The following is a 57,671-nucleotide window of genomic DNA, read 5'->3' on the forward strand; positions in this document are numbered from 1 at the left end:
GCGGTAGGTCTTTTTCCAGATCAGTTCGATGGCCGAGTCAAGGAGCCGTTCCCTTGCGTCGCTTGGTCGCCCCATTAATTTGATTCTCCTTATAAATCTGGGTCATCCTTGAAATGAGTACCTGGATGAGGACCATACCCCACCATTTGTCATCGTGCCTGTCCCGCCATAGCTCGAAGAGCGACGGCGGAAGCCGTGATTTTCTTTGCAGCTCCGCCCGGGATTGCCGCGTCACTCTCGTCTCCTTCGATGCTCCTCGCAATGACAGCAAAATAATAGAGGTACGCATTATCCGGATGAACCATAAATATAAACATACTTGACCGCTCGGTCAATATCAATCTTTCACCGGTCTAGTTAATATTGATGACTTCGCTGGTCGTCGCGAACCGATAACCGGGTGAAGCGATCCCGTGGGCGACCGGAGGGCGCCGCGATGACCTTTTCGGCTCCGCATGAGATTGCCACGCCTACGGTTTCACTCGGGCTCGCAATGACAGCAAAATAATAAAGGTGCGCATTAACCGGATGAACCAGATTTTAGAGCAAAAACATACTAATCTTTGATTTTTACCCTGTGTAACCCTGTGGTAAATGGGCTTTGGAAGTGTCTGCTATTTCACCATGGTGTTTTGTGGCAACAGATGTATCATGGAAAAAGGTGCCCGACCGAAAAGGAGGAAGAGGATGAAAAAGATCGTTCTGTTCGAGGTGCCGCAGGGGTTCAAAAAGTTTTCCATGCCTGCCGACATGTCCGAGGGAATGCCGGGTGAGATGAAGATACCGGTGAGATGATAATACATGGAAACGCCGTGGCAGCCTTGAACCTTGAACGTTAAACATTGAACGTTGAATCTTGAACGTTGAACCTTGAACGTGTTTATTTGGGCCTTGGCCGTCAGGCCGGCACTAGCGAAGCGAACTCTCCATGGCCGTTTCTTTTCGGAACTTCTGGATCCGATATGATGATCCATCCGGGACCAAAGAACGGATTTTCTCTATATCACGCATTGACAGCAGAGACTCCACGTTTGTTGTTCGAAACTCATGGGGAACTCCGCTTCCGGCTATAAGGTGGATGCTTTGGAGGATCTTTCCCTCATCAACCTTTATGCCTGCCAGACGGGCATACAATTCAAGCGGTGCTTTGATGTCCATGGCAATATAGTCAACAAGGCCTTCACCGATCAATTTACCAAGCACATCCGGTCTACTCCCATTTGTGTCGATTTTTACATCGAGCCCCAAACACTTAAGTTCCTTCAGGAACTCCTCCATGTCAGGCTGAAGTAACGGCTCACCTCCACTGATTACCACACCATCCAGCTTGTCCGCACGTAGAGCAAGAAATTCTGTCACCAACTTCCGGGAGATCAGATCCCCCGAGGGAGGATTCGGCGGGATTAGTGGCCCATTGTGGCAGAATGGACACTGGAAATTACATCCCTGCACAAAAATCACAGCCGCGACTCTCCCGGGGAAATCGCTCAGAGCAAACGGCTGAAAGCCGCCTAGTTTCACGTACGATTACCCAGTGTAAAAAGGCTGCGCATAATGAACTCCGACTGTTTGCCCTCATTCCACTGATTGACCGGTCTCAGATATCCTACGACTCGGGAATATATCTCTGTTTCACCATTACAATCCGGACAGAGTTTCTGTTCGCCGGGGAGGTAGCCGTGCGTCGGGCAGACTGAAAATGTGGGGGTGACGGTGAGATAAGGAAGCCGGAATTCCTCGCATACCCTGCGGACAAATGTCTTGACTGCGTCTGGGTCCGGCGATGATTCTCCAAGATAAACGTGCATGACCGTCCCTCCGGTGTAGCGGGTTTGAAGGCTGTCCTGGAGGTTGAGGGCGTGGAAAGCGTCATCGGTGTAGTTCACGGGAAGGTGTGTCGAATTCGTGTAAAATGGCGCCGCTCCCTCAATGTTCGCATGGCCGTTCGGGCATAAGATTTCGGGGAACTTATCCTGGTCCAGTTTCGCGAGGCGGTATGCCGTCCCCTCGGCGGGTGTCGCTTCAAGGTTATAGATGTGATCGGTTTCGTTCTGGAACCGGACAAGGCTGTCGCGCATATGATCAAGGACCTTTTCTGCGAACTTTTTCCCTTCGACGGAACCTATATCACAGCCCAAGAGGTTGACGCCGGCTTCGTTCATGCCCACAAGCCCGATCGTGGCGAAGTGATTGTGCCAATACTGCCCGTGAGATTTTTTTATGTTGCGAAGGTAGTATTTTGTATAGGGGTAAAGGTTCTGATCGGTGAAGCGTTCCAGGACCTTTCTTTTAATTTCCAGACTCGTCCGGGCGATCTCCAAAAGCTGGTCCAATCGGTTGAAAAAGTCCCCTTCGTCGTCGGCGAGGTAACCGAGGCGCGGCATGTTGATAGTGACTACGCCAATGGAACCCGTCAGGGGATTGGCACCGAACAAGCCGCCGCCCCTTCTGTCAAGGCTCCGCAGATCAAGTCTGAGTCTGCAGCACATGGACCTTGCGTCATCGGGTGACATGTCGGAGTTGATAAAGTTGGCGAAATAGGGAATGCCGTATTTCGCGGTGGCTTCCCATAATCCATGCAGGTCGGGCTCATCCCAGGGGAAATCGTGTGTGATGTTGTAGGTGGGGATCGGGAAAGTGAAGACCCGCCCTTTGGCGTCCCCTTCACACAGGACCTCCAGGAAAGCCCTGTTGAGCATGTTCATCTCATGCTGAAATTCCGCATACGTCTCCTCCTGCGTTTTGCCGCCGATTATTACCTGCTCCCCAGCCAGGACCGTCGGAGGATGCAGGTCGAGCGTCAGGTTAGTGAAAGGCGTCTGAAAACCGACTCTCGTCGGCACATTGATGTTGAAGATGAATTCCTGAAGAGCCTGCTTGACTTCTCTGTATTCCAGCCCGTCGTATCGGATGAAGGGTGCTAAAAGGGTATCAAAATTGGAAAATGCCTGTGCGCCTGCGGCTTCGCCCTGAAGGGTGTAGAAAAAATTGACGATCTGTCCCAAGGCGGTCCGGAAATGGCGTGCGGGGCTGCTCTCCGATTTTCCCGGCGCCCCCCTGAAACCCATACGCAGAATATCCTGCAGGTCCCAGCCCACACAGTAGGCCGCGAGTTGTCCCAGATCGTGAACGTGCAGATCCCCTGATGTATGGGCCCTCCTGATTTCAGATGAATAGACCTTGTTAAGCCAATATTCCTTGCACACTTCACTGGAAACGAAATTGTTTAACCCCTGCAGGGAATATCCCATGTTGCTGTTTTCCCTCACCTTCCAATCCAGGCGTTCCAGGTAGCTGTCGATCAGATCGATATCGGCCTTCTGAACGAGTTCCCGGATGCGGGCATGCTGATCACGGTAAATGATATATGCCTTCGCCGTTTTTTTGTATGGGGATTCCAGAAGGATTTCTTCAACGATATCCTGAATTCTCTCGACGGTTGGAAGGTCGTCTATCATTATCATTCCAGCCAGGGCAATGGCTTTAATAGTAAGTCTGCGGGCCATGACCTCATCGAACTCCCCGGTTGCTTTACCCGCCTTATGGATGGCTTCCGTTATCTTGGATGCCCGGAAGGGGACGACCCTCCCGTCCCGCTTCAGGATTTGAGTGAAATTTTCCGCTTCGTCCATCTGTGCTGTTTCACGAACGGATTCCGTTAAGGTGTTCATACCCGGCTCCTTTTCTGTGGATGCAGCTGTTCATAGGCGCATCCACTAACGTGTCCCACGTCCCCTCGGACGTGACAGTGACCTTTGGAAGAATTTCAGACAGCCGTGAGCTGTGAGGCGGGAATTTCGCAACAGGTCTTCTGCCGGGCTGAACGCATCTTCCCTCGAAGGCGACAATCAATATACCGCGCTATCGGCGGGTCGCCGGCAGGTCTTCGGACTTGTAGGCGGGTGATCCTCTCGATAGGATCCATTCCTACTGGCCGCCGCTTCCCAGCCCCTTGGGCCAGTGCTTAATGGCGACGTTCGTTCCTACTTACCGCTGCGGGGCAGTCCCGGATTCTCACCGGGTTCCCTTGTATAACACTCCGAATAAGGAGCGTACCGGCAACAAAACACTATATATAGTAGTCAGAAGAGAATGTCAATACAAGATAATGTATAAGGATTGGTGTCAGACCCTTGCAGGAACGACATCCATGAGCAGCCATTTACCGTTCACAACATGTGAGAGGACCGGTGTGACCGAGGTCTCACCCGAGATGATGGAGCAGGTCAAGGCCGCCATCAGGTGGCCTGATTTTTGAGTGTTGCGCGTGCGTTCCGGATCAGGCTTTCTGAAAACCCCTCCAGGATCCTTGAACGGATATTCCAGCGGTGCCAATATAAATCCACCGGAAAATGTTTGCCGGGAGCAAGATTGACAAGCTTACCGGCAGTGATGAGTGGGGTGCTCTGCCGATCCGGAACCATGCCGTACCCCAGGCCCGAGACTATGAATTCAACGAACGTCTCATAGGATGGAACGTAGTGAGCGGGAATATCCGTTGGAGATTTTCCCAACAGCAGCTTCAGAATCTTGTTGTGGAGATCGTCCCTGCGGGTGAATAACAGGGCCGGGGCCTGAAGAACAGCCTTTTCATCTAAAATATCCGGGAACCATTTATCTGCGAATTCGGGTGTCGCCAGCAGGCGATATTCCATGCGCCCCAGATAATCGACACGACAGCCACGCATGGCCCTTTCCTGAGTGCTTACGCATCCGGTGACATCCCCATCTTTCAGAAGGCGATGGGTCTGTTCCTGATCCTCCACCGACAGGTCCAGGACAACGGACTCATCCTTTACAAAGCGATGCACCGCATCAAGAAACCAGGTGGCAAGGCTGTCGGCGTTGATGCCGATGGCAAGGGAAGTAAACCTCATCCCCTCGGATGGTCCCAGGTCGTGTCCGAGACTATCCTCCAGTTGTTCTACCTGCCGATAGTGCTTGATCAGATGCTGCCCTGCCGGAGTAGCCTTGGGTGGTTGTGAGCGCACAAGTAATACCAGTCCCACCTGATCTTCCAGAAGTTTTATTCTCTGCGAGATGGCGGACTGGGTCAGGTTCAGCAAACGACCTGCCCTGTCGAATCCACCCTCCTGTATCACTGCCGCGAACGCCTCCAGAAGTTTGTAGTCGAGCATGAGTTGAAATTAGCAAAATTTATCATAATAAAAAACAATTAATTTTACTTCAGGCTAAAGTCAATCTATTATTGGCGCCAATCGAGGAAAAAGCCATGGATGGACTTTTTACGACCCTGCCAACAATGATTCTGACGTTTGCCCAGGGTTTCATAATGGGGGGCGGGCTGATCGTAGCCATTGGCGCCCAGAACTCTTTTATCCTGTCTCACGGCATCAGGCGCAGCCACCTCCTGCTTATTCCACTGATTTGCAGTATTTGCGAAATCGCCCTCATTGTCCTGGGGATGGCCGGGATGGGGTCTGTCATCGCCGCCCATCCCGATTTAGCCCGATGGGCCGCCTGGGGTGGCGCTCTGTTTCTGTTCTGGTATGGTCTGCGTGCTTTTCGTTCGGCAATTCGCGGCGCGAGCGTGGAGCGGGGAATGGTGTCGGCAGGTTCGCTGAAAACCGTCATTGGGACGACGCTTGCCGTCAGCCTCCTGAACCCTCAGGCTTTGCTGGATTCGGTTGTACTCCTTGGCAGTGCCGGCGGCCGGTTTGCCGGAACAGGTCGGCTCCTGTTCGGTATGGGCGCAATTCTGGCATCCGTGATCTGGTTCTTTTCCTTGAGCCTCGGAGGAAGGATGTTGGCCCCGGTGTTTCGTCGTCCTGCGTCATGGCGTGTTCTCGACTCAACTGTAGGGGTCAGCATGTGGACTATCGCTCTTTTCCTTATAGTATAGGACAAAGGATAGGAAAAACCTCCCCATCTCGATACTTCCCCCATGCTCCCAAGTGCCCCCTCGCCCCCGTTTATCCTGAGTCCCGCCGTCGGCGGGATCGAAGGGGCGTCTGCTTTTCTTCTCTTTGGACTCTGGACACTGGACTCTGGACTCCGAACTCTGGACTTTCTTTCCTACTCCGGACTATTCTCCTGACCCTTAACCACCCACTCCCTGACCCACATCCGGCCCATGAGATTCCGGAGGACGAAGGGATCCCGGCCTGTTATTTGTTCGGCCTCTTCGAGGCCTTCGGCGGAGAACAGGATCATGCCGCCCGAGCCGTCCCCGAAGGGGCCGCCCACATAATCCGGCGGGTCTACTTTTGCCCAGTAATCTATATGTTCAGGAACGACCTCCATGAGCCGATCGGGAGTGACCTTGAAGAAGTAGAAGAAAGCGAACCTTTTTGTCATGGAAAATCCCCAATATTATTAATCTATTTCCGGCACAAACGGCTTGATCTTGCCCTTCTCCACCGTCAGGAGATAAGGGCGCTGGGCGATGTCCCCGTCCTGCCCGGTTGTAAGCGGGCCTTCCGAAGAGGGGGCGTTGGTGAGATTCATGAGGTAGTTCCTCAGGGATGACCGGTCGCTGACTATCCCTGACTCCAATCCCGAACGGATCAGGTAGGCCGTGTCGAATGCCTGCGCTGCCAGTGGTTGGGGGTCCTCACCGAAACTGAGCCAGTACCTTGCCGAAAGTTCCCTGCTGACGGGATTATTCATGTCGGCCAGGTATCCCCCCGTAAAAATAGCGCCTTCCACGTAATGTTCCCCTAACTCCACTATCCAGGGGCTGTTCCAGCCATCAGTACCGAGCAGGAGGGCATTGGTTATATCGTAGAAGGCAAGCTGCGGAGCCAGGAGGCCGACGGTCTGGAAATCGGCCGGGATGAAGACCGCGTCGAAATCCACAATGGAATCGACTTTCACATCCACCCCGTTTTCCTTTAGGATCTTCTCTTCCGGTGACAACGCGCGGTTAAGACCGACCATGGAGCGGATCTGGGGTCCGAAATCGGTTACCCCGGGCGGAAAACTCTCAACGGCCGTCACCTCTGCCCCTCTTTTATCCAGCTCGTCCCAGAACCGGTTCATCATCTCCCTGCCGTAAACCGTGTCCGGATAAAGGATGGCGAACCTGGTCATCATGAGGCGGTCATGCGCCATGGTTACCAGGGACCTTATCTGCTGGGAGTCGGATAAGGCTCGGCGAAAAACATTCTCACCTATTTTCGGAATGGATGGGTCGGCGGAGAGGGTGATCATGGGGACGCCCGACCTCTCCGCCGCCTGGGCGGCAGCTTTCGAGGTCCTTGAGAAGATCGGGCCGATGATAGCCAGAACGTGTTCCTTTCCGGCCAGATCAGTGACGGCCTGGGCAGCCTTCATGGGATCTGTCCCGGAATCGACAGTTACCAGGGTAAAACGGGGGGAGGATCCCTCCTGCGGCAATGGGGACATGAGGCCGAGGGCGGCCTGTATCCCCTGCAGCGCCTTCTCACCGTAGAGCTGATAGCGTCCGGAAAGGGGAAGGACAGCGCCGATGGTGTTGCTTTGAACGAGGAGATGGTCGCTTAATATATTGTATGCCTCGTCAATTTTTCCCTGTGGGACCAGCCCGGGATAATGCGTCAGAATGTCCATCAGGTCATTCATCCCCTCCTGATAGAGGCCCTTTTCAAGCATCCTTCGAAGCTGCTCCATGGCCGGATATACGAAAGGCTCAGTTCCGTCCGATTCCGCAAGTATGCTTGCCAGGGCTTTGTCTCCAAGACCCAACGCGGCCTGGGCCAGGGTCTTTCGGGCCTCGTCCCCGATCTTTTCGGAGACACCCCCGGCTGAGGCGGCGAGGAGGGCATCCCGGGCTCCCATGAACGCCTGCCGGTAGCGCTTTCTCTTGAGAAGGCACACACTCTTTTTGCCCAGGGCCTCGGCACGCTCCGGGGCGAGGAGGTCGAGAGTCAAGGCGTTGTCTATGAAACGAACGCAGTCTTTCCACTTTTCCCTGTGGAGGGAAATGTCCCCTTCGAGGAGGAAGATTTTTTTCCTCAAGGGGCTGTTGGCGAAGTCCCGCAGGAACCGTCTTGCGAGGCGAAGGGCCTCCCGCGGCCTGTCAAGGGAGGCCATGATCCGGACCTGTTCCAGTAGAGCATCGTCAGCGTACCTGCTGTCCGGGTGCATTCGGATGAATGCATCCAGCATGTCGTAGGCTGTCTCCGCGCGCCCGTCCTCACGGAATGTCCTAACTGCCTCCTGGTAGGCCATGAGTTCCTCACGATCGGAAACCCGTTCCCCTAGGCGAACCGGCTTCTCCCGGACCGCTTCCATCTGAGAGGGTTTCGGCAGAGCCGGTTTCGACTGAACAATATTCTGCGGAACCTTTTCCCGCTGGATTACGGAAGGACTGACACAGGCGAGGCCCAAGGGGGACAGTATTGCCAGCAGGGTGATAGTGGGGTATAAACGCCCAGAAGGTTTGAACTTTATTTGCATGGTCACTTTTGATAGGATCGTAAAAAATCCTTTCGTGGCTTTTTACTCAACGGAAAGCGAAAAGTGTTATTTTCACTTTCCGCCCAAATCAACAACTTGCGCTGCAAGTCATTGCTTTGGGCGCCCTTCAATGGACGCGTTGATGACTTCCTGAGAAATCATCACTTTATAGCCGCAGGCCCGGGAAAATGTCAAATGGACTTTGGTAGATAAACATGGGATTTCACCGGCGGAGCACTCCTCCCTTCGGGCAACACTTTCTCCATGACCTGAATCTCCTTTCCCTGATTGTTCACTCGGCGGACCTGTCTCCCGGAGACATGGTCGTCGAGGTTGGTGTGGGGACCGGAAAGCTCACCCGTGTCATCCTTGACACCGGGGCTTCGGTAACAGGTGTGGAGATCGATCCGTCGGTGGTGAAGGCCATTGAGGAGCAGTTCGGGGGGGACCCCTCATTCAGGCTGGTTCAGGGGGATATTCTCAGGATCCCATGGGATGAACTTCTGCCCCAAGAAGGCCAGGCGGTCCTTATGGGCAACCTGCCTTATGCAGCCTCCACCCAGGTCATCTTCAGGGTGCTCCAATATCCGGAGAGGGTGTCCAGGGCGGTTTTCCTCGTTCAGTGGGAGGTGGGACGCCGTCTCGCCGCCGAGCCGGGCAACAAGGATTTTGGAATCATGTCGGTCGCTTGCCAGCTGTATGGAAGGCCCAGGATCCTTCGAAAAGTAGCACCCGGTGTTTTCCTTCCACCGCCCAGGGTGGATTCCGCGCTTGTGCGTTGGGATGTGGCATCAGAGCCTGTCTACCCCTTGAAAAACCGGGAGTTCACCAGCCAGGTGGTCAAGGCGGCATTCGCACAGAGAAGAAAGAAACTTGTTAACAGCCTCGCATCAAAGATGAAGACAATTGATAAGATAACTCTGCCCGGGGTGCTTGAGGGGCTTGGCCTCTGGGAAGGTGTGAGGGCTGAGCAGTTGACGGTTGAACAGTTCGCCCGGCTTTCCAACAGGCTTTATGACATGGGAATTAGACAGAACAGTGGAATTGGACAGAACAGTGAATGACAGTGCCCCGACTCCCGAGGCCATCTCCCTGCCCTTGCGCGTTATCCCCCTTGGGGGCGTCGGTATCTTCGGTATGAACTGCACGGTCCTGGAATATGGCGGCCATATGATCATGGTGGACGCCGGCTTCAAGATCCCACAGGGGAACTACCCGGGTGTGGACCTCATCCTGCCCGATTTTACCTATGTCCTTGAAAATCTTGATCGCCTCAAGGCCATCTTTCTCACACACGGACATGACGATCACATCGGTTCCCTGCCCTATCTTCTGCGCCAGGTGGATGTTCCCGTCTACGGTACGGCCCTCACTCTCGCCCTTGTCCGGGAACGGCTGACCGATAGCAGCGGAAACGGGCCTCCTGTGGACGGTGACCTGCGACAGATCATGTTCCGCGACCCGGTAACATGCGGCCCTTTTAACATCGAGGCCGTGAGGGTTGCCCACAGTATCCCGGATGGGGCTGCTCTTATCATCAGGACGCCTGTGGGCATCGTCGTGCACTCCGGCGATTACAAGATGGACCAGGCTCCCATTGACGGCAACCCCACCGACCTGGCGGGCCTCGCCAAAGCCGGGGAGATGGGCGTGCTCCTTCTCATGTCCGACAGCACCAACGCCGACAGGCCTGGTTTTACCCGGCCGGAGGCCGAGGTGGGCCGAGTTATCGAGGACCTCATGAGACAGGCCCCGGGCCGGGTCTTCATCGCGACCTTCGCATCACACATTCACAGGATTCAGCAGATACTTAACGCCGCCGAAGCCTGCGGCAGAAAAGCCGTTGTCGAAGGGCGGCGGATGATCGGGAACAGCCGCCTGGCATCTGACCTGGGCTACCTCCATGTTCCTTCCGACGTTCTGATTTCCATGGATAACGCCGGGGAACAGGAGGCCGGCAAACTGGTTTATCTTGTCACCGGATCCCAAGGCGAACCCATGTCCGCTTTGAGCAGGATCGCCAGGGGTGAACATTCCGGCGTGAAGGTCGGTAATGGCGATACCGTAATCTTCTCATCCAGGATTATTCCCGGGAATGAACTGGCCGCCGGTTCGATGATAGACGGGCTTTTTCGTGCGGGCGCCCGGGTCTATTACCAGGGATCCCCCATGGTTCACGTCTCGGGGCACGGGAGCGCCGAGGAGATAAAATTGATGATCAACGCGGTCAAACCGCGCTTTTTCATTCCCCTCCACGGGGATTACCGCCAACTTGTTGCCTGTTCCAGACTTGCTCAGCAGGTGGGAATCGAAAAGGAGCGGATCTTCATACTCGATCCCGGCCAGGTCCTTGAATTCTCAGAGGACACGGCATTCATGGGAGCTTCTGTACCGGCCGGGCGCATGTTGGTGGACGGGGACCTCGTCACCGACCTTGGCAGCCCTTTAATGAAGGAGCGGAGGAGACTCGCCAGGGAGGGTCTTGTCGTGGTCGTCGCCTCCCTGTCTGCCCGGGGCGAACCCGGGTCCATCGCTCCGTCCGTTCACAGCGTGGGGGTAGGACTGGAGGAATCGAGCCGATCATTGGACAGGGAGGCGGAGGCGGTCGCAAAAAATTTCATCAGGGATTGGCGCTCACCGCCTTCCTCCATCGAGGAACTCAGGGAGGAGATCAGGATAGGTGTGCGAGCCGTGTATCGTCGTGCCCTGCAGAAAAAGCCGATGGTCATCCCCGTCCTGGTGGAGGAGTGATCAGGTATCGAAGTATCGGAGTACCTAGTGCCTGGTGCCTGGCGCCTAGTTTAGTTCAGGTTCAAACCGCGCAGTGTCTTAAGATACTAGGAACAAGGTACCAGGAACCAGGAACTTAATCCTGGAACCTGGTGAAAGGGCTATAGGCCATGACCGATCTGTTTAACTCAATACTCCTGGGCATCCTCCAGGGTGTTACCGAATTTCTTCCGGTCTCCAGCTCGGGACACCTTGTGCTGGCCCAGTCCATCCTGCCGGGTTTCAGCGCACCATCGGCAGCCTTCGACATCCTCCTGCACGGTGGGACCCTCATAGCCGTTATCGCCTACTTTTATCGTGATATCATCGAGATGATTGTTGGAATGGTCAGGCCCCGGGAGGGAGGGTGGAAGCTTCCCTTGCTCCTTGTCGTGGGCAGTGTTCCAGTGGGCCTTGTGGGATTCCTGTTAATGGATGCCATTAAACCGCTCTTTTCGTCTCCCAGGGTCGCGTCGGGCGGACTCCTGTTTACGGGTGTTCTTCTGCTGATAGCGAGCAGGCTGCGCGGCGGCAGGACCAGGATGTCTGAAATAACCGTCGGATCAGCTGTACTCATCGGCTGTTTTCAGGCCGTTGCCGTTACCCCCGGAGTCTCCCGGTCAGGGGCGACCATTGCCGCGGCGATGCTTGTGGGGCTTTCCGCTACCGAGGCCGCCCGGTTTTCCTTCCTCCTCTCCATCCCCGCCGTCGGCGGGGCGGTTTTACTAGAGGGAAAGTCGATCCTGGGTGCAGGCCACATGGCGGTCTATCTTGCCGGCGCGCTGGCCGCCGCAGTGGCGGGCTGGCTTTCCATTGCCCTGCTCATGAAGGTTCTGGCAAAGGGAAAACTCCTCCCCTTTGCCGTCTACTGTCTGTCTATCGGTTTCCTTTCGCTGGTCTTTTTGGTAGGGTCGTAAAAGGTCCGAAGAGACTTTTTGCGAAGGTGTCAAAAATGGCGTCCAGGGAAAAAGAAATCAGAATAACCCCTAAATACCAGGCCAGATGGCGTGAGATCGTCGGTGTCCTGTTCACTGCCTTGAGCCTTTTTTTCCTCCTGTCGCTTGTTTCCTACAGTCCCCTGGATGTTTCTTTAAACAGTACCGGTACGGTAAAGGGAGTGAGTAATCTGGGAGGGGTTGTCGGAGCTCACCTCGCCGACGTTATCATCCAGGCCCTCGGCTGGGCCGGGTTCCTTATCCCGGCCTTGCTTTTGTTCCTCGGAGTAACCAGGTTCATCAGCAAACATTGGGGGGGATGGTTCCTTAGGGCCGCCGGCGGAAGCGGGTTCCTGTTGGCGGTGTGCATTCTCCTGCAGATCAGAATGGGGACCGCTCCCGTTATGGGCGGTGTCCACAGGGATGCCGGCGGGATTGTCGGTCTCCTCCTCAGCGATGTACTTATTCGATTTTTTAATGTCCCCGGTACTCTTATCCTCTCCATCGCCCTTCTGGTCGCATCGATCCTGGTCATGACCAATATGTCGCTCGGGACAACGGGCCGGATCTTTCTGGGGTGTTTCAGATGGATCGGCCGTTTTTTTGTTAAATGGAAGGAACGGGTCAGAAGGCGGAAGGCCGTCACCAGAGCCCAGGACGTGGAGGCAAAAAAGGCTTCGCCCCAGGTGGTAGTCAGGAAGATGGAAAAAACCAACAGGGCATTATCCGAACCTGTCCAGGAGGAATTTGAGACAATGCCGAGACCAAGGGGGAAATTTTCTCTGCCCCCTCTTCGGTTGCTCAACCCTCCCGACCCCAGGTATGAGGGGATTAGTGAGGAAGACCAGAAGGGGCGTGCGAAGATTCTTGAGAAGAAGCTCAGGGATTTCGGGGTTGAAGGGCGGGTTGCGACCATCAATCCGGGTCCGGTAATTACCGTTTTCGAATATGAGCCCGCACCCGGGGTAAAACTGAACCAGATCCTCAACCTTACGGGTGACCTCTCCCTGGCCATGGGAGGTGTTTCCATTCGGGTGGTCCCTTTGATCCCCGGAAAAACGGTTATTGGAATCGAGATACCCAACCAGAGCCCGGAGTTGGTTACCCTCCGTGAGATCCTGAGTTCCAGCGAATTTACGCGTGCCAAGGGGGCGCTGAGGCTCGCCCTGGGGAAGGATACGGCAGGCAATCCATACGTAACCGACCTGGATTCAATGCCGCACCTCCTTGTGGCAGGCGCCACCGGGACGGGAAAGAGCGTGGCCATCAACTCCATGATCCTCAGCCTGGTGGGAAACCTTGCACCCCACGAGGTAAGGCTCCTTCTCATCGATCCAAAGATGCTCGAACTGTCGCCATATGAGGGGATCCCACACCTGCTGGCTCCTGTGGTAATGGAGCCCAGGAAAGCAGCTTCGGCCTTGAGATGGGCTGTTGTGGAAATGGAGAGGCGCTACCAGCTTCTCGCCGCCCACGGCGTGAGGGACATTGTCGGCTATAACCGGAAAATGGCCAAGCTCAAGGAACCACCGGAGGGTGACGATCCGCATCTCCCCCACATTGTGGTGATAATCGACGAACTGGCCGACCTCATGATGACCACCTCCCGGGAGGTCGAAGAGTGCATCGCCCGGCTGGGCCAGATGGCCAGGGCGGCGGGGATCCACCTGATCATAGCCACCCAACGGCCATCCGTGGATATCGTTTCCGGGAACATCAAGAACAACATCACAGGCAGGATCTCATTCAAGGTGTTCGACAAGGCGAACTCACGGGTTATCCTGGACAGCAACGGCGCTGAACAGCTCCTCGGCAGAGGGGACATGCTCTTTGTCAAGACCGGGATTACCGGGATGTTCCGCATCCACGGATGTCTGGTTACGGATGAGGAGGTAAACAGGATCGTCCGGTATTTACGGGAACAGTCAAAACCCGATTACCGCGATGACCTCTTTGATTATGAGCCGACTTCCTCACGGGGCGTCGATGACGATGAGGAGGATGAGAAATTCGGGGACGTTCTCGATTTCGTCTACCGGAAGGGATACGCCTCGGCGTCCATGATCCAGCGTAACTTCAAGGTGGGATACAACAGGGCGGCCAGGATGATCGAACGCATGGAGGCGGAGGGCATTATCGGACCGCCGGACGGCGCCAAGCCCCGGCCCATCCTCCGAAGGGTCGATATGGAATGAGATCGATCATCGTGGCCCTTCTGGCCCTTTTCATCACTGCCGCCCCGGGTTGGGCGGCAAGCACCGGTGACGGGGCCGCCAAAACCCTGGCCCTTGTCCGCAAGGCCTACAGTACCCTCACGAGCATCCGGGCGGAATTTGTCCAGACCGAGGAGCGCCCCGGGGTGGGAATCTCCCATCGGGAAGAGGGTGTCCTGTCCTTTTTACTGCCCGACAGGATGCGCTGGGACTACCGGGGAAAAAAGCCTCACAGGGTAATCATCAACGGGGATATTGTCTGGATCTACATGCCCGGCAGGCACCAGGTTGTCAGGAGAAAAATGACCCCTGAGGAGATGCGTCAGGGAGCCGGTACCTTTCTCGGCGGGATTGACCGCCTTGAGAAGGATTTTACGGTGCGGTCCGGCGGGACGGGGCCCGAAGGAAGATACGCGCTGGTACTTTTCCCGAAATCGAAGAAAACCTCCTACGACAGGATCGAGATTTTCGTGGAACCGGACACCGGGGTCATTGAGAGGATCACGATCCACCATCGTATCGGTAACGTGACCACCATTTCTTTTGCCGGGATCGAAAGGAACGTGAAGCTGTCGCCCGACCTGTTCAAGTGGGACATCCCGAAGGGAACGGAGGTCATCGAGCCGTGATGATGCGGGGATCCTTCAGATGGTGTATATGGGCGTAGAGGTGCAAGGCGTTTAAAAAATGTCGAAGTATCTGAAACCCGGGGTCCAACGTCCAATGGGATGAAAGAACGTTCAACGTTCAATGTTCAACGTGGAAAAGCAGCCTGCGAGGGGCTGTACTGTGGTAAATCAGCTTTTGATCTTTTCAGCTCCGCCCGGGATTGCCGCGTCACTCTCGTCTCCCTCGATGTTCCTCGCAATGACAGCAAAATAATAAAGGTACGCATTAACCGGATGGATGAACCTAAAGTAAAAAACTTGGAACCTGGAACACAGGAGACTATGGTACCGTTGCCCCACAAAAAGATGAAAATCGCTGTAGTTTCCCTCGGATGTTCAAAAAACCTTGTCGATACAGAGGTAATGCTGGGACACCTGGCCGATTCCGGATGTGAAGTTATCGACGATCCCGAGTCCGCGGACTGCATCCTCATCAATACATGCTCATTCCTTACCGAGGCGGTTTCCGAATCCCTGGACCGCATAGTGGAACTTGCCGCTATCAAGGGAAAAGGATCAGTCAAAAGGCTCGTTGTGGCCGGGTGCATGGTGAGCCGCTACGGTCAGGAACTGAAAGGCGAGGTCCCGGAGATTGATGCCCTGGTTTCACCATCTTCCCTGGAACAGGTGATGTCCGCGGTCATGGGAAGGGACATTGTCCCCTCCACGGACGAGACGTTTCCAACGCGCTTGATCTCCTTTCCTCCCCACAGGGCGTACCTCAAGATCGGGGATGGCTGTTCCAACCACTGTACCTATTGCATGATTCCCCGGATCAGGGGCGAATTCGTCAGCCGCCCCCTGCCTTCAATCGTGGATGAAGCCCGCTGGCTGGTCCAGCGGGGCGTGAAGGAGATCACCCTCGTCGCCCAGGATACCGGACGTTATGGCATGGACCGGGGTGGCGAAGATCTGCCGGAACTTATCCGGTCCATCCTGGAGGTGCGCGGCGACTTCTGGCTGCGGGGCATGTACATTCACCCCTCCCGGGTAAGCGGGCGTCTTCTGGAGGCACTTTCTTCCGATGAGAGGGTTTGCCGGTACATGGACGTCCCCTTCCAGCATGTATCACCCTCCTTGCTGGGACGTATGGGCAGGGGGGCCGCGCCGGAGCCGCGAAGGGTCCTGGAGATGGTAAGGAAGCAGCTTCCCGGAGTCTTTTTCAGGACCACTCTGATGACCGGTTTTCCGGGTGAGACCGAGGATGATTTCCAGGCTTTACTGAGTTTCGTCCGGGAAGCCGAAATCAATCACCTGGGCGTCTTCGCCTACAGCAGGGAAAAAGGCACACCGGCGGCCGGCCTCATGGCTCAGGTGGATCCGGGGACGGCCCGGGAGAGGTTGGAACTCCTGATGGAGGAGCAAAGCCGGATATCCCGGGTGCTTCTAAAGGATATGATCGGGTTGGAACTGGAGGTCCTTGTGGAGGGTGAGGACGATGAGGGCGCCTTCGGACGCCATAGGGGACAGGCTCCCGAAGTGGACGGCGTCGTCAGGCTGAACCGGCGTTGTTCTCCCGGGGATCGGGTTATGGTCCGGATCATGGAAAGCGGGGATTATGACCTTGAAGGGGAGATAATCAGTGGTGAAAATCCTCGCTCTGAACGCTGAAACCTGAATGACTACTTCCATTGACGAAATAGGTGGAAAAGGGCTGGTCGTTGTCCAGAGCGTGAGGGGAGCAAAGGCGTCCGTGGACGGACTTCTCCTCGCCCGTTTTCCTGATGTTGAGACCGGATGGCGTGTCGCTGATCTCGGATGCGGTAACGGATTGGTGGGGCTCATACTGGCACACGACCATCCCGGGTGTTCGGTGTTCGGCGTGGAGGTCCAGCGTGGTTTGATCCGTCAAGCTTCGGAAGGCGCCGGGTTGAGCGGCCTGGAAAACATCCGTTTTATTCAGGCTGACCTGCGGAATTATCCATGGAGGTGTGATCAGGCAGGGTTCGACCTGGTGGCAGCCAACCCTCCCTATAGAGAGGTTGGAAAAGGGAGGTTGAGCCCAGATCCTGTTCGGGCGGCCGCCAGGCACGAACTTCTTGGCAATGCGGAGGATTTTGCCGCCGCCGCCGCCGCCCTCCTCCGCCGGGGCGGTCGTTCCGTCTGGATATACCTGGCCGAGCGCCATAATCACCTCCTGGATATTCTCCAGGGCCATTTCCTGCAGCCGGTCAGGGTCCGATTTGTTCACTCCAGGACCGAAGCCGCCCCTTCTCTGGTTCTGGTCGAGGCCCGGAAGGGCGGCTCTCAACGGGCTCCGGTTGTCGATCCCCCCTTGATCATCTACGGGGAAAATGGACCCGGAGGTTATACCGACGAAGCCAGAAGGATTTTGTACGGGGAGTGATTTTAATGGGACTTTCTGCTAAAGTCCCCCGGATTTCGTTTTGTGTGATACGAAGTTTGCGCGGTTAATGTTGATGACCTCGCAAGAGGTCAACAACGCGCCCACTGAAGGACTTTTTACGATCCTACCAATATCGGCGAGGTGAGGATGAAAAGGATACTGGTTCTACCCCTGAGTTTTATTTTCACCGTTCTTTTCTGTTCTTCCGCTCCGGCACTGGAACGCATGTACGTCTCAGCACAATCAGGGGTTCTGACGCTTGACAACGGCACATTTGATGATCTGACAGATGAACCGGATCTTGGAAAGAGCGAAGTCCGGTTCGCCTCCGGTTCCAACAGGTTCGCCGTTCTTGGATATTCCTTCCCCAACGGCAGGCTGGAGATGGAGGCAGGGTACCGCCTCAACGATGTTGATTCTGTGGGGCTGACAGCGGTAAGCGGAGTTAAATACACTGCTTTAAGCTTTATGTTCAACGCCTATTACGACATGGAAAGGGAATCTTTCTACACTCCATATATCGGTGCGGGCATAGGCGGAGCCCATATCACCCTGGATGATGCAGGGGTCAAGGCGGATGACGACGTTCTGGCCTACCAGGCCATAGCAGGCATTGCGGTACATGTTACACGATCCATAGCCCTCGACCTGCAGTATCGGTTTTTCTATACGATGGAGGCTGAACTGAATACCGGTATCCACAAGTACAGCGGTTTTTTTAAGGCACACAACTTCTCGCTGGGTGTTCGCATCTATATATGATCCGGACCCCTTGTCTGCTTTCTGTCCATCTGAAACCGAATGTCGGTTACTATGTTTTCACCAACCTCCCTTTCCAGGCGGCGCAGCAGCTCGACCTTTCGCATGGACAGCTCGGTCATCCACCCGGACCCGCTGATAGCCACGACGATGGTTTTCCCCTGAAAACGGATGGCCTCCGAGTGTGTCGCAGCCTCACCGGCGACCGCCTTCCAGGCGTTAAGGGCCTTTCCCTTCAGGACGGTCTCCGGCGGGATGTCCAGGTTTTCCAGAACGCTTGAGATGACCTCCCCAATGGAAACCGGGCGCTGTTTTTTTATCCTTTCCCTCATGAACCTTAGCCTCTCAAAATCAGGAATTTCCGGAAATACATGGAATATTGCCATGACTTTGCACATTGTATGATGTATACTGTATACAATTATTGGACAGGCCGGCCAGATTACTTCCTATCAACCTAAATTATATCAGGAAAATGAAACTAAAAAAGCACAAAACACTGAGGGAACAGATTGCCACTTCACTTCGGGAGTCTATTATCCGAAGGGAGCTTCCTCCAGGACAGAAGCTTACCGAGCCGGAACTTGCGGCCAAACTGGGGATCAGCCGTACCCCCATAAGGGAGGCATTCCGTCAGCTTGAGAGTGAGGGTTTTCTGGCAGTGATCCCCCGTAGAGGGGCGGTGGTATCCACCATCACCGCCAAACAGGTGGAGGATTTTTACGAGATCAAAAGTCTTCTGGAGGGATTCGCTGCCCGGGTCGTCGCAGAGAAAATATCGGACAGCGATATCGAAAAACTGAAAAGGGTAAACAGTCAACTGGCCGGATTGGCGGAAAAGGGGCAGCTCGAGGCGTTTTTCGCCAAGAATAACGACTTCCACAACTATTTCATCAAACTATGCGGAAATGAGAAACTTCTCGAAATTCGGGACGGCATGGTGCAAAGATTCAAAGGTTTTCGTATGGCCACGCTGTCCCTGCCCGGGCGGCTGATGGAGTCTGTAAACCAGCATAAGTCTATCATCAGGGCCTTCGAGAAAAAGGACGGTCGGTTAGCTGAAGCGGTCGTGGTTGAACATGCCCTGCTGGGCGGCGAGGAACTGGTCAAGATGATCAAGAGGATGGAGGAATCCGGGATCCATTGAAAGATTTCAAGATCAAGATCGAAGAGCCGAAGCTTCTGTCGGAGGATATCGCCGACTCCATAAGAACGGCCATCATCAAAGGAAAGTTCCGTCCGGGGGAGAAGATATCCGAGGGCGAACTGGCCGATTCCATGGGAATCAGCCGTACCCCTCTCCGGGAAGCGTTCCGGAAGCTGGAAAACGAGGGGTTCATAGAGATAATCCCACGGAAAGGGGCTGTTGTTACCGAGATCAACCCCGATGAAGCCTTCCAGCTTTACGAGATAAAAAGCACCCTTGAAGGTCTTGCCGCCCGTCTTGCAGCCTCCCGTATGACAGGGAAGGACATCGAAAAGCTGGAGAAGATCAACGCCGAGCTTGAAAATCTTCAGGCAGCGGATGACCTTGATGGATTTTACAAAACCCACTGCAGGTTTCATGATGTTTTCGTAAAACTCTGCGGGAACAACCGTCTCATCCAGATGATTTCCAACCTGAACGACCATTTCAAACGTTTCAGTGTCGTTTCTCTAACCTTTCCAGGGCAATTTGATGAAGCGGCCAGACAACACAGGGAGATTATTGATGCCTTCCGAAGCGGTGATAAAAGGAGTATCGAGGCCAAGGTAAGGGAAAACGTTATTACCGGCGGCTTTGTTCTCGTTGAAAATCTCTCCGGAAAAGAGGGTGTTGACCGAAAATAATCGGTATCGGCGGATTTCCGTATCGTGTACTCCTTTTTCAGCGCCGCCGCCCCGGTTTTCCGTGGCAATTGATTCCCCGGCAATTATGATAGGGTCGTAAAAAGTCCGTTAACGGCTTTTTACTCCACGGAAAGCGAAAAGTGTCATTTTCACTTTCCTCACAAATCTTCGATTTGGGTGCCCCGTAGTAGGCGCATTAGTGTCATTTTCACTTTCTATCTGACATAATAAAAATTAATGAACTTATTGCAGATCTGCACGATTCCCACGGTGACAGGGGACCGGAGGAGCGCTTGAAAAACACTCGCATGAGCAGAAGAGGCTTCCTGAAAATCGGAGGCGGTCTTCTCCTTACCATCCTGCCTCCCGGCAGGGGAGAGGCATTTCGGGGACCAAAAACCCGTTCCGTGGTTTATGGCAGCGAAACGCCCAGCCGGTGTCCCCTTTGCTCCATGGGCTGCGGCGTTATTTATTTCAGGGACAGCGATGGACGATGGAACGTGGAAGGAGACCCGGATTGCCCAGTGGCCATGGGTTCCCTGTGCGCGCGTGGAAATTCTTTGATCGCCGTCACTGATGCCGCGGCATCGGTTGGGGCCCTGCACCGATATCCGGGCGAATCCCGTTGGCGGAAGGTTTCCTGGGATGATGCCGTCCATCTGGTCGGGCGGCGGATCAAGGATGTCCGGGACCGTGAAATGAGGGGGAGAGCCGATTCCAAGGGGTCTTCAAACCGTCTGGAGAACCTTGGGATGATATGCGGAGGGAGCCTGACCAACGAAGAGGCATATCTTCTTGCCAAACTCTTCCGGTCCATCGGAACCGTCAATATGGATACTACCGTCAGGGCCAGCCGTGGAATGGCTATCCTCGGCCTGTTGAGTGTCCTTGGCCTTCCCGCTCCAACCCATCCGCCGACCGATGTTGCCGAAAGCGACCTGGTCATCGTGGCCGGGTGCAACCCGGGCCAGACCGTGCCTGTACTCTCCCGCGCCCTGGACGAGGTGAGGCGGAGGAGCGGGACGGTGGTGTTTATTGAACCCAGATGGACTGAATCCATTAAAACCGGCGATATCTGGCTCCAGATCCGGCCCGGATGCGATGCTGCTGTCTTCGGCGGCTTTATCTCATGGATACTCGAACACGGGAAACGCAGGACCGAGGAACTGGTCAAGCATACAGACGCCTCTTTCTCAACTCTGACCGAGATCATGGGACAGTACCAGCGCTTTACAGGCGGCAAATCCAGGGGTATGCCAAAGAGCGATCCGGAGCTTTCCGGGCCCTATACCATCTATCAGCGATTGATACGGCACTACCGCCGATATAACCTGCGGAAAATCGCCGGGATCTCCGGGGTGGATCGGGATCTTTTTCGAAGGGTCTGCAAGGAACTGGTGAGAACGGGCCGTCAGGAATTCTCCGCCTCTTTTATCCTTGGGGCCGGTGCGTTATGCCGTCCATCGGGATCAGATACCGTTCGTATGGCCGCGATGATTCAGACTCTGCTGGGAAACCTGAAAAAACGGGGTGGCGGGATCGTTGTTCCATCCGGAGCTGGAAACGCCCAAGGTGTTTGCGACATGGGCCTCCTGGCATCATATCTTCCCGGCTATCTTCCTCTGCCGTTGGAGGGGACCGATTCCCGTAAAACCGGATTTGGAGGGGAGGACCCGGGCGCCATGGAAGCCCTGGCCAGGGCCTGGTTCGACAGTAAAAAACCGTCCGAGGCAGTAGGCTTTCTACCTGTAGTGAAAAAGGACGAGGGGATATCCATCAGCACCATCCTCCGTGACGTTGCCAATGAAAAAATCAAGGTACTGATAGTTATCGGTTCCGACGTGGTCAACAGTTTCCCCGGTGGAAAAACAGTCCGTGGGGCGTTGGAGAAACTAGATCTCCTTGTTGTTGTTGACACAGCACCCAACGAGACCAGTCTCTTCTGGAAGGAGACCGCCCGTGGGAGTTCCGCCCTTAAGACGGAGGTTATTTTTATCCCCATGGAACCCCCGGCCCTTCGTTCCGGAAGCATGACGGATGCGGGAAGAAGGGTCCGCCGTATTGTCCCCGCCCACGGCCTGCCGGAAACGGTTCCTTCTCTTCTCAATACCATCACCCGGCTCGGTGTTATCATAAAGAAAATGGCCCGCAGCGAAGGAGGTCCTGGTATCTCTCCGATAACGTCCCTGAGATGGCCCATTTGGGCCGATCCGGAGGCCGTTGCCAGGGAGATCAACGGGGTAGTGGACGGTGGGGTTGAGGAGGTGACCCCGCTCGGCCCCGGCCGGGACTGGCCCAGGGGGTCGTCCTGCGGTAACCGTCTCTACCGCGGCCAGGTGACCGATGAGGCGTGGTTGGCCGGGAGAAGGGATTTCTCGGATCCCTACGGCCTCGGACTTTTTGAACGGTGGGGCTGGTTCTGGCCCTGGGGAATGCCCGATCCGTTTTCCTGGGTCTTTGGCCATGAACGGGACCGGTCCGTACTGCTTCGCTGGTCAGGTTCGCCGAAGGTCATACCCGATCTGTCAATCCGGTTCTGGAGAATAACAGCAGTGGGTCCACCCTTCCCGGACCACTACGAACCCTTTCACAGCCCCCTTCCCGATTATCTGACGGGGGGCAGATCCGACCCGTCAATTGAGAAAATGGACGATAGTTCCGGTCCATGGGACTATCTTTCCAGGAGACCGGAGGATGTGCTGGGTAGATTTCCGGTGATCATGACGACCCATCGTACAGGCAACACAATGGGAAGCGGGGGTATCCTGGGGCAGGTGGGGTGGCTCAAGGAGCTGGGAACCGACCGAATGCTGGAGATGGGACCGGACATGGCAGCCGAACTGAAGGTGGTCAGCGGCGATGCGGTCGATATTAAAACGCCGTTTGTTACGGAACCTGTCCGTGCCCTGGCGCTTGTCACTTCCCGTCTGGGGAATTTTGGGTATAATGGGAAGCGTTACCATGTCACTTCCGTTACCGGTTTAAAACCCGGCCGGCCGGGGACCAACGAGCTCTTTTCCCCTGTCTTCAACGGCAGGGAGGGAGGCCTGCAGTTGAAAGCATTCATGGTGAAGGTGGAGAAGGCGAAAACAGGAGGACACAATGGCAAGCTCGAATGAAACCGGTTCGAATGCTATCCAGGCCCTCTTTCAGGGGGAAATGGACATGGAGGGAATGGAAGAGGTTCTGGAGCTTTACAGGGCACTTTCCACCCTCAACGCGAAGGCGCTGAAACCCGGGAAAAAGTTTCATGCACCAGGCGGGGATGAGGCCGAAATGAGGTTGAAGGAAGGGTTCATCCTTCTTCAGCCCGCCGAGATCATTCCCTCCGAGAAAGCCCTGCTTAACAGGGCCGTGGAGATACTCGAAGTACTAAAGCTCCATTCCGACCACGAGGGTGAAAAAGAGGAGGCATCGAACCTTCTCGAGGGAAAAGGGCTGTTTCGAAAAATGGTGGAAAATTACCTTGTTGACGGCGAGGACAGGCTTCGGGAAAGGGGCGTCATCCCTCAGTCCCTCAATTCGGAGGTCGCCCTCTTTACGGTCTTTAACGTCCTGAAGGGAACCTTTAAAGATATATCCCGGGCCTTCGGGAATGTTGACACTTCAGATTGGGAGCATGGATTCTGTCCCGTCTGCGGGGGAGGTCCCGCTGTTGCGACACTGGAGGGGGAGGGCGGAAAACGACATCTGATCTGCCACAGGTGTGAGACCAAGTGGCGTTTTGGAAGGATCCTGTGCCCTTTCTGCGGGAACAGCGACCACGAGAAGCTGGGGTTCTTCACTCTGGAAGACGGGGACAGCAGGCTGAGGGTGGATTTCTGCAATAGTTGCAGGGGATACATAAAAACGTGGGAAACAGGCGAGGATGACAATGGCCATCCGGAGGTGGAGGATCTCAAGACTCCCGGCTACGATCTGGCCGCGGAAGGGGAAGGGTACAGGAGAGGCGCCCCCAATATTTTCGGTGTCTGGGTTGGTTTTGACCTGGATGATGGGAGTAAGCCGGATGATGACCCGCCTGATCCGGAACGTGTTCCCCGGTCTTCATAAGGCTGTGAACATGGTCCTCACAACATAGTGCAGACTATGCGCCGGTTTTTTGCCAAAACATGGTTTTAGTGGTTGAAATTGATAATTTGATGGGGTAAAATTTATCTATAAAAATCGCTGAATACCAAATAGCTGACTTCCGATCCTGTTGCGTCCTACCGGGATGGGCAGGACGATAGGGTGCGGGGAGCAATCGCCGTGCCTGCCGTTTTTTGCAAAGGAAGCCGTGACAAGGTCATGGCTTCCTTCTGTTTTTTGGAGGGGTTTTTTCTGGACGGAACGGATCCAGGGAGAAGGGAGGTGAGCCCTGGAGATAATAGTGCGATCGGTCCCGAAAAAAGCTTGGACCTGTTATTAACCGTGAGGAAAGGAAGGTGATGACAAGGATGAATGTTACCAGGAGAGATTTTTTAAAGATCTCCGGCGTCGGTGTGTCCGGTGCGGCGTTAGGAGGACTCGGTCTTCGTGGTACATCCATGGCCGGGGCCAGAGGCGGTAATACGGCCATCAAGTACTCCAGGGAGTCGACCTCCATCTGTCCCTTCTGTGCCGTCGGATGCGGTCTTATTATCCAGGCCCACAACGGCAAGGTCGTCTACATTGACGGCGATCCGGATCATCCGATCAACGAGGGATCCCTATGCTCCAAAGCGCAGGCTGTGCGCCATGTCTCCGACAGCCCGTGGCGCATCACCAAGCCCCTGTACCGGGCCCCGAAGAGGGGGGAATGGAAAGAGGTCAGCTGGGACTGGGCCTACAGTGAGATTGCCAAGAGGATAAAAAAGAGCCGCGACGCGGGCTTTACCAGGATCAATGCCGGCGGACAGGTAGTCAACCGGAACGACGGGATTGCTTCGGTGGGTTCCGCAGCCCTCGACAACGAGGAGTGCTACATCCTTCAGAAGTGGCTCCGAGCACTGGGCCTGGTGTATATCGAACATCAGGCAAGGATATGACACAGCGCTACTGTAGCGGCTCTGGCAGAGTCGTTCGGACGCGGCGCAATGACAAACCACTGGATCGACATCCGCAATTCGGATGTTATCCTGATCAACGGCTCCAACGCCGCTGAGAACCATCCTATCTCATTCAAGTGGGTCAATAAGGCGCTGGAGAACGGCGCCAAGCTTATCAGTGTTGACCCGAGGTTTACCCGGACCTCCTCCAAGGCTGATATTTACGCCCCCATGAGGTCGGGAACGGATATCGCCTTCCTGGGCGGGATGATCAAGTACATCCTTGACAACGAGCTTTTCCACAGAGATTACGTGCGGATGTACACCAACGGCCCGTTCATCGTTAACGCAGGCTTCAAAATGCCGGGCGACCTGGACGGAGTGTTCTCCGGCTACGATCCCAAGAAGAGGAAGTACGACAAGAAGGCGTGGGCCCTCGTGAAAGACGGCAAGGGCGTAATTAAAAAGGATCCCGGTATGAAGGATCCAATGTGCGTTCTCCAGCTTCTTAAAAAGCAATTCTCACGCTATACCCTGGATAAGGTGTCGGCCATCTGCGGCACACCCAAGGAAAAGCTGTTGGAGGTCTACAAAACCTACGTCTCTACGGGAAAGCCCACCCGGACGGGCACTATCATGTACGCCATGGGGTGGACCCAGCATACGGTGGGTACTCAGAATATCCGGACCATGGCCATAATCCAGCTCCTGCTGGGCAATATCGGGATGTCGGGCGGCGGCGTTAACGCCCTGAGGGGTGAATCCAACGTTCAGGGTTCCACGGACCACTGCCTGCTGTTTCACATCCTGCCGGGCTATCTGAAGACCCCGAGGGCCAAGGACTCCTCCTTCGCCAGGTACAATAACGCCTATACCCCCAAGACCAGTGAGCCCTATTCGGCCAACTGGTGGTCCAATTACCCGAAGTACAGCGCAAGCCTGCTCCGGGCGCACTTCGGAAAAAGCGCCTCTCTGGAGACCCAGTACCAGTGGCTGCCGAAGCTTGACAACGGACAGAACGCCTCCTGGCTGATGCTCTTCGACGAGATGTACAAGGGCAAGTTCACGGGATTCTTCGCCTGGGGACAGAACCCGGCATGTTCCGGCGCCGATTCCGCCAAGACCCGCCAGGCCCTGACAAAGCTGGACTGGATGGTCAACGTTAACCTGTTCGACAACGAAACCGGCTCTTTCTGGCGCGGTCCCGGAATGGACCCTTCCCAGATCAAGACGGAGGTCTTCTTCCTGCCCTGCGCCATGTCCTTCGAGAAGGAGGGAAGCATCACCAACAGCGGCCGCTGGGGCCAGTGGCGATATGCCGCGGCGCCACCTCCGGCACCACCCGATTCGGAGCTTCTCAATGAACTCCAGTTCCGGGTTAAAAAGCTGTACCAGGAACAGGGCGGCGTCTTCCCCGATCCCATCCTGAACATGACCTGGGATTACGGCCCCAAGGGACCCGACGGCAAAGTGCGCCGCATGGATACCCACCTCATCGCCAAGGAGATCAACGGGTATTTCCTCGAGGAAAGGACCATTAAGGGCAAAACCTACAAACCCGGCGACCTCGTACCGTCCTTCGGTTTTCTGCAGGCCGATGGGTCCACTTCGTCGGGCAACTGGCTCTACTCCCAATCCTACAACGGCAACGGTAACAATATGGCCCGCCGGGGCAAGTCCGATCCCACGGGCACCGGCCTTTATAACGGCTGGTCCTGGTGCTGGCCCGTCAACCGGCGGATCATCTATAATCGCGCCAGCGTCGACGAGTACGGCAAGCCCTGGGCTCCCCAGAAGCCGGTCATCTACTGGAACGGCGCGAAATGGGTTGGTGACGTTCCTGACGGCGGGTGGCCGCCCCTGCGGAAACCTGATGGAACGTGGAACGAAAAGACCAAGCTGGCCTACATCATGAAACCCGAGGGTGTTTCCAGGCTCTTCGGTCCGGGCCGTGCGGATGGACCATTCCCCGAGCACTACGAGCCCTTGGAGAGTCCCCTCGAGAAAAACCTCATGAGCCCACAGAGGGTCAACCCGGCGATCAAGATTTTCTCGGGGAAACTCGATCAGTTCCTTAACGACGACGACCGCTATCCACTCGTCGCCACGACCTACCGGCTCACGGAGCACTGGCAGACGGGTGTGCTGACCCGCTGGCTGCCCTGGCAGGTCGAAATGCAGCCTGCCAACTTCGTAGAGATAAGCGAGGAGCTCGCCAAGGAAAAGGGTATCGGAAACGGGGACAAAGTCGTTGTCTCCTCCGCCCGTTCAAGCGTGGACGCGGTTGCCCTGGTGACGAAGCGCTTCACACCGTTCAAGATCGCGGGTGCCATCGTGCACCAGGTGGGTCTGCCCTGGTGCTTCGGATGGGCCACCACCAAGGAAAACGACGTCATGGCCAACGGCAAAGTGTACACCAACCACACTTTCGGCGATTCTTCCAACCTGTTGACTCCATTCGTTGGGGATGCCAACACAATGATTCCTGAGACGAAGGCCTTCATGGTCAACGTCAAGAAGGCATAGAAAGGGGGTGATTTGAGTGGCTGAGAAAATGATAGTAATCGATACATCCAAATGCATGGCCTGCCGCGGCTGCCAGACAGCCTGCAAGCAGTGGAATAACCTTTCGGCGGTGGTAACGGAAAATCACGGCAGCTACGAGAACCCCCCGGACCTCTCCTACAACACCTACACCAGGATACTTTTCAACGAGGTGGAGACGGATGGAGGTCTGCGCTGGTTCTTCGGCCAGGCCCGGTGCATGCACTGCTCGGATGCCGGGTGCATGAAGGCCTGCCCGGTCCCCGGCGCCATTACCCGCGACGGCAATGGGGCTGTCGTTATCAATCAGGATGTTTGCACCGGCTGCAAGTACTGTGTCTTCGGGTGCCCGTTCAACGTCCCGCGTTTCGATAGGGGTAACGCAGAGGGCGCCGGCGTGGATAAGGCGTTCAAGTGCACCATGTGCTTTGACCGCCAGTCCATGGGAATGGAGCCGGCATGCACCAAAACATGTCCTACGGGTGCTCTTTTCTTTACCCGCAGCTCCAAACTTCCGGCCGTCAAAGCCATGGCCAAGGAAAAGGGACTTACGGTATACGATGGCGGGGCACTGAACACCCACGTAGTCGTTCTCCTGGAGGACAAACCTTCGGTTTACGGGCTCCCCGACAAACCGGCCATCCCCACGTCGACCTATCTGTGGCGGTCGGTCATGAAGCCTCTTGGTGTCGTAGTCTTCCTGGCGGGAGTATTCGCGGCCATTGCCCATTTCGTGACCATTGGACCTCAGGAAGCCGATGAGGAAGGAGGTGACAGCGATGTCTAAACATCTTATTAAGCGCTATACCTCCGGTGAGAGGTTCTTCCACTGGCTCAATATGCTGGCCTTCATCGTGCTGGCCCTGACCGGATTGGGGCTTTACAGCCACAAATTCTTCTGGCTAACGGGTGTTTTCGGCGGGGTGGACATGTCCAGGGGTATTCACCATTACACAGGATTGGTGTTCATTGTGACGACCTTCATCATCTTCTTCCAGTGGATGAAGGACTACACCACACCTGGCCAGGATTCCCTGGGGATCGTCATCAAGGAGTATATGGACCCGTCTTTCCATGGCCCTGACGCAGGCAAGCTTAACGCCGGCCAGAAGTCCCTCGGTTGGACGGTTTTCCTGCTCGGCCTGCTCATGGGCGCAACAGGGTTGGCCTTGTGGTTCCCCTTCACCTTGGGGCGTGGACTTCAGCAGTGGATGTACTTCCTCCACAACCTTGGATTCATCTTCTTCATGCTGGCAATGATCGCGCATGTGTACATGGGAACCGCTGCCAATCCCGGAACCTGGAGGGCCATGACCAAAGGTACGGTTACCAAGGCCTGGGCCAAAAAACACCATGGCGCCTGGGAAGGCGAAGAAGTGTAGCAGAGTAACACAGCATCCTGAAAAGGGTGAAAGGGGCTCCGAAATGGGGCCCTTTTTTTTGGGGGTCATCCTGGGAATGCGTACCTGAATGAATACCGGATCGGGTAAAAAGACAATTTAACACAGGGTACACGGGGTTAAGCAGGGTACACAGAGTTAAGGCAAAATTCTTAACGGGTTCAAGATTTCTAACGTCCTACCCGGCGTACCTTGCGGTGAAACAGCTTTATTTCTGTTTTTGCACAGTTCAAGAACAAAGCTGACCGCAAGTTAACGAAGTTTTGCTAACTTTAAAACCAGGACCTTATGGTTTTTAGATCTCCTCTGCTTGCCAGGTCGAAGCCTTGGCGAAGACTGGTAAAACCCTCTTTAAAACCCTGTGGAACGGCCTGCGAAGGGCCGTGCTGTGATAAATTAGCTTTTGACCTTCTCAGCTCCGCCCGGGATTGCCGCGTCACTTTCGTCTCCCTCGATGCTCCTCGCAATGACAGCAAAATAATAAAGGTACGCGTTAACCGGATGAACCCTTTTTTTCTGTTTTCCCGAGTGGTTCCTTGACAAGTAGCAGTCCGTATTGGACTATTGATTCTTACACCGGTTGTTGAATGTTCTCCATATAAAGGACCATCGATGCCCTCGGAAAACAACAGAAAAAACCTTCTTCGCCACCTTCCCAAGGTGGACCAGGTCCTGGCACGTGCAGCCCTTTCGTTCTCCTCACCCGCAATTGCCCCGCGCATCGTAAAGGACGCGGTGAGAGAGGAGATCTGTTTTCTCAGGGAAAGGGTCCTTTCGGGGGAGATCACCGAACCGGGACTGCTTTCCATCGATGTCGTCGCTGACGGTGCGAAAAGGCGGGCGGCGGTTAAGAATGTTCCCCGGCTGCGCAGGGTCATCAACGCCACCGGAGTGGTCATTCACACCAACCTGGGCCGCAGTCCTCTGCCCGATAAGGCCGTTCGGCAGATGCAGCTGGCCGCCTCGGGATACTCCAACCTCGAATACAGCCTTAAAGAAGGAAAGCGTGGCTCCAGGGACGATCTCATTGAAGGGCTTCTGAGCGAGATCACGGGGGCGGAAGCCGCCACGGTAGTCAACAATAACGCAGCGGCCGTAATGTTGGTCCTCAATACCCTTGCGGCCGGATGTGGAGTGGTTGTCTCGCGGGGTGAACTGGTTGAGATCGGCGGTTCTTTCCGCATACCCGACGTCATGTCCGCCAGCGGGGCCCGTCTTCTGGAAGTGGGGACCACCAACCGCACGCGCATAGGTGATTATCGCCAGGCTGTCGATGAGAACACAGCGCTTCTACTAAAGGTCCATACCAGCAACTACAGTATCGTCGGCTTTTCAGAGGAAGCAAGTGTCAAGGACCTTGTCGTACTTGGACGGGAAAAGGGAATTCCGGTCATGGTGGACCTGGGCAGCGGTTGTCTCCTGGATGTCAGGACCCTGGGGCTGTCGCACTACGAGCCCACCGTTATGGATGTCCTGAAGGCGGGGGCCGATGTGGTTACCTTCAGCGGCGACAAACTCCTGGGGGGACCTCAGGCGGGCGTTATTCTTGGGAAAGCTTCCACAATACAACGCATTCGGAAGAATCCCATGAAACGCGCGCTTCGGTGCGGGAAAATAACCCTGGCGGCCCTTGAGGCTGTCCTGAAAATCTATCTGAACCCCGAGACCGCCGTTGGGAACTTGCCCATACTGAGGATGATCACGGCGAGCAGGAGTTCCGTTTCCCGCCGGGCCCATCGGTTTGCGGATCGCCTTAAGGATCTTCCGGCCCAGGTGTCCTTCCTTCCTGCATTATCAAAGGTCGGCGGCGGCTCCCTTCCCCTGGAGGAGATGCCCACCGTCCTCCTGGCCCTGGAGACCGAGGCGCTTTCCGCGCAGGATTTTGAGGCCCGGCTGAGGGAACAGGATCCGCCTGTGATAGGGCGTATCGTGGAGGATCGGGTGTGCCTGGACTTCAGGACCGTTTTGCCGAGAGAACTGGGGGAACTGGAACGAGCCATAAGGGGAGCGATCGGTTTCCGGGAAAACACGTAGAGCCGGTAATATATGACCGATACCCGAACGCATATCATAATAGGCACCGCCGGCCACATAGACCACGGCAAGACCTCCCTCGTCCGATCCCTCACCGGGTTTGACACGGATCGACTCAAGGAGGAGAAGGAACGTGGAATTACCATTGAACTCGGGTTTGCTCCACTGACCCTGCCTTCAGGATTACGCGTCGGGCTGGTGGACGTTCCCGGGCACGAGCGGTTCGTACGGAACATGGTCGCCGGGGCCACCGGAATTGACCTTGTACTCCTTGTTATTGCCGCCGATGAAGGTGTCATGCCTCAGACCAGGGAGCACCTTGATATCTGCCGGCTCCTTGAAACAAGGGGTGGAATGGTAGTGCTCACCAAGGTCGACATGGTTGAGCCTGATTGGCTCGAGATGGTAACGGAAGATGTCAGGGAATACCTGTCGGAGACCTTTCTGTGCGACGCACCGATTATCCCCTTTTCGGCCGTTGACGGCACAGGTAAAGAGGAACTCCTCAGGGCGATGGACGAAGCGGCCATGCTGGTTCCCGGAAAGAACCTCGAAGGAGTTTTCCGCCTGCCGGTGGATCGTGTCTTCTCCATGAAGGGGTTCGGCACTGTGATAACAGGAACCCTTATCTCCGGGAAGGTAGCGCTGGGCGAGGAGGTAAACTTCTTCCCCGAGGGCAGGAGGGCGAAAGTTCGCGGCATCCAGGTTCACGGCGAACAGGTCCGGGAGAGTTCCGCGGGCACTCGCACGGCATTGAATCTTCAGGGAATCGAAAAAGGACAGATCCGCCGAGGGGAAACCGCGGCCCATGCGGGTTCACTTATTCCAACCTATCTTCTTGATACCCATGTCAGGCTTTTATCCTCCGCACCGAGGCCCCTGAAAAATCGCAGCCGGGTGCGTCTCCATCTTTACACCTCCGAAATAATGGCCCGAGTTGTCCTGCTGGAGAAAGAAGCCCTCGATCCAGGGCAGGAGGCGTTGGCACAGATACGCCTGGAAGCGTCGGCGGTTGCTCAGCCGGGCGACAGGTTTGTCCTCCGCAGCTATTCTCCAATCACCACCATCGGTGGAGGAGTTGTACTGGACCCGGCGCCGGCGAAGCACCGGCGCATGCGGCAGACGGTTATCGCCCATCTGACACGCCTGCAGACGGATGATCCAGGCAAGAGGATGGAAGCTCTATTGGATGAGGCAGGTGATTACGGTGGGACGGCCGGAGTCATCGGGATCAGGGCGGGTGTTTCCGTACCTGGGGCCATCGGGCTGTTGCGGGACCTTGAGGCTGAAGGAAAGGCTGTGCTCATTGGCGATGGTGCCGGGGCTCTTGCCTACTCCTCGACGTCCTTCGATGGTCTGAAAGACCGGCTTGTCAAGGTTCTCGACGTTTTTCACCAGGCGCACCCCCTTAAAAAGGGCATGGGGAGGGAGGAGCTCCGGATGAAGTTCGCGAGCATGTTGCCCGATCGGCCCTACAAAAATCTCCTGTCGGCCCTTGGGAAAAAAGACGTGATCGGGGTTGAGGGGGACACTGTCTTCCTCAGGGCCCACACCGCTGCATTTACCCCCGAGCAGGAGGAGTTGGCGAAGAGGGCCGCCTTGATTCTTGACGCCGCCGGCCTGTCAACCCCCTTCGTTCCCGATCTTGCCGGGGACCTGGCCGTGGATATAGGCCATCTGAAAGCCGTTCTCGGCCTCATGTCCGAAAGGGGCGATGCGGTCAGAGTCAAAGACGACTTCTATATCCATCCCGATGCCAACAGGACCCTTATGGAAAAGGTGGACAGCTATTTCGCATCCAATACCGAACTCTCCATGAAAGGGTTCCGGGAGATCGCCGATACCAGCAGGAAGTGGATGATTCCCCTCCTTGAGTACCTGGACAGGATGCAGGTAACCATGAGGAAAGGAGACGTGCGCATAAAGCGCGGCGGCACGCAGAAGGGAGGAAGAGCCTCATGATCCAGGTATCGGAGGCAAGGAGGATTATTCTGGAAAACACTCATGTCGGTGGGGTGGAGGTCGTGCCCCTGACCGATTGTCTGGGACGGGTTCTCGCCGAAGCCGTCCATGCCTGCCGTGATGTTCCCCCCATGGATAACTCGGCCATGGACGGATTTGCCCTGAACGCCGCCCAATCCACCGGGGCCTCTGAAGCCGCACCTGTCTTTATCCCCGTGTCCCGGACAATCAGGGCCGGTGATGAGCCCGGGGCTGCCGTGGGTTCCCATGAGGCTGTGAAAATCATGACTGGAGCCCCGATCCCGGATGGCGTGGATTCGGTGGTGCGGGTTGAAGACACATCCTTTAAGGACGATTACCTCGTTCTCGGCAAACCCCTGGGGGTAGGCGATAACATCCGCGCCGCCGGCGAGGACATCGCCTCCGGGTCCGATATCCTGAAACCGGGAAGATGCCTCAATCCGGCCGACATGGGCCTTGTGGCCTCCCAGGGGATCGCCCAGCTGACCGTCTACAGAAGACCTACGGTAGCCATTCTTGCCACCGGGGATGAGGTGGTTGACCTGGGTGAGATTCCCCGCGATGCTCAGATATTCAGCAGCAACTCCTATACCCTGATGGGCCTTGTCCAAGAATGTGGGGCCATTCCCCGCGTGTTGGGCATATCCCCGGATGATCCCGCCCAAATGGCCGGAATGATCCGGGAAGGGCTGACTTCGGATGTGGTCGTTACATCCGGGGGGGTGTCCATGGGGGATTACGATTTCCTGAAGGACGTACTCGAGGAGATAGGCGCCAGGGTCCTCTTCTGCAGGGTCGCCCAGAAACCGGGCAAGCCCATGACCTTCGGCGTTATGGGCTGGAAACCCATATTCGCCCTTCCGGGCAACCCCGTATCCGCTGCCCTGTCCTTCGAACTCTACGCCCGTCCGGCCATCAGGAAGATGATGGGCCACACCAGACTTTTCAGACCCACAATTCAGGCACTTATGGAGCAGAGCATCAGAAAGAAAAAAGGCCGTAGAAATTTTATCCGAGGCATAGTAGAGAGAAAGGATGGAATATTTTACGTGAGAACAACGGGTAAGCAGGGATCCGGGATACTGCGGTCAATGTCCTCCGCAAACGGGATTATTATTCTATCCGAGGACGTTGACGGTGCCGAGGCCGGTCAACCAGTCGATGTGTACCTGCTGAACAGTGATGATGTGCTCCTGGAAGGGGGCGTTTGATGCGGGAGGAAAACCCATGAGAAGAACCATTTTCGAACTTTTCGCCAAATCCCCATTCGGTCCCCTGCAGGACCATATGACGAAAGTGATGGATACCGCCAAGCTTATCCCGGACCTCTTCAAGGCCTTTGAAGAGGACGACGAAAAAATGTTCGATGAGCTGTCGAAAAAGATCGGGCATGCGGAATATGAAGCCGACATCATAAAAAACGAGATCCGGGGCGATCTGCCCAAGACCATTTTTACACCGGTGGCACGGAAAGATATTGTGGATATCCTGTCCTTTCAGGACAAGATCAGCGATGTGGCCGAGGACGTTATGGTCCTTTTGAACATGCGCAAGCTTCCGTTTCCAAAGACGATCAGGGATGAGCTGTGGGGCTTCATAGGGCAGGTAATGACCACCGTGGAGCATTTTGCCAGGATCAGCAGCGAGCTGGATGAACTGGTTGAGGCTTCTTTCGGCGGAGCCGAGGCCGGAAAGGTCACCGAGATGATCGACGCACTGGGCCGTGAGGAGCACAAGGCCGACCGGATGCAGCATGACCTGCTCAAAAAACTACTTGCCCTGGAGGATGAATTTGGGGCCTTGAATATTGTTCTTTGGATGAAGGTCCTGGGGGCGTTGGGGGATATCGCGAATAACGCCGAGAGGACGGGCAATCGTATTCGCCTTTTCATTTCCAAATAAAATCCATCGGGATGCGCCGCGATTGAGTAGGGGTGTTATTCGTGCTTGAGCTTGGAATCTGGGTTTTTTGGGTCAGCCTTGCGGTCTGCTTCTATATGGCATGGAACATCGGCGCCAACGATGTGGCCAACGCCATGGGAACGTCCGTGGGTTCCCACGCCGTCAGCCTCAAGCAGGCTGTTTTACTTGCAGGGGTGTTCGAATTCGCCGGGGCTTTCCTCGTTGGGGGGCACGTCACCGACACCGTTCGCAAGGGGATCGTTTCTCCCGCCATTTTCCAGGGCAACGCGGACCTCTTCGTCCTGGGAATGCTGTCGGCCCTGCTGGCGTCGGGTATCTGGCTGAACCTGTCCACAGCGTTGGGCCTTCCCGTCTCCACCACCCACTCCATCGTGGGGGCCATTGTGGGTTTCGGCCTCCTTGTCGGCGGGATGTCTGCGATAAACTGGGGAAGGCTGGGCTCGGTGGTGGCGAGTTGGTTTATCTCCCCGTTGGTCGGGGGGGTTATCGCGTTTGTTACCTTCTCGTTCATCAAAAGGACCGTTCTGGCGTCCTGGGATCCTGTCCGTGCCGCGAGGAGAGTCGTTCCAATCCTCATCTTTCCGGTGGCCGTTGTGCTTGTCTTATCCATGCTCTTTAAAGGGCTGAAAAATCTGCATCTGGATATTCCCTTCAGGGAAGCCCTCATTATCGCCCTTGCCGTCGGCGTTCTGGCCTACCTGACCATGAAGTTCATCCTGGTGAGAAAGTATGCCGTCAGACCAAGGAAACGGAAGGCTGCATTCGATCAGGTTGAAGGGATATTCAGATACCTCCAGATTGGGACTGCCTGTTACGTGGCGTTCGCCCATGGCGCAAATGATGTCGCCAACGCCATCGGGCCGTTCGCCGCCATTGTGTCCGTATTTAAAACCGGCAATCTCGAAATGACAGTGGGCGTACCGATATGGATCCTTGCCCTGGGCGGCGTTGGGATCGTCATCGGCCTGGGAACATGGGGATACAAGGTCATCGAGACGGTGGGCAGAAAGATCACCTCTATTACACCCTCCCGCGGTTTCTCGGCGGAGTTTGCCACCGCAACTACTGTTCTCGCCTGCTCCAAACTTGGTCTGCCGGTTTCCACCAGCCATACTCTGGTAGGATCCATCATCGGTGTGGGCATGGCCAAGGGGGTGGCGGCCATCAACCTTCGGGTGATCCGCAATATCATCAATTCCTGGCTCATTACCATTCCCGCCGCCGCCGTTTTGACCATCCTTATCTTCCTCCTGCTCAAGGCAGTCGCCCTGTGAGTGCCTGTAGGGCAGTGACCAGGTGACCGTTCCGGAAAAAGTCAGGCGGGAAGTGGAGGAACTCCGCCGGCAGCTCGAACGGCACAACTACCTCTACTACACCCTGGACAGGCCGGAAATCCCGGACGAGGAGTATGACCGCCTTCTCAGACGCCTGGCCGATCTTGAGAAATCCCACCCGGAACTTGAGTCCCCGGATTCCCCCACGGCCCGGGTCGGCGCCCCCCCCCGGAAGGATTTCGGAGCAGTCAGACATACGATTCCCATGTTGTCTCTGGGTAATGTTTTCAATGAGGGGGAGGCGTTGGAGTTTGACCGCCGTCTCAAACGGCTGCTGAAACCCTCCGGCGAGATCGACTATGTTGTCGAACCCAAACTCGACGGCCTTGGTGTAGAGCTTGTCTACGAGAGGGGATCCCTGGTCCTGGGTTCCACACGTGGCGACGGGATGGTGGGTGAGGATATCACAGCGAACCTGCGGACGGTCCGGTCGATCCCCCTTCGTCTGGGCGCTTTGCCCCGCAGAGGTGGCACAGAACTTGAGGTGCCCGACCGCATGGAAATACGCGGTGAAATACTCATGTTCAAGGATGAGTTCCAGGCGCTCAATGCCCGACGTCTTGAGGAGGGCGAACCCCCATTCGCCAACCCGAGGAACGCCGCCGCCGGCTCCCTCAGGCAGCTCGATCCGGGTGTGACGGCATCACGGCGCCTGGACGGGTTTTTTTACACTGTAGGGGAATTGTCGGATGCCGGACCGGACAACCAGTGGGACCTGCTGTCCTACCTGTCCAGCCTGGGTTTGAAGGTCAACCATCTTCGCCGCCGATGCCTGGGCATGGATGATGCCCTGGCATTCTATGACGAGCTGCTCCAGTTGAGGGACGACCTGCCCTACGAGATCGACGGCATGGTGATCAAGGTGAACAGGTTCGACCAGCGTGAGATCCTGGGGACTTCCTCCCGAAGCCCGAGATGGGCCATAGCCTACAAGTTCCCCCCCCAGCAGGTTGAGTCGGTCGTTAACGATATTGTCGCTCAGGTAGGAAGAACCGGGGTCATTACCCCGGTCGCTGTGCTCCAACCGGTCAAGGTCGGGGGAGTTACAGTCTCCCGGGCGACCCTTCACAACCAGGATGAGATAGACCGCAAGGATGTCAGGATCGGCGATACGGTTCTGGTCCAAAGGGCCGGGGACGTCATCCCCGAGGTGGTGGATGTCCTCGGGAGCAGACGAACCGGCAAAGAGGTCCCCTACACCATCCCTGACAGTTGTCCTGTCTGCGGGGCTCACGTGATCCGTCTGGAGGGCAAGGCGGCCCACCGCTGTACCAACATCGCCTGCCCTGCCCAGGTCAAGGAGAGGATTTTTCACTTCGCCTCCCGCGGAGGAATGGACATCGAGGGGCTCGGGAGAAAAACCATATCTCAACTCGTCGACGGGAAAATGGTGAAAGACCCCGCGGATCTTTACCTCCTGAAGGAGGATCAACTCCTTTCTCTGAACCTGTTCGCGGACCGGTCTGCGAAAAAACTGCTGGAGGCCATAGACGCCACCCGGGGGAGGCCGTGGTCCAGGTTTATCTTCGCTCTCGGAATCCCGCTTGTTGGAAGGTTCGTTTCAAAGATTCTCGCCGACCGGTTCAGGACCCTTGCGGAGCTCAAGGAGGCAACGGTCGACCAGATGGCGGCCATCGACAATATCGGCCCGGGGACAGCTGAATCGGTGCGGGCCTTTTTCGATGAGGAAAGCAACGTCCGTGTCGCCGGCAGGCTTTACAGTTATATAAAACCTGAGATCCCAGGGGGGCACAGGGGGACGGACCTGGTTGGGAAGATCTTCGTACTCACCGGGACACTGGCGAATCTTACCAGGGAAGAAGCCAAAGAGAGGATCGAATCCCTGGGGGGGCGGGTGACGTCGTCCGTGAGCAGAAGAACCGACTACCTCGTCGCGGGTGCGGACCCCGGGAGCAAACTTCCCAGGGCGAAGGAACTTGGCGTCACGCTCCTGAATGAGGGTGACTTTCTGGTATTATTGGGAGAAGGATGATGGACGGCGACCCACGGCAGGAAATTCATGACGTCCTGGTCATCAAAGGTGACGAGGTTCTGGATGACACCCTCCCTGTGGTTCGCGAGGTGCCCCTGACGATATTCCTTAACGGGCGGGAGCTTATTACTCTCGTTACCACGGGAGACGCCAACCGGGCGCTGGCGTTGGGCTTCCTCCTTTCCGAAGGGTTCATTTCAAACAGGGGTGACCTTATATCTCTTCGGGATGATCCTGAAGTAGGGACGGTGGAGGTGGAAGTATCCGGCGATCTGTCCATGGTCGAGAAACTGTGGGAAAGGAGGACGGTAACCTCCGGGTGCGGCAAGGGGGCGACCTTCTACAGCGTGCTCGATTCCCTGCACGCAAGGCCGGTAACATCTGAACTGCGGATTACGCCGCGCCAGGTCTATCATCTCATGGCCGAACTCAACCGGATGTCCGGGCTTTACCGGGCCACACGCGGCGTTCATAACAGCGCCCTGGCCGATGAGGAGGGTATCCTGCTGTTTCGGGACGACATCGGCCGTCATAACGCGGTGGACAAGATCCGGGGGGCGGCCTTTCTTGAAGAAATTTCCCTCGAGGACAAGTTGCTTATTACCACCGGCCGCCTGTCCTCCGAGATCATCATCAAGGTGGCCAAGATGAGTATCCCCATTCTCGTTTCCAGGTCCGCTCCCACGTCGCTGGCGCTCGACCTGGCCAAAAGGGTGAAAATGACCCTGGTGGGTTATGTCCGGGGCGAGAGGATGACGGTCTACACCGGAGGCGAACGGATCAAGGTGTAAGAAACCAGTGCCTGGTGCCGAGGAATCAGTGGTTTTTACTAGGAACCAGGAACTCTTCGACGCACTTTCGTTTGCTCAGGGCAGGCCTTTAAACCAGGAACCAGGAACCAGGAACTAGGAACTGATTTAAAGAGGGAGGTTGCCATGCCCAATATCCTCGTGCGGGATCTCGGAGATGAAACCATCAAACACATCAAGGCGCGGGCGCGGCGAAACGGCCGGTCCATGCAGTCCGAGATAAAGAACATCATCGAAAATGCCGCCCGGTCGGAGTCCCGGGACACCGTTATCCTCTCCGCGAGGATACGGAGGATGCTCGGAGGCCGGGAACACACGGACAGCGCGAAGCTTGCCGAGAAATCGAGCAGGGTTTGAACCGGTTCGTCGTGGAGGCCTGTGTGGCCGTCAAGTGGTTTGTCCCGGAGGTGCACTCCGAAAGTGCGGTCCGCCTCCTGGAAGGATTCAACGAATTGGTGGCCACGGAACAGCTCCTTCCGGAGGCCGGCGATCTCCTCTCCCGGAAGGTTCGGCTCGGGGAGCTTACCATTGAAGAGAGCCGCGAGGTCTATGCCGCGCTCAGCTCGGTGGCGGTGGACATCCATCCTTCCCGCCATCTCATCGAGGCGGCGCTGGAGATAGCGGCGGCCATGGATCGCCCTCTCTCCGATGGTTTGAGCCTCGCCCTTGCGGTCCGGCAGGAATGCCGCATGGTCACCGCCGGGAGGGAGCTTTACGATACCGTTCGCGGGACACCCTTCGCCAAGCACCTGAAATGGATAGGGGATGTTTGATTTTCAGAGTCCAAGGTCCAGAGCCCAGAGGGGAAGAACAGTCCAGAGTCCAGTGTCCAGTGTCCAGAGTCCAGAGTGGAAAAGCGGATGCAAAGGCTTGGTCTAACAGGAATGGAGGGGATAAGGCAGGTAATGGAGAAAAGCAGGATCTGGGACCCGCGGAGCGTAGCGTGCATCAGCGGCCAATGAGTTTTAAGAATTCCTTTACCGCGGATGGACGCAGATGGACGCGGATTAGATCCAACCCTAAGGTTTAGGTTTAGATCTATCAGCGAGAATCAGCGGTAAATAAGCCTTAGAATATGGATAATGTTATACGTTTCAATTTTCCGTTATCCACTCCGTCACCGGCTTCAGCCAGACATTACGGGGCCTGTAAAATACCCCGTGTCCAAGGCCGGTTTTCAACTTAATCTCACTGCTCTTTATACTGCCTGCACCCTTTTTGAAGGCCTCCTTGCACGTGCCGCCGGAATCGTCGCTGCGGTCGTATATAGACAGGAACCTCCCTGAGAGCGAGGGAGCAACGTTTTTCAGTATCTGTTTATATGCCCTCGCGAAACTGCCTTTACCGCAGCCGGCCATCACAACGTAATTAAGTTCAGGATCATCAAGGGCCGCTGAAACATAAAAGGTGATTACTCCGCCCTTTGAAAAACCCACTACAGCAATATTGCGGGAAGGAACACCGGCTGATTTAAGTTTTTCTATCTGTCTTGCAATCCGATGGGCATATCTTCCGGGTTTGGTTCCCCTTGGTCTGAGCGCGCTCACGACGGTAAAACCGTAACCCTCAAACGCTTTCAGCAAACCGAAATAATCATACGCTCCGTACTGCCGATTCATGCCATTAGGGCCCTTGTCCTCTGCTATTTTACCGTGGAGATAAAATAGATACCTTGCCGACGGGTTGATATCGGCTGGTAGGTCGTGGGACCGCGACGCCATGGAACTGCCGGCCGATGTGGCGACAAAAAGAATAGACAAAATTGCAGAAAGCAGCCACTTCTGATTATCGGACATTAGATATACCCCCCATTTCCCTTCCTGCTTCTCCCCTGAACAATGAATCCACTGGAACAGCGTGCATGTTTTCGGCAAAGGGAACGGTCTCCTTTCCGGTATAGAGGATCACGCCCCTGACGAACTTTGGACCCAGCAGCTCGGCCAGGGCCTTGAGCCCCCTGAAATCGCCGGCGCCGACGGTCCGGGAAGCCTTCACCTCGACACCCACGCACGTGCCGTCCCGTGCTTCGAGGACAACGTCCACCTCCTGCCCGGTCTGCGACCTGAAGTGGTAAATGCCCGGGGACGCCTCGCTCCAGGCGGTCTGCTTCATCAGTTCCATAACGACGAAGTTTTCAAGGAGCGGCCCGAAAATCGTTTTATTTGCGCTCAAGCCGGCCCTGTTCAATCCCATCAGGTACGCCGCAAGGCCGGTGTCGTTTAAAAATAACTTTGGCGACCTGACGAGCCTTTTGGACAGGTTGCCCGACCAGGAGGGAATCCGGCGAACCAGAAACGCTGCCTCCAGCAGTGCCATGTAGCGCTTGAAAGTGCTCTGGGGCAATCCCGAACTTCTGGACAGTTCCGCGTAGTTGAGCAGGGAAGAGGCCCTGGCGGCGAGCAGGGACAGTATGCGGGGCAGATCGGTCAATCCCTCTATATTGGCCAGTTCGCGTATGTCTCTTTGAAGGATAGTCGTGATGTAGGAACCGTACCAGCTCCGTCTCCTGGACTCGCCGGTTCTTTTTATTATCTCCGGATAGCCGCCGGTCACTATCCTTCCAGCGATGTCCCGGTCCCGGTTTTCCGGACCCGGCACCTCAGGATATCTTTTCGACTCCATGAACAGCAGGTCTATGAAGCTCTCCTTCACGCCCGAGAGCTCTCCCTGGGAAAACGGCCACAGGGTGTGGATCTCCATCCTCCCTGCCAGGGACTCGGAGACCTTCGGGAGGAGCATGACGTCGGCCGATCCCGTCAGCAGAAACCTCCCGGACTTACGGTCCCGGTCCACCGAGGCCTTGATGGCCGGGAAAAGCTCCGGAGCCCTCTGCACTTCATCCAGCACCACCGGACCTTCCAGCCCCGACAGGAAACCGGCGGCGTCGGACCGCGCCGCTGACAGGATCACGGCATCGTCAAGGGTCAGATATCGTGCCTGATGATGATCGGAAGCGATCTTCTGCGCCAGGGTGCTCTTCCCGACCTGTCTTGCCCCGACGAGCAGGACCACCGGGCTGTCCGAAAGGCTTTCAAGAATTCCGTCTGTTATGTTCCTGGCTATCATGTGGTGGAATTATAACCATCTGATGGTTGATTTTCAACCACAAAATACCCCTTGTCCCCGCTTTTCTTTTTCCACACCAGCCTCCCTGCGGCCGTGGATTTCCAAGTCTGTTCACTTCCTGACTCGCTGCTCGTCCTGGATGAATCCTCTTGAACGAGGTTTCCTCCATGAAAAGACACTGCTCCCTTGTTATCTTTTGGAAAAACAAATGGTCCGGAGGCCGCCCGCGGATTCATAAATCACCTGTGCACTTCGCCCGAACAATGGTCATTACTCCGTGTAATCGATGCCGTTCTCCCTGCACCATCGCCTGGCGGTTTCCTCGAAGGCCTGTCTCCTGAAAACAAACCATGGTTCCTCTATCTCCAGCCTCCGGATGGATAACTTGAACATGCGGAAAGCTCCCCTACCATTTATAGCTTCCAGCAGTTCTCCGGAAACCTTCCTGTCCTCCCGAGAGTGGGCAAAGTCTTCCATAATCATGTATTCATTGATATCGAAACGGGTCGGGAGCGAGACGTAGCTTTCCGGATTTTCGAGTACATCCGCAGCGGCTTCGATGGCCTCTCTCGTTCCACCAGGGACCCGGCCCGGTGATTCGCCGTCCTCGGCGGCCCGCCACTCCTCATCGGTAATCATGAAGAGCTCTCCTGTCACCCTGTTCAAATAGGATTCCCGGCCGTCACCGAGGCTTTCCATCTCATCAACGATGTCGCTGATCCTCACGGAAGCTTTTTCCATACACGACTCCTTTGTCCGATCCAGCTATGATATTTTACCTGGTTCATCCTGGAAATGAGTACCTGAATGAAGACCGGACTTCGGGAAAAGCTAATTTAACACGGAGTACACGGGGTTAAACAGGGTGCACAGAGTTTCACAGGGTAACACAGGGTTTATTTAAAACAAGTTAACGAAGTTTCGCGAAGTTTAAAACCAGTATCTTCATGGTTAGACCTCGCCCGTTGTCATCGTGAGCTGAAAACCGCCATCTGTCATCGCGAGCTGAAACCCTTGCGAAGCGACCCCGTGAGCGACCGGAGGGCGCCGCAACGACCTTTTCAGCTTCCGTCTTCGTTCTTCGAACTTCGCCGTGACAAGTCGCCCGGGATTGCCGCGCCACGGTTTTACTCGGGCTCGCAATGACAGCAATAATAAAGGTACGCATTAAACGGATGAACCTTTTACCTTAAGCGCAATTTCAACTATACCCGTATCTTATCTTGGTGCCAGACCCCTGCAGGAGAGGCAGCGATAAACCGGGCCACAGGTTATAGAAACTCACCCCCACCTAAACCTCCTCCCCCTTGAGGGGGAGGGATTTACACGGCATCGGGTAAACTACCAGCCCGCAATCCATTGGCAACGGCTAATAACTCACTCACCTCATGCACAAGCACAGCCATGGCTACGCTAATAATGCCTCCAACACCTGCGGGAATCAAAATTCCCAGAATGATCAATGCGAAAATAATATTCTGTCGGCCGACACGGCGCGCCTTATGACCCAGTAAAATGGCTTCTTCAAGCTTGGCAAGGTCATCCGCCATCAGAGCAACATCAGCGGCTTCGATGGCCGCGTCTGTTCCCGCAGCGCCCATCGCGACACCACAGGTTGCTGTGGCTAACGCAGGAGCATCATTCACGCCATCACCTACCATTAAAACAGGACCTTCTCTTAATAATTCCTGAACGGCAAATACTTTATCACCAGGTTTCAGACCGGCACGCACATCATCAATGCCTAAATGGCCTGCGACCCTTTTGGCCGCCAGCGGATTGTCTCCCGTCAGCATGACTGTACGTATTCCCATAGCGTGGAAGCTTCGTATCACGTCCGTGACATTTTCACGTAAGGCGTCCTGCATGGCGATAAGCCCGATGATCTGCTGGTCATTGCCCAATACAACCACCGTTTTGCCTTCTGATTGCAGCCGGCCTATTTTCTCGTCCAAATCTCCCAGGTCGACCCCCATGTCCTGAAACAGCCCGGGATTACCAAGATACCAGCCCTGCCCGTCAATACGACCCTGCACACCGGAGCCAAACAGCGCTTCACTATCGGTCGTTGCGGCTATTTCCACGTTTTGTTCTTCAGCGTATTTCAAAATGGCCGCTGCCAGCGGGTGACTGGAATATTTCTCCAACCCGGCAGCCAGGCTGATCAGGGTTGATTCACTATCCTGCAGGGAAATGACATCACTCACTCTCGGTTTACCGTATGTCAATGTACCTGTTTTATCAAAAGCAATGGTTTTTATAACACCCAGATGCTCAAGGTGCGCGCCGCCCTTGATCAGAATGCCACGCTTGGCGGAACCGGAAATACCTGCCGCCATGGCGATGGGCAGTGAGATTACCAATGCGCAGGGCGCAGCAGCCACAAGCAGAATAACCGCTTTTTCTATCCAGAACGCGGAATCACTCTGAGGAAAAACCGCTATCACAATCAGAATAACCGCTGTCAGCAGGACCAGAGGGCTGTAGCGTTGGCCAAAACGTTCCATCCATTCCTGAGCACGTCCTTTTTGCTCCTGCGCGTTTTCAACCAGATCGATAATGCGCGACAATGTGTTATCGGAATGCTCAGCGGTTGCCTTGAGCGTCAAGGCGGCCTGACAATTGATCGAGGCCGCAAATACTTTATCGCCGGTTGTTTTATCCACCGGGATCGATTCGCCGGTTACCGTTGATTCATCCAGGCTGGACTCACCTGTGATAATCACTCCATCCGTGGGTAGTGATTCACCGGGAAGCACTATAAACTCATCACCTATTCGTAAATTCTCCGCCGGAATGATCTGCTCTTCACCGTCGCGGATTACCCGTGCTTCTTTAGGCGCTAGATCCAGCAGAGAGCGAATGGCATGGCGTGTTCTGCTGTAGGTATATTCCTCGATGCCTTTTGCCGCGCCGTAAAGTACAACCAGGGCGGCTGCCTCATCCCACATTCCGAGATATCCTGCTCCAACCGTCGCGGCTATCATCAGCATGGAGATACCAATTTCATGGTCCTCTATGAGCTTTTCAACGCCTTCTCTTGCCCACATATAACCGCCAAGGGGTATAGCGATCAGGTAGAACCACGTGGCGATATCTTCACCAATATATCCGGTACGTTCGAGGATAAATACGGCCAGCGCGATCACTCCCGCAAGCAGGGCATTTCGCAGCGGTGGATAAGACCACCATGAACCCGTGAATTCTTCACCATTTTTTGACATCAAGCACCTCTGGATCACTTCCCGTATTCCGGCGTGTTCCCATCATGCGCGACACTGGTTTTTTCGTGTCCGGAATGCTTGCGGCCCCTCACCTCACGGTCGATCCTCTCGGCCAGGTAGATTTTCATGAGGGACTGATATGGAACATCCATGCGATTGGCCAGAAGCTTTAACTCCTCCAGCATGATCTCGGGAAGACGCAGTGAGATCGTCTTTACCGATGGCTTGAGCTTTGGGAACCCCACCGGTCGGCCGAGGCCCCAGTCAAGGAGATGTCAACACCGGTTCAGTTTGTCCCATTTTCGCCGGAATAAAATGTCCCCTTTCCAACGGTTTGGCATTGTCCCCTGAGAACCCATGAGTCCCTCTAAACAAACACCGCCTCCTCACAACCCCTGTACTGAAGTGGTAGGGTATTGGTGGACACATTCCTAAGAGCGGATATATATTCTCACAGGAGGTGTTCAATGACCAAGGGAAAACGGCGCAACTACACACAGGAATACAAGGAAGAGGCTGTAAAGCTTGTAACGGAGCAGGGTTACAAGACATCGGAGGCAGCCCGGAATCTGGGTATCAACCCCAATCTGTTAGGTCGCTGGAAGCGGCAATTTGAGGTTGGCGCCGGGGATTATTCCAACCCTGGCGACAAGGTTGCCATGCAGTCGGAGTTGAAGCGTCTTCGCAAAGAGAACAAGCGTTTACAGATGGAGCGCGAAATCTTAAGAAAGGCGGCAGCCTTCTTTGCGAACGAATCGAGCTGAGGTATCAATTCATTGATACGGCAAGGAAGGCATATCCGACAGCTCTGGTGTGTACGGTAATGAGAATAAGCAGGAGCGGCCATTACGCTTGGCGCAAGCGGGGTAAATCACTGCGTCAGAGGGAACGTGACAGGCTGATTCCTGTTGTTCGTGAGGCGCATCGGCTATCAAAAGGGACCTACGGTGCCTGCCGTATCGCGAAGGAATTGGAAGCGCGCGGCGAGCCATGTGGTCGTACCAAGGCCGGCACCCTGATGGATCTGGCGAACGTTTCCGTCAGACGGGGCATGAAGTTCAAAGCGACAACAGACAGCAAACACGACCTGCCCGTCGCCCCGAATTTACTTGAACGTCGGTTTGATGTAGGGGAACCTGATCGTGTATGGGTTTCCGATATCACGTATGTGTGGACATTCGAAGGCCGGTTGTATCTTGCTGTTGTCCTGGACCTGTTTCCCGCAAGATCGTGGGGTGGTCCATCAGCAGCTGGATCAACCGAAAGCTGGTCATGGATGCCCTGTTCATGGCCGTTCGCCTACGATGACCCGGTCCCGGCCTGATATTTCATTCGGATCGTGGGAGCCAGTATTGCAGTGATGACGTTCAGAAAAAGCTCAGGACCCACAAGATGGTCAGCAGTATGAGCAGAAAAGGTGATTGCTGGGATAATACGGTTGCGGAAAGCTTCTTCGGCAGCCTGGAAGCCGAGCGTTTGTATTTAACGAATTACAGAACCAAGGAAGCAGCGAGACTGGATATCGTTGATTGCATCGAGATGTTCTACAATTGCAACCGGCGTCATTCTTACCTGGGATATCTGAGCCCGAAAACATTTGAGGAAATGTCGCTCGCCAAAATGGTTGCTTAAAAAAGTGTCCATTTTTACTTGACCATCTCAGCTTCCCTCTTCAGGCAAGACACTTCATGGATTGTAATGGGCTTGGATCCAAGCATCTCTTCGTGGTTCTCCAGACCGCTAACATTGCTTTAGCCGGCCATGCACCAGAATGAGGTGTAGGTATATATAGTAAAATATATCAAGCATTATCACAGACTTCGAAAAGAGCGGGAGAATGACGTATAAGAAGCATCTTGCCTGGTTCTTACCTGTACTCGCAATCTCCTAGTTTAGACTGGACTGTAAACGGGTTTTTGAGGCATATTGCAGATGTAACTTGACGGCTTTCAAGCGGGCCGCAGGCGAAATCCCGCTCTAATTCTCAGGTATGTTTTGGCCTGCTTGGCGGATTGATCTCCAGGCTACATCCAACTCTATGTAGGTTGCCGGCGATCTGCTCTGGATTTGTCACATGTGTCTGATCGGGATCCTCAGTATCGTTATAGGGTGACATGAAAATCCCCATTAATTGAGGTTCATCCTGGAAATGAGTACCTGGATAAAGATCGGAATGGGTGGAAAACTAATTTAACACCGTTCGGCACGGCTTCGCTTGCTCACAGCAGGCAGGGTGATACAGGGTTAAATTAAAAGTTTTGTGTCGGCTTATGCACAGGTCAAGAGCCAATTGACCGCGAAGTTAACGAAGTTTTGCTAAGGTTAAAACCAGGACCTTAAGGGGTTTGATCTTAGCCTGTCATGCCATCTTGTCCGTCATAGTCTGGAAGGCGAAGTCGGAAGCTCAAAAAAAGACGGCGGGAACGGTTACGGAGCTGCTTCTGATTTGGGTCAGCAGCTGGACGTTTTAGCAAGGTGGAACTTATTAAGGGCCGATAAAACTGGAAATTACTTTGAGATGCACAGTCTTGTCCGACAGTTTGCATTAGAAAATTTGGATGATTCTGATGACGTGCATCTACGCCCGGCAAAACATTGCGCGAGCTTGAGCGAAGACATCGAACACCTTTCTTATCAGGACCCAGATAGGATGGTCGTTGGTCTTCAGTTATTCTGAATCGACATGACGCAATATAATAATAAGAAAAACATCATTTTGACCGGTTTTATGGCTACCGGGAAAACCTCTGTTGGCAGAACCCTGGCATCGCAGATCGGCTATGATTTTGTCGATACCGACCATCTGATCGAATCAAGGATAGGCATGACTATCGCCGAATTCTTCAAAGAAAAAGGCGAAGCGGCTTTTCGAAAAATGGAGGCAGAACTTGCCCGGGAGCTTGCGGATAAAAGCGGCATGGTCATTGCCACCGGTGGTCGATTCATGCTCGATGGTGACAATGCCATCACACTTGGTAAATCCGGCCGGGTTTTCTGTCTGGTGGCGACACCAGAGGAAATCCTTAAGCGCGTCGAGAGTGATAGCCATGCCCGCCCGTTGCTCCAGGTGCCGAATCCGCTTGAGCATATCGTCGAACTCTTGCATCAGCGAGAGAAGGGATACGGTCAATTTCCCCAATTTGTCACCTCTGAAAAAAATCCGGAAACCGTTGCTGAAGATCTCGCAGGGATAATAGCGGGAGAGCCGGACGTCCGTCTGCCCATTGCGGCGCCTGACGACCGCTATGAGTTTATTGTCGGTGAAGGACTCCTGCCGTTTATTTCACAGTTAGCCGGAATTGATGGCCCCATTGCCATCATCACGGATGATACCGTTGGTTCCCTGTATACTCAGAGCTGTGGTTCCGTCGATGTTGTGGTCAGCATATCGCCCGGCAGACGGAATAAAACCCTGGCAACAGCCCAGTCGATTTACGAGCAGCTGCTTGAAGGGGATTTCGACCGTAGCGGAACGGTCATTGCGCTTGGCGGAACCGTGATCAGTGAACTCGCCGGCTTTATAGCGGCAACCTATATGCGAGGGGTCGATTGTGTGCAGTGTCCCACCAGCCTGTTGGCCATGGTCGACACCAGCATCGGCGGTAAGACCGGAGTTGATCTGCCGAATGCGAAGAACCTGATCGGTGCTTTCAAACAACCCAAAACCGTGATTGCCGATATAGCTACTCTGCAGAGCCTGCCCCCCAGGGCATTTGCGTCCGGAATGGCGGAGGTTATCAAGCACAGCCTCATCGCTGATTCGGACCTGCTTCAGAAGATCGAGTCTGGAAGCTGGATTCAGACCAGCAGGGAGATCGGGCAGCAGGCTTCTGAAATTCAGGCACTTGTTGCCCAGGCCATTCAGGTCAAGATCAATATCGTTCAGGAAGATCCTTTTGATCAGGGTCTGAGGGCTGTACTGAATTTCGGACACACTTTTGCAAACGCCATTGAACGCCTCAGCCATCATAGGGTCAATCATGGCGAGGCCGTGGCCATGGGAATGGTTGCTGCCACGAACCTTTCCGTAAAGTTGGGCCATTGCCCTGAAGAACTGCAGGCAAGGGTCGAGTCTGTCCTTATGTCCGCCGGCTTACCGACCCGGATCCCGACCAACCTGGTTCCGAAGCAGCTGTTCGAGGCCATGAGGAGCGACAAAAAGAAGAAGGCCGGGAAGCTGCGGTATGTGCTGCTCAAGGATGTCGGCGATGTCTTTGTGACCGATCAGGTCCCTGAAGATGCGGTACTCGACACTTTTGCTGCATTGAAATCCTGAATATAGCGGATATCAGCGGCAAGCGCATTGACGGGATCGCCGAATCCCTTTTCGAAAAGGTCTCCCCCTGAGCATGGTCGTTAATGTCGTTCATGTTGAGTTGGGTGAACGGTCCTACTCCTCCTCGAGACCAAACACCCTGGATTCCATCTGGAGACCGTCCCTTAAGGCCTCATCCTCGAGGAGCAGTTCCGGGGCGCGGTCTATCTTATGAATATTGCCGGGCATCACAGCGTCGGGTTCCTCAAGGGGAGACTAAGACCTTGAACCGGCCCGGTGCGTTGAAGTTTTTTATGGCGTTTTCGAGGTCATCGAGTCCGATCATGTCGGAGATAAGGGGAGTGGGGTCAATCCGCCCGGTTTGGAGAAGCTCTAGAACACCGGGAAATTCGTCGGTGTAGATCATCGAGCCCACGATGGAAAGTTCCTTGCGGACGATCTGGGTAGAAGAAACAGGGTGGTCTTGACCTTCCAGACCAAGCAGAGCAATTCGCGCCCCGGGGGCCGCAAAACCGATGGCATCCGCAAGTCCGGACGGAGCCCCGCTGGTCTCGTATATCAGGTCAAAGGAGGACGGTTTCAGCTCCCCTTCACCACCGACATGGAAGGCCCTGTCTGCCCCCATCTTCTCAGCCATAGCCAGGTGCTCGGTCAAAAGGTCCGAAACAGTCAGGTCCGCTCCTTCGAGCTTGACCAGAAGGAGCGTCAGAAGGCCGATGACCCCGGCGCCGATGATAAGGACGCGGTCCCCCTCGGACGGGGTCAGGTTCTTCACGGCGTGGGCGGCAACGGCCAGCGGCTCTGTCAGTGTTGCGGTCCGATCGTCGATGCCTTCCGGAACAGGCCACACATACCTGGAAGGGATCTTGACGAACTGGGCGAACACGCCGTTGGTGTCGATGCCGAGGCGCACCTTCTCGTGACAGATGTTGTCGAGTTTTGAATCGCAGAGGTCACAATTCCAGCAGGCAAAGTTGGGCTGGATGACAACCCTTTGTCCCACAGCCACATTCGACACCCCGGGGCCGATCTCTTTAACGATCCCCATCCCCTCGTGACCCGGTACCACGGGCAGGGGGACGCCGAACTTCCCGTGGTACAGCAAGTAGTCCGACCCGCAGAGGCCTGCTAAAGTCACGTCGATGACAACCTCTCCCGACCCCGGTACCGGATCAGGAAGGTCACGAACCGACAGGTCTGCTGTATTGTTTAGTATTGCTGCTCTCATGGTGATTCCTCCGTGAAGGTTGATCGAGCTGATTCCATGTTGAATTTTTTAGTACTTAGGGACCCCCCCCCGGCTTTGCCGGGGGACCCGAATAGTTTGACAGTACCTGGAGTAAATGAAAGCCTCCCATCTATGAACCGCTGAAAGTTTACAGGCGAGGAGGCTTTCGTTGAACGATGTAAGAAGCTTAAGCCATATAGCATGGGACTGCAAGTATCGTATATTTTGGATACCGAAGTGTCGCAACTCAGTGAACTACCACGGGTTCATGCCCGTGGTAGTTCACTGAATTACAGAACCAGTGAAAGAGCGAAACTGGACATCATTGATTACATCGAGGTGTTCTACAATTGCAACCGGCGTCATTCTTACCTTGAATATCTGAGCCCGAAAATATTCGAGGAAATACCGCTTGCCAAAATGGTTGCTTAAAAAAGTGTCCATTTTTACTTGATCACATCACCTGGCACCGTTTACCCTGACGTCTATAGTTTGACCCCAAAAGCAATTTCAATTAACGTCCCTCTCCGACCGTACCTCAGATCTGTACCTGACGTAGCGCACAGTGCGCTCCCGCGGTTCCGTCATCTCTCCGAGGAAGAACATTACAATGGACAGGGCGATGGAGAAAAAAAGTGCCCACCAGAACCCGTTTACATGAAAGCCTGGGACGATCGCCGCGGCCAACAGGACCATCAGGGCGTTGAGGACGAAGGTGAAAAGGCCGAGGGTCAGGAGCGTCAGGGGAAGGGTGAAGACGAACAGGACAGGCCGCAGGAACCCGTTGGCAAGCCCCAGGATTACCGCCGTGACCAGGGCGGCGAAAACCCCGTCCAAGCGAATTCCGGGCAGGATGTAGGCGGTAATTCCGATGGCCAGGGTATAGATGAACCAGTTGATGAGAAAACGCATGATAAACCTCCCGATAGAAGCCGATGAGCAACCTCCTCATTAAATATAATAACAGAAACCCCGGGATTTTGTGGAAACGCGGGTGGATCTGGGGTCAAAGCTCAGATTCTCAGGTTTCGAGGGCCTTGATGATTTGGCAAAGATAGTTGGGGTTCATACTCAGGTGTGACGCGATTTCCTTCAGTGGATATTTATATGTTCGGTAGGCCTGGAGGATAGCCTGATTCCTCAGTTTTCTGGAACCGTTCATTCCACTGAATACTTCAGCCAAAGGAAGCCTTCCAGTACTAAGTTGTGTGTTGTTGATACCGGTTTTTTGATTCATGGGTCCATACTGCTTCAGGATGTTTTTGATAAACTCATCTGACCCAAGAAAGAGTTGAAAGCGGATGTCAAGCTTTGTCCTGAAACCATCCATGTCCGCCTCCACAAAACGGACGTAATTCTCCCTGGCCTTTTTAACAGTGAAGCCGAACTGTTCCAGGAGCCAGCCCGTCGTTAATAACGGCGGTGTTTTGACCAGCCCGGCGGTAGCGCCGTAACTGCTCCATGGCCACCCGCTCGGGTGTTCGACAAGCTTTGCGTCCCATGGATTTAGAGCAATGTACCGGCAGCAGTGGAGGAGGTAGGTATCCTTCTGAACAATGATGGCTTTGTAACGCCCCTGAAGGACATGACCGACCCGATGGTACTTGTAGTTGAAGAATTGGGTGTAGACCTGATTAAGATACTTCATCCCTTTGGCCAGGTTGGCATCAGGAGTTTCAATGAGGAGGTGGTAATGGTTTCCCATGAGACAATAGGCGTGGCAGAGCCAAGTGAAGCGTTTAATGGTCTTATGGAAAATATTGAGGAACTTGATGCGGTCGGCATCGTCATGAAAGATCATCATCTGCGCATTTCCTCTGCTCATGATATGATAAAGAGCACCCTCATACTGGATCCTCAACTGGCGTGCCATAGCCGCTTGCCTCCCTGTTGAATGGGTATGGCAGGTAATAAGCAAAACCAGGGCCAAAAGGGAAAAACCTGAGGATCTGAGCTTTGACCCCATATATGGCAATAGCTTTTTTCGCAGTTGTTTTTGGCCTGGCGCTCCTTGTTTGGAGCGCCGGCCGTTTCGTGGAGGGTTCAGCCTTCACCGCACGCCATTTTGGAATGCCGCCGCTCCTGATTGGCATGGTGATCCTTGGTTTCGGCACATCCGCGCCTGAAATGGTGGTTGCAGCGTTCGCGGCATCACAGGGCAATCCAGGCATCGCTCTCGGCAACGCGTATGGTTCAAACATCACGAATATCGCACTGATCCTTGGGCTGACGGCCTTGATCAGTCCCCTCGCGGTCCATTCGCAGGTGCTGCGCAAGGAATTGCCGATTCTCATAGCCGTTACGGGCCTGGCCGCCTATCAGATTTGGGATGGCGAGATCACCCGTACCGATTCTCTGGTGTTGTTGGTCGTATTCGGCAGCCTGATGGTCTGGACCATCCTGCAAGGCCTGCGAAAAAAATCGGACGTTCTGGGAAGCGAGATGGAATATGAGCTCGAAGAACGCAGCATGCCGCTTGGCCGGGCTGTCTTTCGGCTCGTAATCGGCCTGACCCTGTTGATCGCAAGTTCCCGCATCCTGGTCTGGGGGGCGGTTGAGATCGCGCACGGTTTCGGGGTGAGCGATCTGATAATCGGCCTGACCATTGTGGCCGTGGGTACTTCGCTGCCGGAGCTTGCTTCGTCGGTGATCGCCGCCCGCAAAGGTGAGCACGATATTGCATTGGGCAACGTTCTTGGCTCCAATCTTTTCAACACATTGGCCGTTGTAGGCATCGCAGGGACGATTCACCCCCTGGCCGTGGGGCCGGAAATACTCGGCCGTGACGTTCTGGTAATGGCGGTACTAACCGTCGCGCTCTTCGTCATGGGCTATGGATATCGGGGTCCAGGGCGCATCAACCGGCTCGAAGGCGCGGCGCTGCTTGCCTGCTACATCGGCTACATCGCCTACCTGGCGACCAGTGTCTTTGGCCGGTGAAGGGCCGCCAATTCGATTCCGCTTTTGGGAACTGAACCGGCGCCTGACGCGATTGGCTGGCTTCGCCAGGAATTACCTGGTGAATTTACGGCGTTACTCTTCCATTCATACCCCCTTTCGGAACGATTCTGCTAAACTTACACAGACTGTTCCATCCAGGGAGTCCACTATCCCTTGACAGTTGTAAAAAAAAGTCAAAAAATTCCGGTGGGAGGAGCAAATGAGCATCTACTTCCACAAGGGCAACTTAAGAACTGAACACAATTTCTGCTTTCTTCGAGGAGAATACGCACGATGAACACTACATCCGATGTGGTTGCCGACACCGTTGATTCGAGCCGTGGACTCAGTAGCAGCGAGGCCGCACGCCGCCTGACGCAGTATGGTCCCAATGCCCTGGAGGTAAAGAAGACCTCTCTCTTGCGTCGGTTCCTGGGCTATTTCTGGGGCCCTATCCCATGGATGATCGAAGTGGCGGCGTCCCTCTCCGCCCTGGTGCGGCACTGGGCCGATTTCTGGATCATCCTTATCCTGCTCTTTTTCAACGCCGGCGTCGGTTTCTGGCAGGAATATACCGCCGGCAACGCCGTAGAGGCGTTGAAGAAGCAACTGGCCATGAGGGCACGCGTGCTGCGGGACGGAAAATGGCGGGAAATCGATGCCAAGGAGCTGGTACCCGGTGATATCATTCGCATTCGTCCGGGCGACGTCATTCCCGCCGACGTGAAACTGGTTGAGGGCGACTACCTCAGTGTCGACCAGTCGGCGCTCACCGGCGAATCCCTGCCGGTGACCAAGCTGGCCGGCGACGAGGCCTTCTCCGGCACCGTAGCCAAGCAAGGCGAGGTGGTCGCCGAGGTAACGGCCACTGGTGCCAATACCCGCTTCGGCAAGACCGCCAGCCTGGTGCAGCAGGCGAAAACCGTCTCCCATTTCCAGAAAGCGGTGCTCACGATCGGCGACTATCTTATCTACGTCAGCCTGGCACTGGTGACCGTGCTGGTGCTTGAGCAACTGCACCGGGGCGCGCCCTGGATCGAGCTGGTGCAGTTCGCCCTCATCCTCATCGTGGCCTCCATCCCGGTGGCCATGCCTGCGGTACTCTCCATGACCATGGCGGTGGGCGCCATGGCGTTGTCGAAGCACAAAGCCATCGTCACCCGCCTGGAATCCATCGAGGAGATGGCCAGCATGGATGTGCTGTGCTCGGACAAGACGGGCACCCTGACGCAGAATCGCCTGACCTTGGGTGAGATCGAGGTCTTCAATGCTGACGATGAACAGGCGGTACTTCTGGCCGCAGCGCTGGCCTCGCGAGCGGAGAACCGCGACGCTATCGACGATGCCGTGTTGGAAGGGCTGAAAGACAGGACACAGCTCACAGCCTTCTCTCAGACCACCTTTGTTCCCTTCGATCCGGTACACAAACGCACAGAGGCGACGATCCAGGACAGCAGCGGCCGCACCTTCCAGGTGACCAAAGGCGCACCGCAGATCATCATGCAGATGGCCGGCCTCTCCAGCGCCGAGCAGACGCGAGCGCAGCAGGTGGTGGATGCCTTCGCCGCCCAGGGCTACCGTGCCCTCGGCGTGGCGCGCAAGAACAGCAGCGACACCGCCTGGACATTTCTCGGCATCCTCTCACTCTTCGACCCGCCGCGCGAGGACTCGGCACAGACCATAGCGGATGCTCGGAACTACGGCGTATCCGTGAAGATGGTTACGGGCGATAACGTCGCCATTGCACGGCAGATGGCCGTCAAACTGGGGCTGGGCAGCAATATTCTCAAGGCCGACGCGTTGCCTGTCGAGGACGACGGCAAAGACCACAAAACAGGCATCTCGACAGTAGAGAAGGCCGACGGCTTCGCCGAGGTCTTTCCCGAGCATAAATTCGCCATCGTCAAGATCCTGGAGAACTGCAACCATATCTGCGGCATGACCGGTGACGGCGTTAACGACGCTCCCGCCCTCAAGCAAGCGGATGTGGGCATAGCCGTGAGCGGGGCCACGGATGCCGCGCGCGCTGCTTCCGACCTGGTGCTTTCCGCACCGGGGCTGTCGGTGATCGTGCGTGCCATCGAGGAGGCGCGCCGCATATTCGAGCGCATGAACGCCTACGCCATCTATCGCATCAGTGAAACTATTCGCATCATGTTGTTCGTTGTGCTGGCGATGGTGTCCTTCAATTTCTATCCCATCACGGCTGTCATGATCATCATGCTCGCCTTTTTCAACGATGTGCCCATCATGACCATCGCCTACGACCGGACGGGGCTGGAGAAAGACCCGGTTCACTGGGAGATGCGACAGGTGATAACCGTGGCTACGGCCATGGGCATCGTCGGTGTGATCGGCAGCATGGGTATGCTGCTCATCGCCATGGACTGGCTCAGGCTGGATGTGGCGCAGATCCAGACCTATGTCTTCCTGAAGATGGCGGTGGCCGGTCACCTGGTCCTCTTCGTAGCGCGTTCCAAAGGATACTTCTGGAAGCGCCCATGGCCGGCGCCCGTTATGATCTGGTCCGCAGTGATCACCAAGGTTGCAGCCACCCTGGTGGCGGCCTATGGCTTCGGCCTCATCACACCCATCACCTGGCCGGAGATCGCCCTTATCTGGGGCTATTCCATCTCCTCGGCCCTGATCACCGATCTGGTCAAGGTGCACGTGTACCGGCACCTGGCTCACGAAACGCCGACGCACCGCGCTTTCCTGCGCCGTCTGCAGGATACGCTGCATCTCAATCACCACCCTTAACTTTGTAACCCCACTCCAACTTCATGCTCTCTTCATGATGGTAATTTATATTGCCGTCAAATGGCCCGGGCAAGGCGTTGATTGTGATGATCATATGCTTTGCCGCCATAATCGTTACCGCACGTTTATGGTACCAGCGTTCCCTTGGACCATATATCCGGTGGTTTTTAACCGCGGATATATATGAGAGATATTATAAAGAGTAAAATGTTAAAAATTTGTAATATTACAAAAAGATATTTTAGAACCGTTGCGTTGAATAAGGTCAGTTTTGAAGTATCAGAAAAGTCTATTACGGGTATTATCGGCCCGAATGGAGCCGGTAAATCAACCCTTCTGGACATAATCTCAGGTTTTCAGAATCCTGATGAGGGTGAAATATATTTTAATGACAGGCCGCTCATGTTGTTTAAAGGGAAAAGAAAGATTCTTTCCTATATGCCGGAACACCTGGAAATCTACCCGGATTACTATGTTGATGACTTCATTCAATTTATCAATGCGGTGACAAAACATATCGATACGGATTTGATTGAGATACTTAATCTTGCGAAGGTAAAGAATAAAAAGATACGTTATCTGTCAAAAGGTTGTCATCAGAGATTAAAGCTCTTTTTTGCATTGTCCAATACCAAAAAAGTTATGGTACTTGACGAACCTTTTGATGGGTTTGACCCTATCCAACTGATTGAAATATTGGAGTATATTAAATCCGAAAACATAAAAGGTCGAACGTTCATCCTCTCCATACATCAGCTCTATGATGCAGAAAAAATATGTAACCACTACGTGTTGCTTAACGAAGGCAAGGTTGTGACTCAGGGAAGCATACAAACGCTGAAGCAGACATTCGGAGAGGATAATTCTTCATTAGAGCAAATCTTCATGAAGGCAATCCAATGAGGCCGTTTCTTATACTCAGTCTAAAAGAAATTAAGGATACGTTTTTCTCAAAAACAGCTTTATTGTTCCTGGTGCTTGTGAGTTTTATTGTTGGATACGGGTTTCTTGCGGCCGTTGGTTTATATAGTGAACAAAGCCTGGCTGCGGTTAACAATCTTTTGTATGCGAGGGGCTTTGAGCCGGTACCGGGCGTATTTGGACCAACTTACGGCGGCTTGTTTGTCCTTTTTTCCTTGTTTCTACCGTTTGTGATAATTCCGCTGGTAAGTCTTGAAAAAGAGCACAATACCTTATCCATTCTAACGCAACTCCCTTTCAGCTTTA

At 55.0% G+C, this 57,671-nt stretch carries 48 protein-coding genes and 2 riboswitches (1 of these 50 running past the window's edge); of the genes, 33 read left to right on the top strand and 15 right to left on the bottom strand.

Annotated features, from left to right (window positions below):
- Positions 1–149: 149 nt before the first annotated feature.
- From GXP52_08255 to GXP52_08270, 4 genes are all read right to left on the bottom strand, one after another.
- On the bottom strand, positions 150–317 hold the full coding sequence (locus GXP52_08255; protein ID NOY87275.1) for a hypothetical protein: 168 nt from the start codon (positions 315–317) through the stop codon (positions 150–152).
- Between the two features lie 592 nt (positions 318–909).
- A complete protein-coding gene (locus tag GXP52_08260) occupies positions 910–1,521 on the bottom strand; it encodes an anaerobic ribonucleoside-triphosphate reductase activating protein (GenBank protein ID NOY87276.1) in 612 nt (203 codons plus the stop codon).
- Positions 1,518–3,632 carry a ribonucleoside triphosphate reductase gene (locus GXP52_08265; protein ID NOY87277.1) on the bottom strand — a complete coding sequence of 705 codons (2,115 nt, stop codon included), beginning with the start codon at positions 3,630–3,632 and terminating at the stop codon, positions 1,518–1,520. The genes GXP52_08260 and GXP52_08265 overlap by 4 nt, the downstream gene beginning before the upstream one ends.
- A gap of 227 nt (positions 3,633–3,859) precedes the next feature.
- Positions 3,860–4,075, bottom strand: a riboswitch (cobalamin riboswitch).
- 163 nt (positions 4,076–4,238) lie between these two features.
- Positions 4,239–5,138, bottom strand: coding sequence for a LysR family transcriptional regulator ArgP (locus GXP52_08270; protein NOY87278.1), 900 nt, complete (start codon positions 5,136–5,138; stop codon positions 4,239–4,241).
- Between the two features lie 125 nt (positions 5,139–5,263).
- Between GXP52_08270 and GXP52_08275 the strand changes: the two genes are divergently transcribed.
- On the top strand, positions 5,264–5,863 hold the full coding sequence (locus tag GXP52_08275; GenBank protein ID NOY87279.1) for an amino acid transporter: 600 nt from the start codon (positions 5,264–5,266) through the stop codon (positions 5,861–5,863).
- A 173-nt stretch (positions 5,864–6,036) separates the two neighbouring features.
- Here the strand turns inward: GXP52_08275 and GXP52_08280 are convergent, their stop codons facing one another.
- Positions 6,037–6,318 carry a hypothetical protein gene (locus GXP52_08280; protein ID NOY87280.1) on the bottom strand — a complete coding sequence of 94 codons (282 nt, stop codon included), beginning with the start codon at positions 6,316–6,318 and terminating at the stop codon, positions 6,037–6,039.
- 18 nt (positions 6,319–6,336) lie between these two features.
- Positions 6,337–8,235: an ABC transporter substrate-binding protein gene (locus GXP52_08285; GenBank protein NOY87281.1), complete on the bottom strand. Its 1,899-nt coding sequence runs from the start codon at positions 8,233–8,235 to the stop codon at positions 6,337–6,339.
- Between the two features lie 380 nt (positions 8,236–8,615).
- On the opposite strand from GXP52_08285, the gene rsmA reads away from it, so the two are divergent.
- The 8 genes from rsmA (at position 8,616) to GXP52_08325 (ending at position 18,094) form a co-directional block, all read left to right on the top strand.
- Entirely contained in the window at positions 8,616–9,464 is an 849-nt protein-coding gene (gene rsmA, locus GXP52_08290; GenBank protein NOY87282.1) for a ribosomal RNA small subunit methyltransferase A, read from the top strand.
- Positions 9,457–11,151, top strand: a complete 1,695-nt coding sequence (locus GXP52_08295) for a ribonuclease J (GenBank protein NOY87283.1) — start codon at positions 9,457–9,459, stop codon at positions 11,149–11,151. The genes rsmA and GXP52_08295 overlap by 8 nt, the downstream gene beginning before the upstream one ends.
- A 149-nt stretch (positions 11,152–11,300) precedes the next feature.
- Positions 11,301–12,086, top strand: a complete 786-nt coding sequence (locus tag GXP52_08300) for an undecaprenyl-diphosphate phosphatase (protein NOY87284.1) — start codon at positions 11,301–11,303, stop codon at positions 12,084–12,086.
- Between the two features lie 35 nt (positions 12,087–12,121).
- Positions 12,122–14,299 (top strand): DNA translocase FtsK, encoded by a 2,178-nt coding sequence (locus GXP52_08305; protein NOY87285.1) that lies wholly within the window; start codon positions 12,122–12,124, stop codon positions 14,297–14,299.
- Entirely contained in the window at positions 14,296–14,946 is a 651-nt protein-coding gene (locus tag GXP52_08310; protein ID NOY87286.1) for an outer membrane lipoprotein carrier protein LolA, read from the top strand. The genes GXP52_08305 and GXP52_08310 overlap by 4 nt, the downstream gene beginning before the upstream one ends.
- Positions 14,947–15,276: 330 nt before the next feature.
- Positions 15,277–16,596 (top strand): 30S ribosomal protein S12 methylthiotransferase RimO, encoded by a 1,320-nt coding sequence (gene rimO / locus GXP52_08315; GenBank protein NOY87287.1) that lies wholly within the window; start codon positions 15,277–15,279, stop codon positions 16,594–16,596.
- A gap of 7 nt (positions 16,597–16,603) precedes the next feature.
- Positions 16,604–17,332: a methyltransferase gene (locus GXP52_08320; GenBank protein NOY87288.1), complete on the top strand. Its 729-nt coding sequence runs from the start codon at positions 16,604–16,606 to the stop codon at positions 17,330–17,332.
- Between the two features lie 147 nt (positions 17,333–17,479).
- The gene (locus GXP52_08325; GenBank protein ID NOY87289.1) at positions 17,480–18,094 is read left to right on the top strand and encodes a porin family protein; all 615 of its coding nucleotides are present in this window, start codon (positions 17,480–17,482) and stop codon (positions 18,092–18,094) included.
- On the opposite strand, the gene GXP52_08330 is transcribed toward GXP52_08325, so the two are convergent.
- Positions 18,085–18,423 (bottom strand): DUF721 domain-containing protein, encoded by a 339-nt coding sequence (locus GXP52_08330; protein ID NOY87290.1) that lies wholly within the window; start codon positions 18,421–18,423, stop codon positions 18,085–18,087. The genes GXP52_08325 and GXP52_08330 overlap by 10 nt on opposite strands.
- Before the next feature lie 143 nt (positions 18,424–18,566).
- Here GXP52_08330 and GXP52_08335 point away from each other — a divergent pair, with 143 nt between their 5' ends.
- The 16 genes from GXP52_08335 (at position 18,567) to GXP52_08410 (ending at position 39,723) form a co-directional block, all read left to right on the top strand.
- Entirely contained in the window at positions 18,567–19,238 is a 672-nt protein-coding gene (locus tag GXP52_08335) for a GntR family transcriptional regulator (protein ID NOY87291.1), read from the top strand.
- Positions 19,235–19,921: a GntR family transcriptional regulator gene (locus tag GXP52_08340; protein ID NOY87292.1), complete on the top strand. Its 687-nt coding sequence runs from the start codon at positions 19,235–19,237 to the stop codon at positions 19,919–19,921. The genes GXP52_08335 and GXP52_08340 overlap by 4 nt, the downstream gene beginning before the upstream one ends.
- Positions 19,922–20,214: 293 nt before the next feature.
- A complete protein-coding gene (locus GXP52_08345) occupies positions 20,215–23,040 on the top strand; it encodes a molybdopterin-dependent oxidoreductase (GenBank protein ID NOY87293.1) in 2,826 nt (941 codons plus the stop codon).
- Positions 23,024–23,974: a formate dehydrogenase accessory protein FdhE gene (locus GXP52_08350; GenBank protein NOY87294.1), complete on the top strand. Its 951-nt coding sequence runs from the start codon at positions 23,024–23,026 to the stop codon at positions 23,972–23,974. The genes GXP52_08345 and GXP52_08350 overlap by 17 nt, the downstream gene beginning before the upstream one ends.
- Positions 23,975–24,099: 125 nt before the next feature.
- Positions 24,100–24,213: riboswitch (molybdenum cofactor riboswitch) on the top strand.
- A gap of 147 nt (positions 24,214–24,360) precedes the next feature.
- Entirely contained in the window at positions 24,361–27,456 is a 3,096-nt protein-coding gene (fdnG, locus tag GXP52_08355) for a formate dehydrogenase-N subunit alpha (GenBank protein ID NOY87295.1), read from the top strand.
- Between the two features lie 28 nt (positions 27,457–27,484).
- The gene (locus tag GXP52_08360; GenBank protein NOY87296.1) at positions 27,485–28,261 is read left to right on the top strand and encodes a 4Fe-4S dicluster domain-containing protein; all 777 of its coding nucleotides are present in this window, start codon (positions 27,485–27,487) and stop codon (positions 28,259–28,261) included.
- Positions 28,254–28,856 carry a formate dehydrogenase subunit gamma gene (locus GXP52_08365; GenBank protein NOY87297.1) on the top strand — a complete coding sequence of 201 codons (603 nt, stop codon included), beginning with the start codon at positions 28,254–28,256 and terminating at the stop codon, positions 28,854–28,856. The genes GXP52_08360 and GXP52_08365 overlap by 8 nt, the downstream gene beginning before the upstream one ends.
- Before the next feature lie 630 nt (positions 28,857–29,486).
- The gene (locus GXP52_08370; GenBank protein ID NOY87298.1) at positions 29,487–30,908 is read left to right on the top strand and encodes an L-seryl-tRNA(Sec) selenium transferase; all 1,422 of its coding nucleotides are present in this window, start codon (positions 29,487–29,489) and stop codon (positions 30,906–30,908) included.
- Between the two features lie 12 nt (positions 30,909–30,920).
- Positions 30,921–32,870, top strand: a complete 1,950-nt coding sequence (selB, locus tag GXP52_08375) for a selenocysteine-specific translation elongation factor (GenBank protein ID NOY87299.1) — start codon at positions 30,921–30,923, stop codon at positions 32,868–32,870.
- Positions 32,867–34,102, top strand: a complete 1,236-nt coding sequence (locus GXP52_08380) for a molybdopterin molybdotransferase MoeA (protein ID NOY87300.1) — start codon at positions 32,867–32,869, stop codon at positions 34,100–34,102. The genes selB and GXP52_08380 overlap by 4 nt, the downstream gene beginning before the upstream one ends.
- Before the next feature lie 16 nt (positions 34,103–34,118).
- On the top strand, positions 34,119–34,793 hold the full coding sequence (locus GXP52_08385) for a TIGR00153 family protein (GenBank protein ID NOY87301.1): 675 nt from the start codon (positions 34,119–34,121) through the stop codon (positions 34,791–34,793).
- Between the two features lie 95 nt (positions 34,794–34,888).
- Entirely contained in the window at positions 34,889–36,088 is a 1,200-nt protein-coding gene (locus GXP52_08390; protein ID NOY87302.1) for an inorganic phosphate transporter, read from the top strand.
- A gap of 22 nt (positions 36,089–36,110) precedes the next feature.
- Positions 36,111–38,141 (top strand): NAD-dependent DNA ligase LigA, encoded by a 2,031-nt coding sequence (ligA, locus tag GXP52_08395; GenBank protein ID NOY87303.1) that lies wholly within the window; start codon positions 36,111–36,113, stop codon positions 38,139–38,141.
- Entirely contained in the window at positions 38,138–38,932 is a 795-nt protein-coding gene (gene fdhD / locus GXP52_08400; GenBank protein ID NOY87304.1) for a formate dehydrogenase accessory sulfurtransferase FdhD, read from the top strand. The genes ligA and fdhD overlap by 4 nt, the downstream gene beginning before the upstream one ends.
- A 144-nt stretch (positions 38,933–39,076) precedes the next feature.
- The gene (locus GXP52_08405) at positions 39,077–39,307 is read left to right on the top strand and encodes an Arc family DNA-binding protein (protein ID NOY87305.1); all 231 of its coding nucleotides are present in this window, start codon (positions 39,077–39,079) and stop codon (positions 39,305–39,307) included.
- Complete coding sequence (locus GXP52_08410; protein NOY87306.1) at positions 39,304–39,723, top strand: type II toxin-antitoxin system VapC family toxin; 420 nt, start codon at positions 39,304–39,306, stop codon at positions 39,721–39,723. Before GXP52_08405 ends, GXP52_08410 begins: the two co-directional genes overlap by 4 nt.
- A gap of 321 nt (positions 39,724–40,044) precedes the next feature.
- On the opposite strand, the gene GXP52_08415 is transcribed toward GXP52_08410, so the two are convergent.
- From GXP52_08415 to GXP52_08435, 5 genes are all read right to left on the bottom strand, one after another.
- The gene (locus GXP52_08415) at positions 40,045–40,746 is read right to left on the bottom strand and encodes a hypothetical protein (GenBank protein ID NOY87307.1); all 702 of its coding nucleotides are present in this window, start codon (positions 40,744–40,746) and stop codon (positions 40,045–40,047) included.
- The gene (locus GXP52_08420) at positions 40,736–42,016 is read right to left on the bottom strand and encodes an ATP-binding protein (GenBank protein NOY87308.1); all 1,281 of its coding nucleotides are present in this window, start codon (positions 42,014–42,016) and stop codon (positions 40,736–40,738) included. The genes GXP52_08415 and GXP52_08420 overlap by 11 nt, the downstream gene beginning before the upstream one ends.
- Before the next feature lie 270 nt (positions 42,017–42,286).
- Complete coding sequence (locus GXP52_08425) at positions 42,287–42,757, bottom strand: hypothetical protein (GenBank protein NOY87309.1); 471 nt, start codon at positions 42,755–42,757, stop codon at positions 42,287–42,289.
- Between the two features lie 581 nt (positions 42,758–43,338).
- Positions 43,339–45,240 carry a cation-translocating P-type ATPase gene (locus GXP52_08430; GenBank protein ID NOY87310.1) on the bottom strand — a complete coding sequence of 634 codons (1,902 nt, stop codon included), beginning with the start codon at positions 45,238–45,240 and terminating at the stop codon, positions 43,339–43,341.
- 14 nt (positions 45,241–45,254) lie between these two features.
- Positions 45,255–45,485: a hypothetical protein gene (locus GXP52_08435; protein ID NOY87311.1), complete on the bottom strand. Its 231-nt coding sequence runs from the start codon at positions 45,483–45,485 to the stop codon at positions 45,255–45,257.
- A 222-nt stretch (positions 45,486–45,707) separates the two neighbouring features.
- On the opposite strand from GXP52_08435, the gene GXP52_08440 reads away from it, so the two are divergent.
- From GXP52_08440 to aroB, 4 genes are all read left to right on the top strand, one after another.
- Positions 45,708–46,004: a transposase gene (locus GXP52_08440; protein ID NOY87312.1), complete on the top strand. Its 297-nt coding sequence runs from the start codon at positions 45,708–45,710 to the stop codon at positions 46,002–46,004.
- 59 nt (positions 46,005–46,063) lie between these two features.
- Entirely contained in the window at positions 46,064–46,564 is a 501-nt protein-coding gene (locus tag GXP52_08445) for a hypothetical protein (protein NOY87313.1), read from the top strand.
- An 80-nt stretch (positions 46,565–46,644) separates the two neighbouring features.
- Positions 46,645–46,872, top strand: a complete 228-nt coding sequence (locus GXP52_08450; GenBank protein ID NOY87314.1) for a transposase — start codon at positions 46,645–46,647, stop codon at positions 46,870–46,872.
- A gap of 1,084 nt (positions 46,873–47,956) precedes the next feature.
- The gene (gene aroB, locus GXP52_08455; GenBank protein NOY87315.1) at positions 47,957–49,516 is read left to right on the top strand and encodes a 3-dehydroquinate synthase; all 1,560 of its coding nucleotides are present in this window, start codon (positions 47,957–47,959) and stop codon (positions 49,514–49,516) included.
- Positions 49,517–49,760: 244 nt separating this feature from the next.
- Here the strand turns inward: aroB and GXP52_08460 are convergent, their stop codons facing one another.
- The 3 genes from GXP52_08460 to GXP52_08470 form a co-directional block, all read right to left on the bottom strand.
- Positions 49,761–50,744: an alcohol dehydrogenase catalytic domain-containing protein gene (locus GXP52_08460; GenBank protein NOY87316.1), complete on the bottom strand. Its 984-nt coding sequence runs from the start codon at positions 50,742–50,744 to the stop codon at positions 49,761–49,763.
- 510 nt (positions 50,745–51,254) lie between these two features.
- Positions 51,255–51,656, bottom strand: coding sequence for a phage holin family protein (locus GXP52_08465; GenBank protein ID NOY87317.1), 402 nt, complete (start codon positions 51,654–51,656; stop codon positions 51,255–51,257).
- Positions 51,657–51,765: 109 nt separating this feature from the next.
- Positions 51,766–52,617, bottom strand: a complete 852-nt coding sequence (locus GXP52_08470; protein NOY87318.1) for an addiction module toxin RelE — start codon at positions 52,615–52,617, stop codon at positions 51,766–51,768.
- Between the two features lie 95 nt (positions 52,618–52,712).
- Here GXP52_08470 and GXP52_08475 point away from each other — a divergent pair, with 95 nt between their 5' ends.
- The 4 genes from GXP52_08475 to GXP52_08490 form a co-directional block, all read left to right on the top strand.
- Entirely contained in the window at positions 52,713–53,684 is a 972-nt protein-coding gene (locus GXP52_08475; protein NOY87319.1) for a calcium/sodium antiporter, read from the top strand.
- Between the two features lie 294 nt (positions 53,685–53,978).
- On the top strand, positions 53,979–56,444 hold the full coding sequence (locus tag GXP52_08480) for a plasma-membrane proton-efflux P-type ATPase (protein NOY87320.1): 2,466 nt from the start codon (positions 53,979–53,981) through the stop codon (positions 56,442–56,444).
- 183 nt (positions 56,445–56,627) lie between these two features.
- Positions 56,628–57,347 carry an ABC transporter ATP-binding protein gene (locus tag GXP52_08485; protein ID NOY87321.1) on the top strand — a complete coding sequence of 240 codons (720 nt, stop codon included), beginning with the start codon at positions 56,628–56,630 and terminating at the stop codon, positions 57,345–57,347.
- Positions 57,344–57,671, top strand: the 5' end (the start) of a protein-coding gene (locus tag GXP52_08490; protein NOY87322.1) for an ABC transporter permease. It continues 986 nt past the right edge of the window; only the first 328 of its 1,314 coding nucleotides appear in the window; the start codon lies at positions 57,344–57,346; its stop codon lies off the right edge, out of view. The genes GXP52_08485 and GXP52_08490 overlap by 4 nt, the downstream gene beginning before the upstream one ends.

The sequence above is a fragment of the Deltaproteobacteria bacterium genome (genome assembly GCA_013151915.1).
Taxonomy (GTDB): domain Bacteria; phylum BMS3Abin14; class BMS3Abin14; order BMS3Abin14; family BMS3Abin14; genus BMS3ABIN14.

Coding starts and splice junctions, on each gene's coding strand:
- GXP52_08255 (NOY87275.1), bottom strand. CDS start 317: ATGTTTATATTTATGGTTCATCCGGATAATGCGTACCTCTATTATTTT.
- GXP52_08265 (NOY87277.1), bottom strand. CDS start 3,632: ATGGACGAAGCGGAAAATTTCACTCAAATCCTGAAGCGGGACGGGAGG.
- GXP52_08270 (NOY87278.1), bottom strand. CDS start 5,138: ATGCTCGACTACAAACTTCTGGAGGCGTTCGCGGCAGTGATACAGGAG.
- GXP52_08275 (NOY87279.1), top strand. CDS start 5,264: ATGATTCTGACGTTTGCCCAGGGTTTCATAATGGGGGGCGGGCTGATC.
- GXP52_08280 (NOY87280.1), bottom strand. CDS start 6,318: ATGACAAAAAGGTTCGCTTTCTTCTACTTCTTCAAGGTCACTCCCGAT.
- GXP52_08285 (NOY87281.1), bottom strand. CDS start 8,235: ATGGAAGCGGTCCGGGAGAAGCCGGTTCGCCTAGGGGAACGGGTTTCC.
- rsmA (NOY87282.1), top strand. CDS start 8,616: ATGGGATTTCACCGGCGGAGCACTCCTCCCTTCGGGCAACACTTTCTC.
- GXP52_08300 (NOY87284.1), top strand. CDS start 11,301: ATGACCGATCTGTTTAACTCAATACTCCTGGGCATCCTCCAGGGTGTT.
- GXP52_08305 (NOY87285.1), top strand. CDS start 12,122: ATGGCGTCCAGGGAAAAAGAAATCAGAATAACCCCTAAATACCAGGCC.
- GXP52_08310 (NOY87286.1), top strand. CDS start 14,296: ATGAGATCGATCATCGTGGCCCTTCTGGCCCTTTTCATCACTGCCGCC.
- GXP52_08320 (NOY87288.1), top strand. CDS start 16,604: ATGACTACTTCCATTGACGAAATAGGTGGAAAAGGGCTGGTCGTTGTC.
- GXP52_08325 (NOY87289.1), top strand. CDS start 17,480: ATGAAAAGGATACTGGTTCTACCCCTGAGTTTTATTTTCACCGTTCTT.
- GXP52_08330 (NOY87290.1), bottom strand. CDS start 18,423: ATGAGGGAAAGGATAAAAAAACAGCGCCCGGTTTCCATTGGGGAGGTC.
- GXP52_08335 (NOY87291.1), top strand. CDS start 18,567: ATGAAACTAAAAAAGCACAAAACACTGAGGGAACAGATTGCCACTTCA.
- GXP52_08350 (NOY87294.1), top strand. CDS start 23,024: ATGGCAAGCTCGAATGAAACCGGTTCGAATGCTATCCAGGCCCTCTTT.
- GXP52_08360 (NOY87296.1), top strand. CDS start 27,485: ATGATAGTAATCGATACATCCAAATGCATGGCCTGCCGCGGCTGCCAG.
- GXP52_08365 (NOY87297.1), top strand. CDS start 28,254: ATGTCTAAACATCTTATTAAGCGCTATACCTCCGGTGAGAGGTTCTTC.
- GXP52_08370 (NOY87298.1), top strand. CDS start 29,487: ATGCCCTCGGAAAACAACAGAAAAAACCTTCTTCGCCACCTTCCCAAG.
- selB (NOY87299.1), top strand. CDS start 30,921: ATGACCGATACCCGAACGCATATCATAATAGGCACCGCCGGCCACATA.
- GXP52_08380 (NOY87300.1), top strand. CDS start 32,867: ATGATCCAGGTATCGGAGGCAAGGAGGATTATTCTGGAAAACACTCAT.
- GXP52_08385 (NOY87301.1), top strand. CDS start 34,119: ATGAGAAGAACCATTTTCGAACTTTTCGCCAAATCCCCATTCGGTCCC.
- GXP52_08390 (NOY87302.1), top strand. CDS start 34,889: ATGGCATGGAACATCGGCGCCAACGATGTGGCCAACGCCATGGGAACG.
- fdhD (NOY87304.1), top strand. CDS start 38,138: ATGATGGACGGCGACCCACGGCAGGAAATTCATGACGTCCTGGTCATC.
- GXP52_08405 (NOY87305.1), top strand. CDS start 39,077: ATGCCCAATATCCTCGTGCGGGATCTCGGAGATGAAACCATCAAACAC.
- GXP52_08415 (NOY87307.1), bottom strand. CDS start 40,746: ATGTCCGATAATCAGAAGTGGCTGCTTTCTGCAATTTTGTCTATTCTT.
- GXP52_08420 (NOY87308.1), bottom strand. CDS start 42,016: ATGATAGCCAGGAACATAACAGACGGAATTCTTGAAAGCCTTTCGGAC.
- GXP52_08425 (NOY87309.1), bottom strand. CDS start 42,757: ATGGAAAAAGCTTCCGTGAGGATCAGCGACATCGTTGATGAGATGGAA.
- GXP52_08430 (NOY87310.1), bottom strand. CDS start 45,240: ATGTCAAAAAATGGTGAAGAATTCACGGGTTCATGGTGGTCTTATCCA.
- GXP52_08440 (NOY87312.1), top strand. CDS start 45,708: ATGACCAAGGGAAAACGGCGCAACTACACACAGGAATACAAGGAAGAG.
- GXP52_08445 (NOY87313.1), top strand. CDS start 46,064: ATGAGAATAAGCAGGAGCGGCCATTACGCTTGGCGCAAGCGGGGTAAA.
- GXP52_08450 (NOY87314.1), top strand. CDS start 46,645: ATGAGCAGAAAAGGTGATTGCTGGGATAATACGGTTGCGGAAAGCTTC.
- GXP52_08460 (NOY87316.1), bottom strand. CDS start 50,744: ATGAGAGCAGCAATACTAAACAATACAGCAGACCTGTCGGTTCGTGAC.
- GXP52_08465 (NOY87317.1), bottom strand. CDS start 51,656: ATGCGTTTTCTCATCAACTGGTTCATCTATACCCTGGCCATCGGAATT.
- GXP52_08470 (NOY87318.1), bottom strand. CDS start 52,617: ATGGCACGCCAGTTGAGGATCCAGTATGAGGGTGCTCTTTATCATATC.
- GXP52_08475 (NOY87319.1), top strand. CDS start 52,713: ATGGCAATAGCTTTTTTCGCAGTTGTTTTTGGCCTGGCGCTCCTTGTT.
- GXP52_08480 (NOY87320.1), top strand. CDS start 53,979: ATGAACACTACATCCGATGTGGTTGCCGACACCGTTGATTCGAGCCGT.
- GXP52_08485 (NOY87321.1), top strand. CDS start 56,628: ATGAGAGATATTATAAAGAGTAAAATGTTAAAAATTTGTAATATTACA.